This window comes from Halomonas faecis (genome assembly GCF_010993975.1).
Classification (GTDB): domain Bacteria; phylum Pseudomonadota; class Gammaproteobacteria; order Pseudomonadales; family Halomonadaceae; genus Halomonas; species Halomonas faecis.
In genome coordinates this window covers 170,649-226,440 of record NZ_JAACZO010000052.1, presented here as the reverse complement: position 1 = coordinate 226,440, position 55,792 = coordinate 170,649, and the positions used below count along the sequence as shown (strand labels likewise).

Annotated in this window: 54 protein-coding genes (1 of these 54 running past the window's edge); 17 read left to right on the top strand and 37 right to left on the bottom strand. The window is 64.9% G+C overall.

Going from position 1 to position 55,792, the window contains the following annotated elements:
• Window positions 1-47: 47 nt before the first annotated feature.
• The 6 genes from GFD32_RS15630 to GFD32_RS15605 all read right to left on the bottom strand — a co-directional run bounded on the left by GFD32_RS15630 (window position 48) and on the right by GFD32_RS15605 (window position 6,498).
• Window positions 48-1,031 (bottom strand): branched-chain amino acid ABC transporter permease, encoded by a 984-nt coding sequence (locus tag GFD32_RS15630; protein WP_163577516.1) that lies wholly within the window; start codon window positions 1,029-1,031, stop codon window positions 48-50.
• A 2-nt stretch (window positions 1,032-1,033) separates the two neighbouring features.
• Window positions 1,034-1,921: a branched-chain amino acid ABC transporter permease gene (locus GFD32_RS15625; RefSeq protein WP_163577515.1), complete on the bottom strand. Its 888-nt coding sequence runs from the start codon at window positions 1,919-1,921 to the stop codon at window positions 1,034-1,036.
• A 64-nt stretch (window positions 1,922-1,985) separates the two neighbouring features.
• Window positions 1,986-3,206, bottom strand: a complete 1,221-nt coding sequence (locus GFD32_RS15620) for an ABC transporter substrate-binding protein (protein ID WP_163577514.1) — start codon at window positions 3,204-3,206, stop codon at window positions 1,986-1,988.
• Window positions 3,207-3,337: 131 nt separating this feature from the next.
• Window positions 3,338-4,090, bottom strand: coding sequence for an ABC transporter ATP-binding protein (locus GFD32_RS15615; protein WP_240455677.1), 753 nt, complete (start codon window positions 4,088-4,090; stop codon window positions 3,338-3,340).
• Window positions 4,087-4,860, bottom strand: a complete 774-nt coding sequence (locus GFD32_RS15610) for an ABC transporter ATP-binding protein (protein WP_163577513.1) — start codon at window positions 4,858-4,860, stop codon at window positions 4,087-4,089. Before GFD32_RS15610 ends, GFD32_RS15615 begins: the two co-directional genes overlap by 4 nt.
• 258 nt (window positions 4,861-5,118) lie before the next feature.
• A complete protein-coding gene (locus GFD32_RS15605) occupies window positions 5,119-6,498 on the bottom strand; it encodes an L-serine ammonia-lyase (protein WP_163577512.1) in 1,380 nt (459 codons plus the stop codon).
• A gap of 191 nt (window positions 6,499-6,689) precedes the next feature.
• Here GFD32_RS15605 and GFD32_RS15600 point away from each other — a divergent pair, with 191 nt between their 5' ends.
• Both GFD32_RS15600 and GFD32_RS15595 read left to right on the top strand, forming a co-directional pair.
• Window positions 6,690-7,637, top strand: coding sequence for a LysR substrate-binding domain-containing protein (locus tag GFD32_RS15600; protein ID WP_163577511.1), 948 nt, complete (start codon window positions 6,690-6,692; stop codon window positions 7,635-7,637).
• A gap of 46 nt (window positions 7,638-7,683) precedes the next feature.
• Window positions 7,684-8,340, top strand: coding sequence for a hypothetical protein (locus GFD32_RS15595; protein WP_163577510.1), 657 nt, complete (start codon window positions 7,684-7,686; stop codon window positions 8,338-8,340).
• 107 nt (window positions 8,341-8,447) lie between these two features.
• Here the strand turns inward: GFD32_RS15595 and rpoD are convergent, their stop codons facing one another.
• The 3 genes from rpoD to rpsU all read right to left on the bottom strand — a co-directional run bounded on the left by rpoD (window position 8,448) and on the right by rpsU (window position 12,717).
• Complete coding sequence (rpoD, locus tag GFD32_RS15590; RefSeq protein ID WP_163577509.1) at window positions 8,448-10,301, bottom strand: RNA polymerase sigma factor RpoD; 1,854 nt, start codon at window positions 10,299-10,301, stop codon at window positions 8,448-8,450.
• 226 nt (window positions 10,302-10,527) lie between these two features.
• Window positions 10,528-12,342, bottom strand: coding sequence for a DNA primase (dnaG, locus tag GFD32_RS15585; RefSeq protein WP_163577508.1), 1,815 nt, complete (start codon window positions 12,340-12,342; stop codon window positions 10,528-10,530).
• Between the two features lie 159 nt (window positions 12,343-12,501).
• Complete coding sequence (gene rpsU, locus GFD32_RS15580; RefSeq protein WP_010629611.1) at window positions 12,502-12,717, bottom strand: 30S ribosomal protein S21; 216 nt, start codon at window positions 12,715-12,717, stop codon at window positions 12,502-12,504.
• A gap of 367 nt (window positions 12,718-13,084) precedes the next feature.
• Here rpsU and GFD32_RS15575 point away from each other — a divergent pair, with 367 nt between their 5' ends.
• The gene (locus GFD32_RS15575) at window positions 13,085-16,768 is read left to right on the top strand and encodes an EAL domain-containing protein (protein ID WP_163577507.1); all 3,684 of its coding nucleotides are present in this window, start codon (window positions 13,085-13,087) and stop codon (window positions 16,766-16,768) included.
• Between the two features lie 110 nt (window positions 16,769-16,878).
• Here GFD32_RS15575 and GFD32_RS15570 read toward each other — a convergent pair whose 3' ends face one another.
• The gene (locus GFD32_RS15570) at window positions 16,879-18,867 is read right to left on the bottom strand and encodes a methyl-accepting chemotaxis protein (RefSeq protein WP_163577506.1); all 1,989 of its coding nucleotides are present in this window, start codon (window positions 18,865-18,867) and stop codon (window positions 16,879-16,881) included.
• A gap of 259 nt (window positions 18,868-19,126) precedes the next feature.
• On the opposite strand from GFD32_RS15570, the gene tsaD reads away from it, so the two are divergent.
• Window positions 19,127-20,155 carry a tRNA (adenosine(37)-N6)-threonylcarbamoyltransferase complex transferase subunit TsaD gene (gene tsaD, locus GFD32_RS15565; RefSeq protein WP_163577505.1) on the top strand — a complete coding sequence of 343 codons (1,029 nt, stop codon included), beginning with the start codon at window positions 19,127-19,129 and terminating at the stop codon, window positions 20,153-20,155.
• Window positions 20,156-20,275: 120 nt separating this feature from the next.
• Here the strand turns inward: tsaD and plsY are convergent, their stop codons facing one another.
• Window positions 20,276-20,842, bottom strand: coding sequence for a glycerol-3-phosphate 1-O-acyltransferase PlsY (plsY, locus tag GFD32_RS15560; protein WP_163577567.1), 567 nt, complete (start codon window positions 20,840-20,842; stop codon window positions 20,276-20,278).
• A 317-nt stretch (window positions 20,843-21,159) separates the two neighbouring features.
• On the opposite strand from plsY, the gene folB reads away from it, so the two are divergent.
• From folB to GFD32_RS15545, 3 genes are read left to right on the top strand one after another with little or no spacing between them, the layout of a single operon-like run.
• Window positions 21,160-21,534 (top strand): dihydroneopterin aldolase, encoded by a 375-nt coding sequence (gene folB, locus GFD32_RS15555; protein ID WP_163577504.1) that lies wholly within the window; start codon window positions 21,160-21,162, stop codon window positions 21,532-21,534.
• Entirely contained in the window at window positions 21,525-22,034 is a 510-nt protein-coding gene (gene folK / locus GFD32_RS15550) for a 2-amino-4-hydroxy-6-hydroxymethyldihydropteridine diphosphokinase (RefSeq protein WP_163577503.1), read from the top strand. Before folB ends, folK begins: the two co-directional genes overlap by 10 nt.
• A gap of 25 nt (window positions 22,035-22,059) precedes the next feature.
• Window positions 22,060-22,989 carry a DHH family phosphoesterase gene (locus tag GFD32_RS15545; RefSeq protein WP_163577502.1) on the top strand — a complete coding sequence of 310 codons (930 nt, stop codon included), beginning with the start codon at window positions 22,060-22,062 and terminating at the stop codon, window positions 22,987-22,989.
• 22 nt (window positions 22,990-23,011) lie between these two features.
• Here GFD32_RS15545 and GFD32_RS15540 read toward each other — a convergent pair whose 3' ends face one another.
• The 7 genes from GFD32_RS15540 to GFD32_RS15510 all read right to left on the bottom strand — a co-directional run bounded on the left by GFD32_RS15540 (window position 23,012) and on the right by GFD32_RS15510 (window position 30,620).
• Window positions 23,012-24,142, bottom strand: coding sequence for a polynucleotide adenylyltransferase (locus GFD32_RS15540; protein WP_240455676.1), 1,131 nt, complete (start codon window positions 24,140-24,142; stop codon window positions 23,012-23,014).
• A 16-nt stretch (window positions 24,143-24,158) separates the two neighbouring features.
• Entirely contained in the window at window positions 24,159-24,971 is an 813-nt protein-coding gene (locus tag GFD32_RS15535; RefSeq protein WP_163577500.1) for a symmetrical bis(5'-nucleosyl)-tetraphosphatase, read from the bottom strand.
• Window positions 24,972-24,992: 21 nt separating this feature from the next.
• Window positions 24,993-25,391 (bottom strand): Co2+/Mg2+ efflux protein ApaG, encoded by a 399-nt coding sequence (gene apaG, locus GFD32_RS15530; RefSeq protein WP_163577499.1) that lies wholly within the window; start codon window positions 25,389-25,391, stop codon window positions 24,993-24,995.
• On the bottom strand, window positions 25,388-26,203 hold the full coding sequence (rsmA, locus tag GFD32_RS15525; RefSeq protein ID WP_163577498.1) for a 16S rRNA (adenine(1518)-N(6)/adenine(1519)-N(6))-dimethyltransferase RsmA: 816 nt from the start codon (window positions 26,201-26,203) through the stop codon (window positions 25,388-25,390). The genes apaG and rsmA overlap by 4 nt, the downstream gene beginning before the upstream one ends.
• A 150-nt stretch (window positions 26,204-26,353) precedes the next feature.
• A complete protein-coding gene (gene pdxA, locus GFD32_RS15520) occupies window positions 26,354-27,412 on the bottom strand; it encodes a 4-hydroxythreonine-4-phosphate dehydrogenase PdxA (protein WP_163577497.1) in 1,059 nt (352 codons plus the stop codon).
• Window positions 27,412-28,095, bottom strand: coding sequence for a SurA N-terminal domain-containing protein (locus GFD32_RS15515; RefSeq protein WP_163577496.1), 684 nt, complete (start codon window positions 28,093-28,095; stop codon window positions 27,412-27,414). Before GFD32_RS15515 ends, pdxA begins: the two co-directional genes overlap by 1 nt.
• Before the next feature lie 29 nt (window positions 28,096-28,124).
• On the bottom strand, window positions 28,125-30,620 hold the full coding sequence (locus GFD32_RS15510; RefSeq protein WP_163577495.1) for an LPS-assembly protein LptD: 2,496 nt from the start codon (window positions 30,618-30,620) through the stop codon (window positions 28,125-28,127).
• Window positions 30,621-30,835: 215 nt separating this feature from the next.
• Here GFD32_RS15510 and GFD32_RS15505 point away from each other — a divergent pair, with 215 nt between their 5' ends.
• From GFD32_RS15505 to GFD32_RS15495, 3 genes are all read left to right on the top strand, one after another.
• Window positions 30,836-31,873 (top strand): aminoglycoside phosphotransferase family protein, encoded by a 1,038-nt coding sequence (locus tag GFD32_RS15505; protein ID WP_163577494.1) that lies wholly within the window; start codon window positions 30,836-30,838, stop codon window positions 31,871-31,873.
• Entirely contained in the window at window positions 31,870-32,547 is a 678-nt protein-coding gene (gene murU, locus GFD32_RS15500; RefSeq protein WP_163577493.1) for an N-acetylmuramate alpha-1-phosphate uridylyltransferase MurU, read from the top strand. The genes GFD32_RS15505 and murU overlap by 4 nt, the downstream gene beginning before the upstream one ends.
• A 209-nt stretch (window positions 32,548-32,756) precedes the next feature.
• Window positions 32,757-33,176, top strand: a complete 420-nt coding sequence (locus tag GFD32_RS15495; protein ID WP_163577492.1) for an OsmC family protein — start codon at window positions 32,757-32,759, stop codon at window positions 33,174-33,176.
• 141 nt (window positions 33,177-33,317) lie between these two features.
• On the opposite strand, the gene GFD32_RS15490 is transcribed toward GFD32_RS15495, so the two are convergent.
• From GFD32_RS15490 to phaR, 5 genes are all read right to left on the bottom strand, one after another.
• Complete coding sequence (locus tag GFD32_RS15490) at window positions 33,318-33,659, bottom strand: histidine triad nucleotide-binding protein (RefSeq protein WP_163577566.1); 342 nt, start codon at window positions 33,657-33,659, stop codon at window positions 33,318-33,320.
• Window positions 33,660-33,696: 37 nt separating this feature from the next.
• A complete protein-coding gene (locus GFD32_RS15485) occupies window positions 33,697-34,569 on the bottom strand; it encodes a phosphoribulokinase (protein WP_163577491.1) in 873 nt (290 codons plus the stop codon).
• Entirely contained in the window at window positions 34,569-35,009 is a 441-nt protein-coding gene (locus GFD32_RS15480) for an acyl-CoA thioesterase (RefSeq protein ID WP_163577490.1), read from the bottom strand. Before GFD32_RS15480 ends, GFD32_RS15485 begins: the two co-directional genes overlap by 1 nt.
• 49 nt (window positions 35,010-35,058) lie before the next feature.
• Window positions 35,059-36,351 (bottom strand): phosphoribosylamine--glycine ligase, encoded by a 1,293-nt coding sequence (gene purD, locus GFD32_RS15475; protein ID WP_163577489.1) that lies wholly within the window; start codon window positions 36,349-36,351, stop codon window positions 35,059-35,061.
• A 71-nt stretch (window positions 36,352-36,422) separates the two neighbouring features.
• Window positions 36,423-36,896 (bottom strand): polyhydroxyalkanoate synthesis repressor PhaR, encoded by a 474-nt coding sequence (phaR, locus tag GFD32_RS15470; RefSeq protein WP_163577488.1) that lies wholly within the window; start codon window positions 36,894-36,896, stop codon window positions 36,423-36,425.
• Window positions 36,897-36,991: 95 nt separating this feature from the next.
• On the opposite strand from phaR, the gene GFD32_RS15465 reads away from it, so the two are divergent.
• On the top strand, window positions 36,992-37,705 hold the full coding sequence (locus GFD32_RS15465) for a 16S rRNA (uracil(1498)-N(3))-methyltransferase (protein ID WP_163577487.1): 714 nt from the start codon (window positions 36,992-36,994) through the stop codon (window positions 37,703-37,705).
• A gap of 40 nt (window positions 37,706-37,745) precedes the next feature.
• Here GFD32_RS15465 and rloA3 read toward each other — a convergent pair whose 3' ends face one another.
• From rloA3 to GFD32_RS15420, 9 genes are all read right to left on the bottom strand, one after another.
• The gene (gene rloA3, locus GFD32_RS15460) at window positions 37,746-38,321 is read right to left on the bottom strand and encodes a retropepsin-like aspartic peptidase RloA3 (protein ID WP_163577486.1); all 576 of its coding nucleotides are present in this window, start codon (window positions 38,319-38,321) and stop codon (window positions 37,746-37,748) included.
• A 19-nt stretch (window positions 38,322-38,340) separates the two neighbouring features.
• Window positions 38,341-39,603 (bottom strand): lytic murein transglycosylase, encoded by a 1,263-nt coding sequence (locus GFD32_RS15455; protein ID WP_163577485.1) that lies wholly within the window; start codon window positions 39,601-39,603, stop codon window positions 38,341-38,343.
• A 154-nt stretch (window positions 39,604-39,757) separates the two neighbouring features.
• On the bottom strand, window positions 39,758-40,174 hold the full coding sequence (gene mnhG / locus GFD32_RS15450; protein ID WP_163577565.1) for a monovalent cation/H(+) antiporter subunit G: 417 nt from the start codon (window positions 40,172-40,174) through the stop codon (window positions 39,758-39,760).
• A complete protein-coding gene (locus tag GFD32_RS15445) occupies window positions 40,167-40,436 on the bottom strand; it encodes a monovalent cation/H+ antiporter complex subunit F (protein ID WP_163577484.1) in 270 nt (89 codons plus the stop codon). The genes mnhG and GFD32_RS15445 overlap by 8 nt, the downstream gene beginning before the upstream one ends.
• A gap of 18 nt (window positions 40,437-40,454) precedes the next feature.
• On the bottom strand, window positions 40,455-40,928 hold the full coding sequence (locus GFD32_RS15440) for a Na+/H+ antiporter subunit E (protein WP_163577483.1): 474 nt from the start codon (window positions 40,926-40,928) through the stop codon (window positions 40,455-40,457).
• Entirely contained in the window at window positions 40,925-42,499 is a 1,575-nt protein-coding gene (locus tag GFD32_RS15435; protein ID WP_163577482.1) for a Na+/H+ antiporter subunit D, read from the bottom strand. Before GFD32_RS15435 ends, GFD32_RS15440 begins: the two co-directional genes overlap by 4 nt.
• Window positions 42,496-42,843, bottom strand: a complete 348-nt coding sequence (locus GFD32_RS15430) for a Na+/H+ antiporter subunit C (RefSeq protein WP_163577481.1) — start codon at window positions 42,841-42,843, stop codon at window positions 42,496-42,498. Before GFD32_RS15430 ends, GFD32_RS15435 begins: the two co-directional genes overlap by 4 nt.
• A gap of 39 nt (window positions 42,844-42,882) precedes the next feature.
• Window positions 42,883-43,314 (bottom strand): Na+/H+ antiporter subunit B, encoded by a 432-nt coding sequence (locus GFD32_RS15425; protein WP_163577480.1) that lies wholly within the window; start codon window positions 43,312-43,314, stop codon window positions 42,883-42,885.
• Entirely contained in the window at window positions 43,307-45,628 is a 2,322-nt protein-coding gene (locus GFD32_RS15420; protein WP_163577564.1) for a putative monovalent cation/H+ antiporter subunit A, read from the bottom strand. Before GFD32_RS15420 ends, GFD32_RS15425 begins: the two co-directional genes overlap by 8 nt.
• Window positions 45,629-46,131: 503 nt before the next feature.
• On the opposite strand from GFD32_RS15420, the gene GFD32_RS15415 reads away from it, so the two are divergent.
• The 6 genes from GFD32_RS15415 to GFD32_RS15390 are packed head-to-tail and all read left to right on the top strand — an operon-like array spanning window position 46,132 to window position 52,044.
• A complete protein-coding gene (locus GFD32_RS15415) occupies window positions 46,132-48,942 on the top strand; it encodes a monovalent cation/H+ antiporter subunit A (RefSeq protein ID WP_163577479.1) in 2,811 nt (936 codons plus the stop codon).
• A complete protein-coding gene (locus tag GFD32_RS15410) occupies window positions 48,942-49,283 on the top strand; it encodes a Na+/H+ antiporter subunit C (RefSeq protein WP_163577478.1) in 342 nt (113 codons plus the stop codon). The genes GFD32_RS15415 and GFD32_RS15410 overlap by 1 nt, the downstream gene beginning before the upstream one ends.
• A complete protein-coding gene (locus GFD32_RS15405; protein ID WP_163577477.1) occupies window positions 49,283-50,827 on the top strand; it encodes a monovalent cation/H+ antiporter subunit D in 1,545 nt (514 codons plus the stop codon). Before GFD32_RS15410 ends, GFD32_RS15405 begins: the two co-directional genes overlap by 1 nt.
• Window positions 50,824-51,321, top strand: a complete 498-nt coding sequence (locus tag GFD32_RS15400) for a Na+/H+ antiporter subunit E (protein ID WP_163577476.1) — start codon at window positions 50,824-50,826, stop codon at window positions 51,319-51,321. The genes GFD32_RS15405 and GFD32_RS15400 overlap by 4 nt, the downstream gene beginning before the upstream one ends.
• Window positions 51,315-51,584 (top strand): K+/H+ antiporter subunit F, encoded by a 270-nt coding sequence (locus GFD32_RS15395; protein ID WP_163577475.1) that lies wholly within the window; start codon window positions 51,315-51,317, stop codon window positions 51,582-51,584. Before GFD32_RS15400 ends, GFD32_RS15395 begins: the two co-directional genes overlap by 7 nt.
• A gap of 16 nt (window positions 51,585-51,600) precedes the next feature.
• Window positions 51,601-52,044 (top strand): Na+/H+ antiporter subunit G, encoded by a 444-nt coding sequence (locus GFD32_RS15390; RefSeq protein WP_163577474.1) that lies wholly within the window; start codon window positions 51,601-51,603, stop codon window positions 52,042-52,044.
• 9 nt (window positions 52,045-52,053) lie between these two features.
• Here GFD32_RS15390 and hemH read toward each other — a convergent pair whose 3' ends face one another.
• The 5 genes from hemH to rplI form a co-directional block, all read right to left on the bottom strand.
• Window positions 52,054-53,127, bottom strand: coding sequence for a ferrochelatase (gene hemH / locus GFD32_RS15385; protein WP_163577473.1), 1,074 nt, complete (start codon window positions 53,125-53,127; stop codon window positions 52,054-52,056).
• A 123-nt stretch (window positions 53,128-53,250) separates the two neighbouring features.
• Complete coding sequence (locus GFD32_RS15380) at window positions 53,251-53,553, bottom strand: DUF6482 family protein (RefSeq protein ID WP_163577472.1); 303 nt, start codon at window positions 53,551-53,553, stop codon at window positions 53,251-53,253.
• Between the two features lie 120 nt (window positions 53,554-53,673).
• On the bottom strand, window positions 53,674-53,961 hold the full coding sequence (locus tag GFD32_RS15375) for a hypothetical protein (RefSeq protein WP_163577471.1): 288 nt from the start codon (window positions 53,959-53,961) through the stop codon (window positions 53,674-53,676).
• Between the two features lie 67 nt (window positions 53,962-54,028).
• Complete coding sequence (gene dnaB, locus GFD32_RS15370; protein WP_163577470.1) at window positions 54,029-55,417, bottom strand: replicative DNA helicase; 1,389 nt, start codon at window positions 55,415-55,417, stop codon at window positions 54,029-54,031.
• Between the two features lie 130 nt (window positions 55,418-55,547).
• A protein-coding gene (rplI, locus tag GFD32_RS15365) for a 50S ribosomal protein L9 (protein WP_163577469.1) crosses the window boundary here: on the bottom strand, window positions 55,548-55,792 show its 3' portion. 202 nt of this gene lie beyond the right edge of the window; the window shows 245 of its 447 coding nt (coding positions 203-447); the start codon falls outside the window, past its right edge; it ends in the stop codon at window positions 55,548-55,550.

Here is a 55,792-nt window from a genome sequence, read left to right as displayed (position 1 = left end):
ATGAAAAAGGCGCCCCGCAGGGCGCCCGTCAGTGGCCATACCGCCCGTCATTTGAAGTTCTTGCGCACGATCTTCTGCATCTCGCCGACGATGCCGCTGCGGAAGCTCAGCACGCAGATCACGAAGATCAGGCCGAGGATCGGGCTCACCCAGTTGCCCAGCGGCGACTGCGCCAGCATGTGCTGCAGGCTGACCACCAGACCGGCCCCCACCACCGGGCCGAACAGAGTGCCCACACCACCCAGCAGGGTCATCAGGATCACCTCGCCGGACATGTGCCAGTGGGCGTCGGTCAGCGAGGCGAGCTGGAAAACCACCGTCTTGGTGGAACCTGCCAGACCGGCGAGCCCCGCCGACAGCACGAAGGCCAGCAGCTTGTAAGCATCGACATTGTAGCCCAGCGACACCGCACGCGGTTCGTTCTCGCGGATGGCCTTGAGCACCTGCCCGTAAGGCGAGTGCACGGCCCGTTGGATGATGGCGAAGCCGATCAGGAAGACCGCAAAGACGAAGTAGTACATCGCCAGATTGCTACCCAGACTAAAGAGACCGAACAGCTCGCCGCGCGGCACGCCATGCAGGCCATCCTCGCCGCCGGTGAACGGCGCCTGGATGAAGACGAAGAACATCAACTGGGCCAGCGCCAGCGTGACCATGGCGAAGTAGATGCCCTGGCGCCGGATGGCCAGTACCCCGAACACCGCACCCAGCGCCACGGCGGCGGCAGTGCCGGTGAGGATGCCCAGCTCCGGCGTGAGAGCGGGATAGCTCGACAGCAAGAAGCCGGTGACGTAACCGCCGGTGGCCAGAAAGGCCGCATGACCGAAGGAGAGCAGGCCAGCGTAGCCGAGCAGCAGGTTGAAGGCGCAGGCGAACAACGCGAAGCACAGCACCTTCATCAGGAAGACCGGGTAGGCCAGGAAGGGAGCCACCAGCCCCACGGCCAACAGCGCCAGATAGAGCAGGTTGCGACGCTGGGAGGCGCGACGGGCACGCTCCATGGCAGGGGTGAGAGTTTGCGTCGTGGCCATCGTCATGCCTCCTTGCCGAACAGGCCGGCGGGTCGCAGCATCAGCACTAGGATCATCACCAGGAAGATCACGGTGTTGGCTGCCTCGGGGTAATACACCTTGGTGAGGCCTTCGATCAGCCCCATGCCCAGGCCGGTGAGAACCGCCCCCAGGATCGATCCCATGCCGCCGATCACCACCACGGCGAAGACCACGATCAACAGATTGGAGCCCATGGTGGGCGACACCGGATAGAGCGGAGCGGCCAGCACGCCGGCGAACGCCGCGAGCGCCACGCCGAAACCGTAGGTAAGGGTAATCAGCTGCGGCACGTTGACGCCGAAGGCCTGCATCAGTGCCGGGTTCTCGGTGCCCGCACGCAGGTAGGCGCCGAGCCGCGTGCGCTCGATCACGTACCAGGTGCCCAGACACACCACCAGTGCCGCCACCAGCACCCAGGCACGATAGGTGGGCAGGAACATGAAGCCCAGCTGCAGCCCCCCCTGCAGCGCTTCCGGCGTGGGGTAGCGAGCGCCGGAGACACCGAAGAAATTGACCAGCGAGCCTTCGAAGATCAGCGCCAGGCCGAAGGTGAGCAGCAGACCGTAGAGGTGATCGAGATGACCGATGCGACGCAGCAGCAATCGCTCGATCACCATGCCGAACGCCCCCACGATCAGCGGGGCCAGAACCAGCGCCGCCCAGTAACCGATGCCCAGGTATTGCATTCCCAGCAGGGTGGCGAAGGCACCGAGCATGTACATGGCCCCGTGGGCGAAGTTGACGATCTTCAGCAGGCCGAAGATCACCGCCAGGCCCAGGCTCAGCAGGGCGTAGAAGGCGCCGTTGATCAGGCCCAGCATGAGCTGGCCCATGAACACCGCCACCGGCACGCCGAATATCATCGTCATGTCAGATTCTCCTCGCCGTCAGAGGGGCGGCGGCTTGCGCCGCCGCCGGATCTCGCACGTCCGCTCAGTCGTTGACCAGCTTGCAATCGCTCTCGGAAAGCGGACGATAGGCCTCTTCGGCAGGAATGGTGGCCAGGATCTCGTAGAGGTCCCACTCATGGGTGGAGTCGGCCGGCGACTTGACCTCGGCGAGGTACATGTCGTGGACCATGCGTCCATCCTCGCGAATGCGCCCGTTGCGCGCAAAGAAGTCCTCGATGGGCTGCTCCATCATATGGCTGCGCACGGTCTGAGTATCGTCGCTGCCGGTGGCCTCCACGGCTTTCAGGTAGTGCATGGTGCTGGAGTAGATGCCCGCCTGGACCATGGTCGGCATGCGGCCCACGCGCTCGTAGTAGCGCTCGGCCCACTCGCGGGACTCGTCGTCCATGTTCCAGTACCAGCCAGTGGTAAGCAGCAGCCCCTGAGTGGTCTCGAGCCCCATGGCGTAGACGTCGTTGAGGAACACCAGAAGACCGGCCAGCTGCTGGCCACCCTGTACCAGGCCGAACTGACTTGCCGTATTGATGGCGTTGACCGTGTCGGCACCCGCGTTGGCCAGGCCGACGATTTTGGCACCGGAGCCCTGCGCCTGAAGGATGTAGGAGGAGAAGTCCTCGGTGGGGAAGGGGTGACGAATGCGATCGACGATGGTGCCGCCGTTGTCGGTGACCACCTTTTCCACATCGCTTTCCAGGGCGTGACCGAAGGCGTAGTCGGCGGTGAGCATGAACCAGGTGTCGCCCCCCTGATCGACGACTGCCTTGGCCGTACCGTTGGCCAGCGGGTAAGTGTCGTAGACCCAGTGGATGTGATTGGGCGTGCAGTGCTCATTGGTGATGCTGGACGCCGCCGACCCCGACACGATGCCCAGGCCATCGTTGGCCTCGAGCACATTGGTCACGGCGATGGTCACTGAGGACGCCACCATGCCGGCCACCAGGTCGACGTTGTCCTGGTCGATCCAGCCGCGCACGGTATTGGCACCCACGTCGGCGCTGTTGCGGTCGTCGGCGCTCATCACTTCGATGGGCGCCCCATTGACGCTACCGCCGAAATCCTCGATGGCCATTTCCAGCGCCTCGAGACCGCCCGGGCCGGCCAGGTCGCGGTAGGTGCCGGACATGTCGGCCAGATAGCCGATGCGGATCTCGCCGTCACTGATCTCGGCCTGGGCAGTGGCTGCCATCATGGAAGTGGCGGCGATGGCGATGCTGCTGGCGAGTGTCTTCTTGATGAAGGTCATTTTCGTCTCCTCGGCCCCAGCGGGGCTGTTGTTGTTGTAGCTGACGTTGCGCAGCGATGGGTTTGGGTGGGTGGAAGCCTGGACGCCAGGCGTGGCGCTGGCGCGGCGGTTTGGCCGGGGGCGAGCCGTACTCATACCCCCAGCAGGGAATGCAGGTGCGCGCGACGCGAAGGCAGTTCGGCCGCCGATATCTCCTCGATGATGCGGCCGTGCTCCATCACGTAGTGGCGATCGGCCAACGGGGCGGCGAAGCGGAAGTTCTGCTCCACCAGCACGATGGTCATGCCACGCTCCTTGAGCTTGACCAGCACGTCGCCCAGCGACTGGACGATGACCGGTGCCAGCCCCTCGGTGATCTCGTCGAGCAGGAGCAGCCGCGCACCGGTGCGCAGGATGCGCGCCATGGCCAGCATCTGCTGTTCCCCGCCGGAGAGGCGGGTGCCTTGGCTGCGCCGCCGCTCGTAGAGGTTGGGGAACATCGCGTAGATGTCATCGATGGACATTCCCCCGGAGCGCACCGTGGGCGGCAGCAGCAGGTTCTCCTCGACGTCGAGACTGGCGAAGATGCCGCGTTCCTCCGGGCAGTAGCCGACCCCTAGTCGTGGAATGCGGTGTGGCTTGACGTCGAGCGTCTCGTTGCCGTTGATCATGATCGAGCCGGTGCGCCGTCCCACCATGTTCATGATCGACTTGAGGGTGGTGCTGCGCCCGGCGCCATTGCGACCCAGCAGCGTCACCAGTTCGCCGCGTCTCACTTCGAAGTCGACGCCGTGCAGGATGTGCGATTCGCCGTAAAAGGCATGCAGGTCGCTGACCCTCAGCATTTCGGCGCCGTCGTGATCCCGGTAATGGGTCACACCGGTCTGTTCGGCGAGCTGATTCATGCCCCGGCCTCCTCTTCCGCGACTTCGCTGCCCATGTAGGCTTCCTTGACGCGCGGGTCGGAGGAGACGCTCTCGTAATCTCCCTCGGCCAGCACGCTGCCGCGGGCGAGCACGGTGATACGGTCACACAAGCGGCTGACCACGCTGAGGTTGTGCTCCACCATCAACACGGTGCGCCCCTTGGCCACACGGCGAATCAGCTCGACGATACGGTCGACGTCTTCGGCACCCATGCCCTGGGTCGGCTCGTCGAGCAACATCAGTGTCGGCTCCATGGCCAGGGTGGTGGCCACCTCCAGTGCTCGCTTGCGCCCGTAGGGCATCTCCACGGTGAGCACGTCGGCATAGTCGCGCAGGCCGACCTCGTCGAGCAGCGCCATGGCCCGCTCGTTGAGCGGTTCCAGGGAGCGCTCGGACTTCCAGAAATGGAAGGAGGTTCCCATGGGACGCTGCAGGGCGACCCGAACGTTCTCCAGCGCCGTCATGTGGCCGAACACCGCGGAAATCTGAAAGGAGCGCACCAACCCCATGCGCGCGATCTCGTTGGCCTTCATGCCGGTAATCGCCTTGCCGCGGTAGAGGATCTCGCCGCGGGTCGGCGGCAGGAACTTGGTGAGCAGGTTGAAGACGGTGGTCTTGCCGGCCCCGTTGGGGCCGATCAGGGCGTGGATATGCCCTTCTTCGACCTGCAGGTTGACATCGTCCACGGCGGTGAAGCCGCGAAACTCCTTGGTCAACCCACGGGTTTCGAGTGCGAACTCCTGGGTCATGTGGCGTCCTCTTCTGGACCGCCGCTGGCGATCCGCCGTTGCTGACGTTGTTGTCGTTGTAGAGAAGGCTCAGGACTCTCTAACCTTTACGTTAACGTAAGCTAGAGGACTCGCCACGCGGGAGCAATAGCTGAATCGCCGAACTCGACCAATGGCGTAGACGCCTGACAGTTCAATAGCTTGCAAACAAAAACGCGACGCCGGCCGGGGCGTCGCGCTGGTCTGTGGTAGGGGGCTGATCTGAAAAGGATTCGCCCGTCAGCACTCGATGGCATTGACGGCTAGGCCGCCGCGGGAGGTCTCCTTGTACTTGTCCTGCATGTCGCGCCCGGTGTCGCGCATGGTGCGAATCGCCCTGTCCAACGAAACGAAGTGTTCTCCGTCGCCGCGCAGCGCCATCTGGGCCGCGTTGATCGCCTTGACCGAAGCGATGGCATTGCGCTCGATGCAGGGGACCTGTACCAGCCCACCCACCGGGTCGCAGGTCAGCCCCAGGTTGTGTTCCAGACCGATCTCGGCGGCGTTCTCCACCTGAGCGACACTACCTCCCATGATCTCGGCGAGCCCGGCTGCGGCCATGGCGCAGGCCGACCCCACCTCCCCCTGGCAGCCCACCTCGGCCCCCGAGATGGAGGCGTTCTTCTTGCACAGAATGCCCACGGCACCGGCAGTGAGGAGGAAATTCACCATGTCGCGCTCACAGGCCCCGGACTTGAACTTCATATAATAGTGCAGCACGGCCGGAATGATGCCCGCCGCTCCATTGGTGGGAGCGGTGACCATGCGCCCGCCGGCGGCGTTCTCTTCGTTCACAGCCAGCGCGAAGACGTTGACCCAGTCCATGGCCGAGAATGTCGAGGCGATCAGGCTACCGTCGTCCTCGGCAGCCAGCAGGCGGCGCTGCAAACTGGCAGCGCGACGGCGGACATTGAGCCCACCGGGCAGCACGCCCTCCTGGTGCAACCCCTGCTCCACGCAGGACTGCATGGCCTCCCAGATCCCCCGAAGGCCGTCACGCACTTCCTCTTCGCTGCGCCAGGCCTTCTCGTTCGCGAGCATCAGCTCACTGATGCGCAGATCGTGCATGCGGCACAGCGCCATCAGCTCCGCCGCCGTATCGAAGTCGTAAGGCAGCGTCGTGCTGTCGGTATCCAACTCGCCGCGCGCGGCCTGGCCCTCATCGACCACGAAACCGCCGCCCACCGAGTAATAGGTGTTGCGAAACAGCTCATCGCTATGACCATGGGCGATCAGCGTCATGGCATTGGGGTGATAGGGCAGGCACTCCTCGTGCCACTGCATGTCGCGTGCCCACAGGAAGGGAATGGCCAGCCGGCCGTCGAGCAGCAGCGAGTTGGATTCCAGGAGCTCCTCGATGCAGGGCGCGACGATCGCCGGATCGAGCCTCTCGGGACGCTCGCCCATGAGTCCCATGATCACCGCTCGATCGGTACCGTGGCCGGCCCCGGTGGCCGACAACGAGCCATAGAGCCGCACCTCGACCCGGGCAACTCGCTCCAACTGCGCCCGCTCGCGCAGCGCCTGCACGAAATCATGGGCCGCCTTCATCGGCCCCACGGTGTGCGAGCTGGAGGGTCCGATACCGATCTTGAAGAGATCGAAGACGCTGATTGCCATGAGAATCACCTCTTTCGCCCGGGACGACCGAGCGCGCGTTGTTGGCGGGTGGCTTCACTTCACGACAGGCCTCGAATGCATGAGCAATGCTAAAGCCTGTTGCCATGTCACGGGGAATGATCCTATGTTGGAGTCCTTCCGCACGGCGGGCAAACGAAAATATCTTCTCTTCAGTATAGAATGACTAAAGCATGAGCCGACTCCTGCACGCCCAGACCCACGCCTGGCTGAAAGTCTTCGCGGTCAGTGCGCGACTGCTCTCGTTTACGCGCGCTGCCGAGGAGCTGCACGTGACCACGGGCGCCGTCAGCCAGCAGATCAAGCAGTTGGAGGCTCGGCTCGGCTTCAAGCTGTTCCGTCGCCTGCCCAGACGCCTGGAGTTGACCGAGGAGGGGCGACGCTTGGCCGCCGTGGTCGACGAGGCCTACCAGTCGGTGGGCATGGAGGTAAAACGCCTGCGCAGCGGCGTGATGAGCGGTATCTTGCGTCTGCGCAGCGTGCCGGCCTTCCTCAGCCTGTGGCTGATGCCACGCCTGCCGCGCCTGCAAGCCCGCTTTCCCGACATCGAACTGCAGGTGATCGCCGAGGACAGCAGCCTGTCACTGCGCGAAGGCGAGTTCGACCTGGCCCTCGACCTGGGCGACGGGCACTATCCGGGCTTGCATGTCACGCCACTGATGGAAGAGGAGATCTTTCCCGTCTGCTCACCGTCGCTGCTGCGCCGGCGCCCACCGCTGTCGCGTCCTGCGGACCTTGCCTGGTACCCACTGCTTCACGACGTCACCGCCTGGCGAGGCAGCCAGCCGTACGCCCAGTGGGAGCACTATCTACGGGCGGTCGGCGCCGAGCCGTTCAACGTTCGCCGCGGCTATACCTTCAACCGACACCGTCTCGCCCAGGAGGCAGCCGTCGCTGGCATGGGAGTCGCCATCGCCCGCCAGGCGCTGCTCACCGACGAGCTCAGTACCGGTGCGCTGATCGCTCCGTTCAGCGAGCGCGTCCGCACCGGCAAGCGCTACGGCATCGTCTATCCAAGTGGCTCGCTGGACGATCGCCGCGTGGCCGCCGTGCACGACTGGATCGTAGAGGAAGCCCGCCGCCACGTCACGGCGCTAGGAGAGCGGGAAGCAACCTTGTAAAATTGGCCGACACTCGCCCCACGACTCGACGACAAGGACGCGCACCATGCCAAGGAACGTTCCTTCACCGCCCGACTCCATCGGCTTTCGCGCCGTCTGTGTGCGAGCGACCCTCTATGTCCTGCTCGTGGCCTGCCTGGCTCAAGGTGCCTACCTCGAAGCGCTTTACCTTCCCGACAATCGCTTTTCCGAGCGAGGCTTCACCGAATTCGCTCAGGCCGCCTGCTTGGCGCTGACCGCCCTAGTGCTTCTGTACTCGCGCCTCGCATACCGCCAACTCCCGTACATCACCTTGCTGCTTCTCGCCTTCGTCGTCGCATCGCTGATCCGTGAGCAAGATTACTGGCTGGACAACCTGATTGCCCGCAACACCTGGAAAGTCCTCGTAGCGCTCGTGGTGATCCCCTCCCTCTACCGAGTGATCCACCAGCGTCGCCAGTTCATCGACGAGTTCGCCCACTACTCGAACACTTTCTCGTTCGGACTGTTCGCTGCCGGCTTCCTGACCACCTACGTCTTCTCTCGACTCTACGGTCGTGCCGACTTCTGGATGGCAGTGCTCGAGGAAGCCTACGTGCGCGACTTCAAGAGCGCAGCCGAAGAACTGGTTGAACTGCTCGGCTACGCATTCTTGCTCATTGCCGCCATCGAGTTGCTACTGCTCGCCAGACGCTGGGCAGTGGCACGGCAACGCTCCGCTTGACGTTAGCGGACGAGATCGCCATGCCCCAGCAAACGCGCGCGAAAAAAACGCCCGCAGCCATCGTATGGCACCGCGGGCGTCGGACCGGGTGAGCTTGTAGCGCCGGCTTACTCGTCCAGGAACGAGCGCAGCGGCTCGGAACGGCTGGGGTGGCGCAGCTTGCGCAACGCCTTGGCCTCGATCTGACGGATGCGCTCGCGGGTGACATCGAACTGCTTGCCGACCTCCTCGAGGGTGTGGTCGGTGTTCATGTCGATGCCGAAGCGCATACGCAGCACCTTGGCCTCACGGGCAGTGAGGCCGCCAAGGACGTTGCGAGTCGCTTCGATCAACCCTTCGCCGGTCGCCGAATCGAGGGGCAGAATCATGGTGCCGTCCTCGATGAAGTCCCCCAAGTGCGAATCGTCGTCGTCGCCGATGGGCGTCTCCATGGAGATCGGCTCCTTGGCGATCTTGAGCACCTTGCGCACCTTGTCCTCGGGCATCTCGAGTCGCTCGCCCAGCTCCTCCGGGGTCGGTTCGCGCCCCATCTCCTGCAGCATCTGCCGCGACACGCGGTTGAGCTTGTTGATGGTCTCGATCATGTGCACCGGAATGCGGATGGTGCGTGCCTGGTCGGCGATCGAGCGGGTGATCGCCTGGCGGATCCACCAGGTGGCGTAAGTGGAGAACTTGTAGCCACGACGGTATTCGAACTTGTCCACCGCCTTCATCAGGCCGATGTTGCCCTCCTGGATCAGATCCAGGAACTGCAGGCCGCGGTTGGTGTACTTCTTGGCGATGGAAATCACCAAGCGCAAGTTGGCCTCGACCATCTCCTTCTTGGCCCGGCGCGCCTTGGCCTCGCCGATGGAGAGCCGACGATTGACCTCCTTGAGCTCGGGCACCGCCAGCTGCACCATTTCCTCTTCGAAGGCGATGCGCCGCTGCGACCGCAGGATATCGCCGCGCAGCGCCTCGAGCCGATCCGCGTACTTGGCGTGATTGGCGATGAAGTCGTCCAGCCAGTCCTGACGGGATTCGTTGCCCGGAAACGCCTTGATGAACGTCTTGCGAGGCACCTTGGCCTGCTTGACGAACAGCTGCATGAGCGCCTTCTCCTGGGCGCGCACCTGCTCGACACTGATTCGTACCTGACCTACCAGGCGCTCGAAATGCTTGGGCACCAGCTTGATCGGCGAGAACAGCTCGGCCAGTCGTGCCAGCTCGGCTCGTGCCTCGGCGGAGGCCCGGCCATGCTCAGCGATGACCGCCTGGGCCAGGGCGTTCTGCTCGCGAATCTGCTCGAAGCGCGCTCGCGCCTCCTCCGGATCGGGCCCCCCCTCGTTGCTGCTGGTGTCGTCCTCTTCGGCATCGGCGTCGTCGCCCTCGCCGTTCTCGTCGAGCTCCGACTGGGGCTCGGGCTCGGGAACCTCGGCCTCGGCCACGCCGGGAATGCCCTCATCGGGATCGATGAAGCCGGAAAACAGATCGGACAGCCGCCCCGGCGCTTCCTCGTCCTGGGTGGCATCGTAGGCGTCTAGAATCGAATCCACCGCACCCGGCAACCAGGCCAGCGCGGACATGACCTCCCGGGTTCCCTCCTCGATGCGCTTGGCGATCTCGATCTCGCCCTCGCGGGTGAGAAGCTCCACGGTACCCATCTCGCGCATGTACATGCGCACCGGGTCGGTGGTGCGACCCACGTCGCTCTCCACCGCCGCCAGGGCGGCTACGGCCTCTTCTGCCGCCGACTCGTCGGTGGAGTGATCGGACATCATCAGGGTGTCTTCATCGGGGGCTTCCTCGACGACACTGATACCCATGTCATTGATCATGCCGATGATGTCTTCCACCTGATCGGGGTCGGCAATATCCTCGGGAAGGTGGTCGTTGACCTCGGCATAGGTCAGGAAGCCCTGTTCCTTGCCGCGCGCGATCAACTCCTTCAGACGCGACTGTTGCTGCGCATTTCCAGCCATAGAAACCCTATCTCGACGAAGAAGAATGAAGCACCTGAAGCGCCGGGCGGAGAAAAGTCATCAAGCCGAACAGTATAACGGGAAAGCCGGGGTTCCCGCCAGTTCGGCCATTTGCTCGTCATCTCAGGTGTGTTAATTTGTTTGGTTATGCTGGCGCCGGGTAATTACCCTCTATGTGGTGATGGTCGGAGACATTTCAACCCCCAGGCCAACACCTTGCCGCCGGCTAGGCTTTCAATTCCTGCAGCAGCATCGCCAGCCGTTCTCTAGCCTCGCGCGGCAGTCGCTCGCCTTGGCGCTCTCTGGCCAGCAACGCCTCGTACTCTTCACGCGGCGACTGCCGCCGACAGTGCCGACGCAGGTGAGCCACCAATCCATCGAGCTCGGCACGGCGGGCCTCGCGCGGAATCAGCAGCTCGCGACGCACCAGTGCCGTCAAGCGCTGTCCCGCCTCACTCCCGTGGAAGTGCGCCAGCAATACCTGTGAACTTCGGTAGCGTCCGGCTCGCAACAATCGCACCACCTCGCGACACAGCGTCGCGTCTCCCGTCGCCTTTTCGGGCAACCATTCGGAGACATCGGGCAGACGATCCACCAACCCAGGCTCGTGCACCAGCAGTTGAAGAATCCTCGCCAGGGGCTCCAGGGCCGTCTCTGCCGCCGGCTGCGGCCGAGACGGAAGCTGCTGCGCCGCTTCGTCGGCCGGTGGCGAATCCAGCGTCGCCGCCTTCGACTCGGAGCGCGCCATGAGCGCCGTTAAGCGTGTTTCATCGACCCCAGTGCGCCGCGAGAGTTCGCCGAGCAGCAGCGTGCGAAGAACGCCCTCCGGCAATCTGCCGATGACGCCCAGCACCTGGCTAGCATAGCGCTCGCGATCCTCGATGCGAGCCAGATCGCGGCCCCGCGCCGCCTGGTCGAAGAGGAACTCCGACAGCGGGCTGGCGCAGGTGATGCGATCCGAGAAGGCCTCGCTCCCCTCGCGGCGCACCAGGCTGTCCGGATCCTCCCCCTCGGGCAGGAACAGGAAGCGTGCCTGACGGCCGTCGATCATCAGCGGCAGCACCGTCTCGAGCGCCCGCGCCGCCGCCTGGCGGCCGGCACGGTCGCCGTCGAAGCAGAACACCACCTCGTCGGCGACCCGAAACAGCCGCGCCAGGTGTTCCTCGCTGGTCGCGGTACCCAGCGTCGCCACGGCATTGCGAATGCCGAACTGCGCCAGCGCCACCACATCCATGTAGCCTTCGACGATCAACAGCCGTTCGAGACGGGCATTGGCCTGGCGCGCCTCGTACAGACCGTAGAGTTCACGCCCCTTGTGAAACACCGGCGTTTCCGGCGAGTTCAGATACTTCGGCTTGGCATCGCCGAGCACTCTCCCACCGAAGGCGATGGTGCGACCGCGCACGTCGCGGATGGGGAACATCACCCGGTCGCGGAAGCGATCATAGGTGCGCCCACTCTCCTCGCGGTGCACCAGCAGGCCGTACTCCACCTGCACCGCTTCAGGGATGCCGCGCTCGGAGAGGTGCCGCTTGAGCCCCTCCCAACCGTCGGGCGCATAGCCGATACCGAAATCGGCCAGTACCTCGCGCGACAACCCGCGCCTCGACAGGTAGTCGCGTGCCGCCTGCGCCTCGGGCATGTTCAACCGCTCGCGAAAGAAACTCGCCGCCAACTCGAGCAGGTTGACTCCTTCCTTGCGCTTGCGCTCCCGCGCCTGGGCCTGGGGGTCGTCACGCCCTTCCCGCGGCACCTCCAAGCCCAGGCGTCCCGCCAGCTGTTCCACGGCCTCGGGAAACGACAAGCGTTCGTACTCCATCAGAAAGCGCAGGGCATTGCCGTGGGCGCCGCAGCCGAAACAGTGATAGAACTGCTTGTCGGCGCTGACGGTGAACGAAGGCGTCTTCTCCTGATGGAAGGGACACAGCCCCGAATGATTGCGGCCGGTTTTCTTGAGCGCCACGCGCTCGCCAACCACCTCGACCACGTCGACACGGGCCAGCAGATCGTCGATGAAGCGCTGTGGAATCGGACCGGCCATGGTAATACGCCACGTCAGATGGGAATGGCGGCCGCGAGGCGGCGGAATCGGGGGCGGCCGACCAGCCAGTGGAAAAACAAGCGGCCACCTACCGGCGGCCGCTTGCTCGTCCTTCCGGAGCAGTCGACGCAGAGCGCCGCAGCCGCTCCACAGTACGGATCAATAGAGCCGTTCGAAACGCTTGCGCTCACGCTGAAGCTTCTTGGCGTGACGCTTGACCGCGGCCGCCGCCTTGCGCTTGCGCTCTGCCGTCGGCTTCTCGTAGTGTTCGCGACGGCGAACCTCGGACAGAATGCCGGCTTTTTCACAGGAACGCTTGAAGCGACGCAGGGCGACGTCAAACGGCTCGTTATCACGTACTTTGACAGAAGGCATTAAGCACTCACCTACCTTAAGGAATCTCGAGTTCGGTTTGTACGCACACCCTCCACGAACGTTTCCCCTGCGTACATCCTACCCATTACGTTGGGCAGCGATGCGCCGCCATCGTTCATGGCGACCGCAGCATGATGGAAACGCCCTCTGGATGCACGACCCAGTGTTGCAGCGCACGATATTCTAGTCGTCGGCAACGCGCTTTGCAAATGCCCCACCGTGGAAGCCGGCGTTGGCTTGACGCCACCCTGGGTGTCGGCGCACTGGGCTTGCCCTGCCGGCACGACCGAGCTAACTTTCTATCGACATTCGTCAAGAATTTTTAACAATCCATCCATGAATGCCGCCCCATGGCCTGCCGTCGCCGATGACCATTCGCAACCTCCTGATCACCCTGTTGACCCTGTTGGGGGTGCTGATTCTGGTCGGCTCGAGCTGGGAAGTCCGCGAGATCCGCGCCAAGCGGGATGCGGCCCAGTGGGTACACCAAAGCCATCGCATAGCCGACCTTTCCCTGCGCGCCAGCGGCATCATGGCCATGGAGCGCGGCATCACCGCCGCAATCCTCTCGAACCCCGCCGGGGCCAACCCCGACATGCTCTACGAAATGGCCCAGCAACGGCGCAACGGCGACGAACTCTATGGCGCCATTCTCTCGACCGCTTCACCGCTTGCTAGTGCCGATAACGCCCACCCGCTGGCGCGCAGCCTGCAACGGCTGACCCAGCATCGAGAGGCGCTGGAAACGGCACGCCTCCAGGTCGATCGACGTCTCGCCGGCGCGGCGGCACCCGCCGACGAGAAACAATGGATCGCCCTGGCAACGCGTCATATCCAGGCATTGTCGGACCTGCGCGACGCCACCACTCACCCCATGCCCGGCAACCTCTATTCCCACACCGCCAACCCGGTGATCAGGGAGGTGCTGTTCAACGTCAGCGAGCACGCCGGACGCGAGCGGGCCATCATCGGAGCGGCCATCGCCCAGAACCGGCCACTCAACGCCGCCGACCTGGAGTTGCTGGAGCGCTACCGCGACATCGTCGACGCCTCGCTCGAACGTGCCGACACCCTCATCCGACAGCTGCCGGATACCCCTGAGCTGGCTGCGGCACGCGACGCACTCGAAGCGGGCTTCCTGGGTGACTATCAGGCGCTGCGCCAGGCCGTCCATGCAGCCAGCCGCCGGCAGGCTCCCTACCCGGTCAGCGCCGCCGAATGGTACCAGCGGGCCACGACCGGCATCGACACGGTACTGGCGCTCTCCGAGACCGTCAGCGAGCACTTCGAGGCCAGCCTGGAACGACTACACAACCACACCGTGCTCTCGGCAACCCTGGTCGCCTTCTCGATCCTGACGGCGATCAGCGTGTTTCTCGTCGCCGTCTGGTCCATTCGCCGCCGCATCCTGCAGCCGCTCGAGCGGCTCGAAACCTCGGTGAACCGGGTGGCAGGTGGCTGCCTCGAGACACCGCTTCCCCCCTTCCGCAACGATGAGATCGGCACCCTGGCGCACGCCTTCGAGCACCTGCGCACCCACCTGATCGACGACATCACGCGGCGCGAAGCCACCGAGGTGGAGCTGCGGAAGATCTCCCATGCCATGGAGCAGAGTGCGGATTCGGTCATCATCACCGACCGCCACCGCACGATCCAATACGTCAACGGCGCCTTCGAACGACTGCGTGGCTACCGCCGCGACGACATCATCGGGCTGAACGCACGCATACTGAAAAGCCACGAGCGGAACTCCCCCGAACTCTACCAGGGGTTCCGCAACGCCATGGCGGATGGCGAACCCTTCCGCGCCACCCTCATCAACCTGTCGGCCAGCGGCCAGCCGTATTATGAAGAGATAGCGGTTTCGCCATTGTACGACGAGCTCGGTGAGATCACCCACTACGTGGCCAACGGCCGGGACGTCAGCGAGCGGATTCGTGCCGAGCAGGAGCTCAGGAAGCTCAACCAGGCCATCGACCAGAGCGTCAGTTCGATCGTCATCACCGATGCCAACGGCATCACCGAATACGTCAACCCGCAGTTCACCCGCACCACCGGCTACCGCCCCGAGGAGATCAAGGGTCGGCGGATTCACCTGCTGGAACCCGGCCGGCTTCCCCGGCGCCAGTACCGCAACCTGCGCCGCACCCTTCAGCAGGGCAAGGTTTGGGAGGGAGAGATACTCAGCCGGCGCAAGAACGGCCAGGCCTTCTGGGAACTGGCCTCGATCAGTCCGGTACGCAACCAGCATGGCATCATCACTCACTTCGTGGGCATTCATTACGACATCAGCGAACGCAAGCAGATGGAGGAGCAGATCAACTTCCTCGCCTACTACGACGATCTGACGAACCTGCCCAACCGTACGCTGCTGGCCAGACGCTTCGACGAGATGGCACGCCACAGCCTGCAGCGAGACCGGCAGGTCGCCCTGCTGTCGCTCGACATCAGCCGCTTCCACTTGATCAATGACAGCCTGGGACACCGGGTCGGCGACCAAGTACTGCAAACCGTCGGCCAGCGGCTGGGCGAATGTGCCCGCGACCGGGACACCGTCGCCCGCTATGCCGGCGACGAATTCGTGGTCATCCTGGCCGACGCCCCGCACCATGACGGCATCGCCGCCGTTGCCCAGCGCATGATCGATGCCGTTGTCCGCCCCATGTGCATCGAGGGGCATGAACTGCACATCAACATGCACGGCGGCATCAGCGTCCTGCCGCGGGACGGCGAGGATCTCGAAACCCTGCTCAGCAACGCCACCACCGCCCAGCACATGGCGGCACGTGAAGGTCAGAAAGCGTTCCGCTTCTTCACCGAGGACCTCAATGCGTCGGCCCTGCAGCGCCTGGCCCTGGAGCAAGACCTGCGGCGTGCCCTTGAGCGAAACGCGCTCGAACTGCACTACCAGCCCAAGGTCGACTTCGCCAGCGGCGAAGTGGTGGGTGTGGAAGCGCTCGCCCGCTGGCATCATCCCAGCGAGGGCAATGTCTCCCCCATGCACTTCATCCCGATTGCCGAGGAGACCGGGCTGATCCAGCCGCTCGGCGAGTGGGCACTGCGCGAGGCGTGTCGCCAGGGCCAGGCCTGGCAGCAGCAAGGCCAACCGCCGCTAGTCATGGCGGTCAACCTTTCCGCCCGGCAACTGCAGCAGCCGGACCTGACGGCCACCGTCGGCAGAATCCTCGCCGATACAGGACTCGACCCCGCCTTGCTGGAACTGGAGCTGACCGAAAGCGCGGTAATGGAGCATCCCGAAGAGACCATCGCCGTGCTCAACGAGCTCAAGAGTCTGGGCGTGCGCCTGGCCGTGGACGATTTCGGTACCGGCTATTCCAGCCTGGCGTACCTTCGCCGCTTCCCTTTCGACACCCTGAAGATCGACCGCAGCTTCATCACCAACATCACCACCTCGCCGGATGAGGCCTCCATCGCCCAGACCATCATCGCCATGGGGCAAGGACTGCGCCTCCAGGTCGTCGCCGAGGGGGTGGAAACCGAAGCCCAGGCCGCCTACTTGCGTCGACGCCACTGCGACCAGCTGCAAGGCTACCTGTTCAGTCGCCCCTTGCCGGCGGCGGACATGGAGCGACTGTTCAGGGAGCAGCGTCGCCTGACGATAGCCACCGACGCCCACTCGCTCGGCGGCCGTTCGCTGCTGTTGGTGACCCCTGACGAAGAAGCGCTGGAAGCGCTGTGCCGTCCGCTGCGTGACGCCGGCTACCGGACATTGACCGCCACCGACGTGGAGACGGCCTTCGACCTGCTCGCGCTCAACGCCATACGCGTGGTGATCGGCGACATCTCCCTGCCGGACATGCCCGGGCTCGAATTTGTGGAGCGGGTCCAGGCTCTCTACCCCGAAATCGCCCGCCTGGCCCTGGCCGGAGCGCCGGATGCCGACCAGGCAGTCGATGCCAGCGACCGCGGCCAGCTCCACGGCTGGCTGAACAAAGGGTGTCGTGGCGAGGAACTGCAAGAACGGGTCCAGGCCGCTTTCTCGCTGGCCACGGCCAACGACGATGAACTCTGCGACGCCCACTGCCGCTGACATCCCGCCGCTCCCAGATTGGCCGGGCAACTTGCCTTTTCGCCTAAGGCACTGAGCCACGAGCTTCGTCCATCGAATGGTGAATGCCCGTGGCTCAGCGGGAGCAACGCCTAAGCGGGCTCCGCTAGCACTGCGGCTAGGGTTTCGGGATGGGTTACCGGCTCTGACTTCGCGGGATCGCGGCGGTCCAGAACGAATCCGCCCATCAGTGCGTTGAGGTGCTCCGACTCTTCGCGCATTTCGGCCGCTGCAGAAGAGGCCTGCTCCACCAGGGCAACATTGCGCTGGGTGTTGCCATCCAACTCGCTGACGGCCTGATTGACTTGGCTGATGCCTACGCTCTGCTCACGGGCGCCGGCACTGATTTCGGCAATCACGGAATTGACCCGTTCGACGCTATGGACCATGTCCTGCATGGTCCTTCCAGCGTGTTGCACGATCTGGGCACCATCCTGGGTGTGCTCCACCGAGGCTTCGATAAGCTGACGTATTTCCCTTGCAGCATCGGTGCTGCGACTGGCCAGCACGCGCACTTCTTGCGCCACCACGGCAAAACCACGCCCGTGCTCGCTGGCACGCGCCGCCTCTACCGAGGCATTCAACGCCAGAATGTTGGTCTGAAATGCGATGTTGTCGATCAGCGTAATTATTTCGGCAATGCGCGCAGCAGAGGCATTGATGTCCGTCATGGTACCGCCCACCTCTTCCATGGCCGCCTCCCCCTTGCGCGCCACCACTGCGGCCGACAGCGCCAGCTCATTGGCCTGCTGTGCCGATTCGGCACTTTGGTTGACCGTCGCGGTGATCTGCTCCATGGAAGCCGACGTTTCCTGCAGGCTCGATGCCTCCTGTTCCGTGCGGGCCGCCAGGGATTCGCTGCCGTGAGCGATTTCCTCAGCGGCTGCATGGACACGTTGGGCACTGCCTTTGACCTCCAGCAGCAGCTCCTGCATCCTCGCCGCAAAGGCATTGAACTGTATTGCCAGCGTGCCGATTTCATCCTGATGCGTCACGCTCAGGCGCCGTGTCAGATCACCGTCGCCCTCGGCAATCTCGCGCATGGCCTGGGCCGTCTGGCGCAGCCGCAGCACCGTACTGCGACCAATCAGCACCGCCACCAGGAGCGCCAATCCCGCCACACCGCCGGCAATCACACCGTTTCCGACCAGCTCCTGCTTGGCCGCATCACGCAACCCTTGCACCGATGTCAGCACGCTCTCCGCCAGGTCGTCCTCAACGTCCTTGAGACGATCGATCTTCACCGATTGCTGCTCGAACCAGACCTCGGGATCCACGCCAAACGCCTGTCGCGACTCACTGTGCAGAACCGCCTTCCGCAGACCTTCCAACCGCTCGACCGGTGCTTCGGCCAACGTCTCACGCAGCAGCACGCGCTGCTCAGCCGTGGCCAGAATCCGGAAAGTGTCCAGTTGGGCCTCCTGGGCACCGATCAGAGAGACGAAGTGCTGATACTCATCGGCACCGATACGATCCCTACCAAAGGCCAGGGACAAGCGTGCACGCTCGATCCCAGCCAGCTCCTTGGCACGCAAAAGACTGTAGTAGGCCGCCAGAGAGCGCGTGGTCTGCGCCTCATCCGTGTCATGGCTAAGCTGGCCCACGATGCTGATCAATTCAGTATTCAGCTCCGTGTACTGATCCGATGCCTGACCGGCGGTGGCACTCAGCTCATCCACCTGGTGCCGCAGTGCGGCCATGCCGGATAGCCCGTCTTGCACACCCTCGATCAGCTGTCTGGTTTGCGCATCGCCAGTGGGGCCGCCCAATGCCTTTAATCGTTCCTGGAACAGCGTGACACGGCGATCGGTTCGCTCTCGCTGCTCCCGCAGTTCAGTAACGAACCGATCACCTTGCGTACCAATGAAAATCGCCGTGCCACCGCGCTCTCGCTGCAGCTCATGAACAAGGTCCCCAGCAGTCAGCGCCAGCCTGGTCAAACCGTGCAGTTGGCCCATGTCGCTGACCACACTCTGACGCTCCATCAACTGCAATCCAGCAAATCCCCCCATGGCCAGCAACGGCAACATTAGTGCCAACAATATCTTATAACCAATTGAAATATCTCTAAAGAAATACATCTCGCCCCCTTGCGACACCCCAGTGGGTGCCACGATATTGTTGTCATTTCATCTATATTTAGGTCTCCCCATCACGCAGCGTATGCGATTGTCAAACAGGCCGCATGACACAGATCAACTATGGCTAATACAATGCTCCTTTCAGCCCCACACCGCACACAATGAACCCTCACGATAGGACGCATGCGATCAGGGCAAGCGGCAGCGTGGGTGGCGCGGCTTTGCTAGAATGGCCTTTTTACTGGCGCGAGAGCGTTCCATGCGAGTCCTCGGGATCGAAACATCCTGCGACGAGACCGGCGTCGCCCTCTATGACACCGAACACGGCCTCACCGCCGACGCCCTCTATAGTCAGGTGGCCATGCACGCCGAATACGGCGGTGTGGTGCCGGAGCTCGCCTCCCGGGACCACACCCGGCGGCTACTACCGCTGATCCAGCAGGTACTCGACGACGCCGGCCTGACGCGAGTCCAGCTCGACGCCATCGCCTACACCGCCGGTCCCGGCCTGGTAGGCGCACTGATGGTGGGCGCCAGCACCGCGCACGGCATGGCCCGCGCCCTGGGGATTCCTGTGCTGGGTGTGCACCACATGGAAGGCCACCTGCTGGCACCGATGCTGGAGCCGGAGTCGCCTGATTTTCCCTTCGTTGCCCTGCTGGTTTCCGGCGGGCATACGCAGCTCGTCGCGGTGGAGGGGTTGGGTCGCTATCGGCTGCTCGGCGAATCGGTGGACGACGCCGCGGGAGAAGCCTTCGACAAGGCAGCCAAGATGCTGGGACTCGACTATCCCGGCGGCCCGCAGGTGGCGAAGCTGGCTGCAGTGGGAGACCCGACGCGCTTCCGCTTTCCGCGACCGATGACCGACCGGCCGGGTCTGGATTTCAGCTTCTCGGGGCTCAAGACGCACACGCTCACGGCCATTCGCGAACTCGAGGCCGCCGGAGCGCTCGACGGCCAGGCACGCGCCGATGTGGCGCGTGCCTTCGAGGAGGCAGTGGTCGACACCCTAGCGATCAAGTGTCGCCGCGCGTTGGACGACACCGGCCTGAAGCGACTGGTGGTGGCCGGCGGCGTGAGCGCCAACGCGAGGCTGCGCGAACGCCTCGCGGCGGCATGCGAAAAGCGCGGAGCCCGCGCCTACTACCCACGCGGGCGTTTCTGCACCGACAACGGTGCCATGATCGCCTATGTGGGAGCGCAACGCCTGGTGGCCGGTGAGCGCGACGACCCCGGCATCATGCAGGCGGTGCCGCGCTGGCCGTTGGAGACCCTTCGGGAGCCGTAAGCTGGAAGCTGGAATTCGCCACCCAAGGTGTCAAGCCTTTTCTTCTAGCTTCCAGCTTAAGCCCGCGCAGCGGGCGTTCTTCCAGCTCCCGGACGCAGTCCGGGCTCTTCCAGCTCCGGGCTATAACCCCGGCTCCTCGCCCCGACGCAGGCGGCGAATGTTGAGCAGGTGGCGCACCAGTACCAGCAGCGTGAAGGCGATCACCACCAGCACGTAGTCGGAAGCCAGCCACAAGCTCGCCAGCGGCGCCAGCCCCGCGCTGACCAGCGACGCCACTGCCGCGGTACGCAGCCAGCGGGCCGCCAGCAGCCACATCATGGCACAGACCAGCGCCACGCCGGGCATCAGCACCAGCATCACGCCGAAGGCGCTGGCCACGCCCTTGCCGCCATGAAAGCGGTACCATATCGGATAGCTGTGCCCGAGCAGAACGGCCAGCCCCACCACCCCCTGTGCCCAGGGTGGGAAGCCGAGCGCCATGGCCAGCCACAGCACCGGCATGCCCTTGACGACATCCACTACTAGCGTGGCCAATGCCAGGCGTGGCCCATGCAGACGCAGCACGTTGGAAAAGCCCGGATTGCCGGAACCGGAGTGAAACGGACTATCCAGGCCAGCCAGCCGACACACGCTGAGCGCCCCCAGCCAAGAGCCACTGAGATAGCCCAGCGCCACCATCCACGGCAGCTGCCCCTCGAGCGCTGTCACCCGGATTCGCTCCTCTTTGCCACCTGTGGATTTCGCACGATCGTCGCAACCAACACGGATTTCGAGACACGCTCATCGAGCCGAGGAGACGAATGTCGAGTCAGTTGACGCATCGGATCGAGTGCCATTGGCCGGGAGACCGGATTCTGCAAACGCTCGGCGCCGCCCCCGGCCGACTGCGGGACCTCACCGCATTCTGCCAGGGCCGGCCCACCGGGAACAGCGGCCGGCTGTCATCCATTCCATGGCTCACGTACAATCGGCGTCCAATCCTAGCCAGCCCCGGAACGCCCAGAATGGACCGTGTACTGATCGAGTCGCTCGGCGTGGATACCGTGATCGGAGTCTACGACTGGGAGCGCCGCATCACCCAGCGCCTGCTGCTCGACCTGGAGCTCGCCACCGATATCCGGCCGGCGGCGGCGAACGACGACCTGAGCCAAACCCTGGACTATGCCGCCATCAGCGAGCGTATCGCCCGCTTTGCCGCCGACCATGCCTTCTTGCTGGTGGAAACCTTCGCCGAGCGCCTTGCCGACGTGCTGCGCAACGAATTCGCCGTCGCCTGGCTACGCCTGACCCTACGCAAGCCCGGCGCAGTGCCCAACGCGGGCGCCGTGGGAGTATGCATCGAACGCGGCACTCTTGCGGAGGGCAACGGATGCGCCTGATCAGCGTCAGCCTAGGCAGCAACATCGACCGCGAGCGCCATCTGCGCGGCTGCCTGGACGCCCTGGCCAAGACCTTCGGTCCGCTTCGGGTATCGCGCGTCTTCGAAAGCGAACCGGTGGGCTTCGAAGACGGCCGCAACTTCTACAATCTGGTGGTGCTCTTCGAAAGCGACTGGCGCGTGGGCGAACTTCAAGCCTGGTGCAAACGGCTGGAGACCGCTCATGGGCGCCACCCGAACAGCCCCAAGTTCAGCCCCCGCACCCTGGATATCGACCTGCTCACCGTCGGCGACCTCAGCGGAGTGAACGACGGCGTTGAATTGCCCCGCGACGAAATCCTTCATCATGCCTTCGTTCTCCAACCGCTGGCCGAGCTGCTGCCGGATGGGAAACACCCCGGCCTCGGGCAGACCTACGCCGAGCTATGGAGCGACTTCGAGCCCGGCGAACAACGCCTGTGGCCCATCGATTTCTACTGGGAGCCTCCCCTGACGCGGTAGATGCAACCAACGAACAGGAGACGACATGACTGAACGATTCCGGCTGGTGACCCGCAGCGACTTCGACGGGCTGGTGTGCGGCGCCCTGCTCAAGCACCTGGACTTGATCGACGACATCCTCTTCGTCCACCCGAAGGACATGCAGGACGGCAAGGTCGACATTACCTCGCGCGACATCACCACCAACCTGCCCTATGTGCCCGACTGCCACCTCGCTTTCGATCACCACCTGAGCGAAACCCTGCGCAACGAGGAGCGGGCCGACAATCACATCATCGACCCCGACGCTCCCTCGGCGGCTCGCGTACTATGGCGCCACTACGGCGGCCACGACGCCTTCCCGGCTCGCTGGGACGACATGATGGAAGCCGTCGACAAGGGCGACTCGGCGCAGTTCACCCGCGACGAGATTCTCGACCCCCAGGGCTGGGTGCTACTCAACTTCATCATGGACGCGCGCACCGGCCTGGGTCGTTTCCGCAACTTCCGCATCTCCAACTATCAGCTGATGATGAAGCTGATCGATTATTGCCGGGCGCACACCATCGAGGAGATTCTCGAGCTGCCCGACGTTGGCGAGCGTATCGAGCTGTACCGTGAGCACAGCGAGCGAGCCAAGGAGCAGATTCGTCGCTGCGCCACGCTGCACGACAACCTGGTGGTGCTCGATCTGCGCAACGAGGAGACCATCTGGGCCACCAACCGCTTCGTGATCTATGCGCTCTACCCCGAGTGCAACATCTCCATCCACGTGATGTGGGGCCTGAAGCAACAGAACACCGTGCTGGCCATCGGCAAGTCGATCCTGGACCGCTCGAGCCGCACCAATGTCGGCGAACTGTGCCTGACGTACGGCGGCGGTGGCCACCGCAATGCCGGCACCTGCCAGGTCGACAACGATCGGGCGGATGCCATCCTCAACGAGATCGTCGCCCGCATCAACGCCGACGGCTGAGCGGCCGTCGGGCCGGGGCGCATCAGCCGATTGCCAGCGCCTCGGCCAGCCTGACGCGGCGCTCCCGCGTCAACGCCTCGCCCAGAGCGGCCCCCCGATACCCCGCTGCCAGCAGCGGCTGCGGCGCCACCTGTCGAGCCGCCGCCCAGCCGTGCGCCACAGCCACGCCATGCGGTGGCGCTTCGCGCTGCAACAGCCCCACCAAAGGGGCCACCCGCTCGGGGCGTCGCCAGGCGTCGATGTCATCCAGCCACCGCTGCACGCTGTCGGCATCGATCACGGTGGCCTGCCACAGCCAGCGCGTCAGCGCCACCTGGCGTGCCAGGTCGCGATAGACGCGCGGCAGACGCAGTCGTTCGGCGATTGCCTCGCGGGCCTCATCGCCCAGGTGCTCCACCAGCCGTGCCCAGCGCCAGCAGCGCCGATCGCTGGCCTCGAGCATGGCGGGCAGCCGGTCAAGCCGGCCAAGCGCCGTGTCGAGCCACCGCTCATCGTCGGCCAGCTCCGGCAGTAGCGCTGCCAGTGCTTGGCAATCGTGCAGGGCACGGAAGTAGGCGGCCGGGCTCGGCTCTGCCAGCGCCTTTTCGGTTTCCGTCCACACCCGTTCGGCCACCAGGTGTTCGAGTTCGCCACTCCTGGCGAGTTGCCGCATCAGCGCCCGGGTCTCGTCAGCGATGGTGAAACCGAGATGGTCGTAGCGGGCCAGAAAGCGCGCCGTACGCAGCACGCGCAGCGGGTCTTCGACGAAGGCCGGGGACACATGGCGCAAGGTTCGTGCCCGAAGATCGGCGAGCCCGCCGTGAGGGTCGACGAGCTGGCCGTCCGGCGTTTCGGCCATGGCGTTGATGGTCAGGTCGCGCCGCGCCAGATCCTCCTCCAGCGTCACGTCTGGTCTGGCATGCACGGTGAACCCGGTATAGCCGTGACCCGACTTGCGCTCGGTACGCGCCAGGGCGTACTCCTCATGGGTTTCGGGATGCAGAAAGACCGGAAAGTCGCGCCCCACCGGCTTGAAGCCGCGGCGTCGCATCGCTTCCGGCGTCGCGCCCACCACCACCCAGTCGGTGTCGCTCACCGGCCAGCCGAGGTAGGCGTCGCGTACCGCCCCGCCCACACGATAGACGTCGAGACCTTCGATGACGGGGTCGTCCATGCCGGTCATAGCCACCTCAGCGTCGCTGCCGGCTGGGCACGCTCACCCGCTCGCCGCTGTCGAGGTTCAGAGCGGTGAGACTCGCTCCCCATACACAACCCGTGTCCAGGGCCTCGGCGCGTACGCGGCTGCCCGGCGTCCTGCCTTCCAGCGCAGCCCAGTGACCGAAGATCAAGCGCACCTCGTCGCGGCGCGGGAACTGGAACCAGGGAGCGAAGCCGGGCGGTGCGCTGTCGAGCCCTTCCTTGGCGGTGAAGTCCAGGCACCCCTCGGCGTCGATGAAGCGCATGCGGGTGAAGACGTTGACGATGACGCGCAGACGATCGAGCCCTGCCAGCTCATCGCGCCAGCAGCGCGGCGTATTGCCGTACATCGCTTCGAGGAAGGCACCGGAGCGCTCGCCGGCCAGCCGCGTCTGCACCTCCCGAGCCAACCGCTCGGCCTGCTCCTCCGACCACTGCGGCAGCAGCCCGGCGTGGGTCATGACATCGTCCCCCCGGCGCACCAGCAGCGGCTGGCTCTGCAGCCAGTCGAGCAGCGCTTCACGATCCGGCGCCTCGAGAATCCCCGTCAGGGTATCCTTGCGGTTGAGCGAAGCGCCCCCGCGGGCCACCGCCAGCAGGTGCAGGTCGTGATTGCCGAGCACCGTGACGGCCGCCTCGCCCAGAGCCCGCACCTCACGCAGACAGGCCAGCGAGCCGGGGCCGCGATTGACCAGGTCGCCGACCAGCCATAGCTGGTCGCGGCTGGGGTCGAAGGCGAGCCGTTCGAGCAGTTCGACGAATTCGGCATGGCAGCCCTGCAGATCCCCGATGGCATAGGTGGTCATGGCGTCTCCTCGTCCAGTGATTCAGTGCACCTGGTTGGGCCCGGCCAGCCGAAATGGTGCAATGGGCACCTCGAAGGGACGCTGGCTGACCGTGTCCACGCAGGTGTACTCCCCCTCCATCACGCCCACCGGGGCATCGAGGATGGCACGACTGGTATAGCGGAAGGTCTGCCCCGGGCCGATCATCGGCTGCTGGCCGACCACGCCCTTGCCACGCACTTCCTGTACCTGGCCGCTACCCTGGGTGATCTTCCAGTGACGCGCCAGCAACTGCAGGCTGCGAGCAGAGTGGTTGTGGATCGTCACCGTATAGCTGAAGACGTAGCGGGCTTCGGCGCCGGACGACTCTTCCTCGCGATAGGTCGGCTCCACATCGATGCGGATGGAGCGGGGCTGCAGCGCATCAGGGGCTTGACTCATGACGTCCCCTCCTCTGCCGTCGCCAGGTGGTTGGCGATGCGCACGAATTCCTCGACTGCCAGGGTCTGCGGCCGGCGAGCGGGATCGATGCCCAGCCGTTGCAACGCCTCAGCGCCGATGCGGCCCTTGAGGTTGTTGCGCAGCGTCTTGCGCCGCTGGCCGAAGGCCTGGCGCACCACATCGAAGAGCAGCGTCTCGTCGCGGGCCGGGAAAGGCAACGCCGCATGGGGCGTGAGCCTCACGATGGCCGAGTCGACCCCGGGGCGCGGCACGAAGGCCTCCGGCGGCACCGTGAACAGCGCCTCGACGGCACAGCGATACTGAGCCATGACCGACAGCCGACCCCAGTCGGCGCCACCGGGCTCGGCGGCGAGCCGCTCGACCACTTCCTTCTGCAGCATGAAGTGCATGTCGGCGATGGCATCACCCGCCTCGAGCAGGTGAGCGATCAAGGGAGTGGAAATATTGTAGGGCAGGTTGCCCACCACGCGTAGCGGCTCGCCATCGCCGCGCAGTTCGCGGAAATCGAACGTCAGCGCATCGGCCTCGTGGACGACGAAGTCGGGATGGGCGAAGAACTGTACGCGCAGCCCCGGGACCAGGTCGCGGTCGAGTTCGATCACTTCGAGGCGGCCATCCGTTGCCTCGAGCAGCGGCTCGGTCAGGGCTCCCTGGCCGGGGCCGATTTCAATCAGCCGTTCACCGGGACGCGGACCGATGGCGCGCACGATGCGCGCAATGATACCGGGGTCGCGCAGGAAGTTCTGGCCGAAGCGCTTGCGGGCGCGAGGGGCCGGCGGGCGGGATGCCATTCAGGGTCGTCCTTTTCTGGGTCGTTGCTGCTGGGGGCGCCGGGGCGAAGATCACCGAGGACGCGCTGTGAATCCTTCCCTGGACGCTACATTTGCCCTCCATGGCAAATGACATCCTCGGCAATCTGCCCCCGGCACCCTGCTAAAAGTCTAGCCACGCGGAACCCTTTCCCCACGGCCGGCCATCTCGGTGGCCAGTGCCAGGGCCACGCGCAGACTGCCGGCATCGGCTTCTCCACGGCCGGCCAGGTCGAGGGCGGTGCCGTGGTCCACCGAGGTGCGCGGAAACGGCAGGCCCAGCGTCACGTTGGCGGCGCGACCGAAGCCGGCGTACTTGAGCACCGGCAGCCCCTGGTCATGGTACATGGCCAGCACGGCGTCGACCCCGGTCAGGTGGCGTGGCGTGAACAGGGTATCCGCCGGCAGCGGGCCGTCAAGGGCAAACCCTTCCGCGCGCAGCGCCTCGAGCACGGGGACGATGACATCACGCTCCTCCGTGCCCAGATGGCCACCCTCGCCAGCATGCGGGTTCAAGCCGCACACGGCGATGCGTGGTGTCTCTACGCCGTACCAGCGCATCAGGTCGGCACTCAGGATGCGCAGGATGCGCTCGAGACGCGGTGCGGTCACGGCATCGGCCACCTCGCGCAGCGGCAGATGGGTGGTGGCCAATGCCACGCGCAGCGCTCCGCCGCCCCGCCAGCTCGTATCGCGAGCATGCAGCGCCCGGTCGGTGGCGAGCATCATCACCACCTCGTCGATGCCGCAGGCATCGCGCAGGTACTCGGTGTGGCCACGAAACCCGGTATGACCCGCTTCGATGATCACTCCCTTGTGCAGGGGAGCGGTGACCATGGCGTCGGCATGCCCGGCACGGCAGGCCTCGACCGCCACGTCGAGGGTCTCGAGCACGTAGGCGGCATTGGCTACGGTAAGCGTACCGGGGCGACTCGGCGCGCGTAGCGCCACCGGCCACACCGGCAACACGCCGGGTGCCGGGGCGGGCACGGCCTCGTCTCGGGCCAGCTCACGCAGTTCGAGCGTCACGCCAAGCAACCCCGCTCGTTCGGCGAGCAACGCGGGATCGCCCACCGCCACCGTCCGCGATGGCAACTCACCAGCCGCGGCAAGCTGAACGACGAGCTCCGGGCCGATCCCGGCCGGTTCGCCGGTGGTCAATGCCAGCAAGGGCGGCGCCTGGCGCGTCATCACCGTAATTCGGAAAGCCGCTTGTCGATGAAGGCCTCAGCGCGGATCTCCTGAATCCAGGCTTCCAGCGCCTCGTTGGCCTTGCGCTGGAACAGCGCCTGACTGGCTTGCTCGCGACTGACGTTGCCGCCCTGCTGCTCGCGGAAGCGCTCGACTTCCCGTTCGGTCAGGTTGACGCGCCCTCCCACCTGACGCTGCTGAAGCTCACGCAGCAGCAGTTGACGACGCACTTCGTCGCGCACCTGGCCTAGGCTCAGACCGTCGGCCTCGAGGGCATCGGCAAACGCTTCCAGGGTCATGCCGTTGCTTTCGGCAATGCCGCGCACCTGGCGATTGAGCTCGGTGTCGTCGACGGACAAGCCGGCATCCTCGGCGAGCTGCAGTTGAATTTCCTCGACGATCAGCCGGTCGAGCATCTGCTCACGCAGCGAGGCTTCCGGCGGCACATCGATCTCGCTACTGACCAGCTGACTGCGCGCCTGCTCCACCCGCTGTTCCAGTTCGCTGGCCATGATGGCCCGGTCGTTGACCACGGCCACGATGCGATCCAGCGACTGTCTGGCCACCGGCTGAAAATCGCTCTCGCTCTCCTGGGCGTGCAGGGTCAGCGGGGCCATGCCGATCCCCAGGGACAGGGCCAGCGCCAGGGCCACGCCCAGCCTCGTGGTTCGCTCACTGCGCATGTCGATGTTTCCTCTCATGTGGTCTCTTGTCAGAAATCGTCTTGGCCGACCCGCAACGGGGTGGCGCGATAGCCGGGAACGGTCTGTCCGAACTCGCTGCCGGCATCGCCGCCGACGCCGCCCAACCCCTTGAACACGAAGCGCAGGAAGAACCCGCGATCGGTGGTGTCGTCGGCGAGGCGGGCGGTGTCACCGTCTTCGACCCACTCACGCCACACTAGCTGCAGACCATAACAGCAGTCGTTCCACTGCACACCCGCCAGCTGTTCCAGCATTCGGTCGTTGGTGTTGTCATACGTCGCTTTGCCGATCAGCTCCAGCTGCGGCGACAGCTTCCACGCCGCCGAGAGATCGAACTCTTCGCGGTCGAAGTTGCGGAAGTCGTCGTCGTCACGCTCGACCGAAGGATCGAAGCCTTGGAGTTCCCAGCGGTAGCCGAGGTTCACCACGTGGCCCGCATCGGCGCGATACTGTACGTCGAACGAGGCGCGTTCGGTGCGCTCGAGCTGATCATCGTAGAGCCACTGCCAACGGGTGCGCCAGGCATCGGTGACCTGCCAATCGAGCCGCGCGACCAGCGGCGAGCGCTCCCGGGTGGCACGATGGTAGCGCTGGAAGTTGCCACCCTCTTCCGGGGACCTGGGCAGTACATCGGGGTCGCCGGACGCTTCGTCGTTGCCCATGTCGATGTAGCGATCATCGAAGTAGAGTGCCTGCCCCAGGCCCAGCGCCAGACGCTCGCGGCCCGAGCCGTCCTCGAGCAGGCGCGAGTCGACGCCCAGCGACAGCCGGTTGAGGTCGCCGACCCGATCGGCGCCGGTGAAGCGGTGCGGCGACCACAGCTGCCCCCAGGAGAAGGCGCGCTCGTTGGTGTCGAAATCGGGAAACTCGCGCTGGTCGCGGCCCGGCACGAAAGCGTAGTTGGCGCGCGGCTCCAGGGTCTGGCGGTAATCGCGCCCCCAGACGTCGAGCTCGCGCTCGAAGACCAGGCCAGCATCGATGGAGGTCACTGGTACTTGCCGGGTCAAGGACGTGTCGCGGTCGACGTCGCGCTCGCCATAGTCGAGATCGTAGGCAGTGGCGAGCCACTCCACCCGCGGCTCCAGGTGCCCCCAGCTAGCATCGAAACGCCAGCCAGCCGCCGGGGTCAGATGCACGCGCGAGCCAACGGCCGACTCACGGTCATAGCGCTCGTTGCTCGGCAGCTCGGCCTCATTCACGTCGCGCCAGAAGTAGGTGTAGTTGGAGCCCCACTGCTGATAGAAACCGTTCGACTGCGACCAGCGTGCGCTGGCGCTCAGGCTGGGCAGCCGATAGAAGGGTTTGTTGCGGTCGCGCAGGGGATCGTCGAGGCGCTGGAAGCCCTGGGCGCGCGCTTCCAGCTGCCAGCGTTCGCCGCGGTTATTCAGGCGCGCCAGACGCTGCATGTTGGCGGGGTCGTCGCCGAACAGGCTGCCGAAATCATCGAAATAGCGGCCGTCGCTGGCGGCGCCGTAGCGCAGGTCGTAGGTGTTACGGGCATCGAAGCGGCCACTGTGCCGGTAGTCGACGTACCAGCGCGACTCGCCCTCGTGGCGCCGCGAGGCGGCATCGGCATCGCCGCTGCCGCCATCATCGTCGGCCAGATAGGCGCCTTCGATCTGCCCCCTGTCCGAGGGAAGGAGATAGCGGTACTCGCCGCCCAGCAACAGGCCGCGGTCGCTGATCCAGCGCGGGGTGAGAGTGGCGTCCTGGTTCGGCGCGATGTTCCAGTAGAAGGGTTGTGCGTAGTCGACGCCATCTCCCGAGGCCTGCAGCTCGGGCCACAGGAAGCCGGTCTGGCGGCGCTCGTCGATGGGAAAGCGCACCCAGGGCCAGTAGAAGACGGGAACCTGGCCCACTTCCAGACGCGCATGACGTGCCGTGCCGAACCCCTTTGCTCGATCCAGCACCAGGTCGCTACTCACCAGCCGCCACAGGTCGTCGCCGGGGTCGCAGGTGGTAAAACTCGACGAGGTCAGCCGGTAGCGACCATCCTCCAGGCGCGCCAGGCGCAGCGCATCGCCGCGCAGGTGCTGCTCGTGAACCACGTAGTGGGCAGCGTCGACACTCGCCGCATCGCTCACCAGCGACAGCTCGGCCGCATCGCCACGGACCAGCAACCCCGGATCGCGCAGCGCCAGGGGGCCACTGGCGAGGGCCCGCTTGCGGTCGGCTGGCACCGTGACGCGGGAAGCCTCCAATTGGCTGTCGCCGCGGCGCAGCACCACCTCGCCACGCAGTATCGTCTCACCGTCCTGGCCGTAGTCGGCACGCTCCGATTCGCTGCGCACCCGCTCCGGGTCGTCCGCGGCCGGTATGCGGTAATCGGGCATGAGGTAGCGCCCACGACACAGAGCGCCGGCCGGTCGGTCATCGCCCCACGGGCGGAAATCGAGCTGCTCCCCCGGCAGCGGTTCGGGAGGCGCAGCGGCGGTGGCCGACACACCGGCCAGCCCCGCAGTCAACAGCCCGGCGAGGGCCATCCCTGAATGTCGCTTGCCCATGGTCCTCGGTGTCCTTGGCAAAGAGAATCGGTATTATACAGGCCGAATCGCCTGTCGCATGCGCCGCACCCGCGGCTCAGCATGCGTTGGCCCGCCACGAGCGTCAACCGGCCGCCCCGACCGCCATGGCAATCGCAGCCGGGCTCGGCGGGGCGCCGGAGGCAGGCCGAAGCGGAAACCCACTGACTTCGCCTGCCCATTCGCAAGGAGCCTGCATGTCCAAGGAGTCCCCCAACCTGCGCCTAGCCCATCTGCACCGCTGGGCGGCAGAGTGCCATGACCTGCCCCCCGACGCCATTCGCCTGCACCTAGCAGCGGGTGATGCGAGCTTTCGCCGCTACTTCCGTCTGACCCTGCCCGATGGCACCACGCGCATGGTGATGGATGCCCCCCCCGAGCACGAGGACAGCCGACCCTTCGTGGCCATCGCCCAGCGCTGGCGGGCCGCCGGCCTGCCGGTGCCGGCATTGCACGCCATCGACCTCGACGCCGGCTTCCTGGAACTCGACGATCTCGGCAATACCTCGCTGCAGCACTGTTTCCCGGGCAACGAACACCCCGACACCCTGGCGTGGCACGAGCGCGCCATGGCGCTGCTGCACGAACTGCAGAATCGCGCCGGGCCCGACGCCCTGCCGGTCTACGATGCCGGCCTGCTCGGCCGCGAGCTCGCGCTCTTCCCCGACTGGTGCCTGAGCGAATGGCTCGGCCTGGCCGTTCCTCCGGGCTGGGACACGCTGCACGAAGCGCTCATCGACAGCGCCCTGGCACAGCCGGTAGTCAGCGTGCACCGCGATTTCGACGCCATGAACCTGATGGTGGCGAACGACCGCCTCTACCTGATCGACTTTCAGGACGCCGTAGCCGGGCCCATCAGCTACGATCTGATCTCCCTGCTGTGCGGGCGTTACTGCCGCTTTCCTCCGGCACGCTTCGACGCCTGGGTGGAGGCCTTCCGGCAGCGGGCCGTAAACGATGGTCGACTGCCGAGTTCGCTGCCGCCTGCCACCTTCCTCGAGCAGACTCAAGCCATGGCGGCCCAGCGCTCGCTGAAGGTGTTGGGCATATTCTGCCGCCTGACGCTGCGCGACGATCGCGCGGGTTACCTCGAACGGCTGCCGCACTTCCTCGACCACCTCGAAACGGCGCTTGCCGGCCTCGGCGGTCACAACGACTTCCGAGCTTGGCTCGACGAGACGTTCCGCCCGGCGCTGACGACACGACTGGCCGCAGCGGAAGAGGCTTCGACATGAAGGCCATGATCCTCGCCGCCGGGCTCGGCAAGCGCATGCGCCCGCTCACCGACCACTGCCCCAAGCCGCTGCTGCCGGTGGGCGGCAAGCCGCTGATCGTGCACCACCTGGAGCGACTAGCCTGCGCCGGCATTCGCGACGTGGTGATCAACGTCAGCTATCGCGCCGAGCAGATCGTGGCGGCACTGGGCGACGGCCGAGAGATCGGCGTGCGCATCGCCTGGAGCCACGAACCCACCCCCCTGGAGACCGGCGGCGGCATCCGCCAGGCCCTGCCGCTGCTCGGCGAGACGCCTTTCCTGCTGATCAACGGCGACGTCTGGTGCGATGTCGAACTCGCCGGCCTGCCGTCTCTGGAAGACGACCTGGCCCACCTGGTGTTGGTCGACAACCCGGGCCACCACCCCGGCGGCGACTTTCACCTGGATGCCGATGGTCGCGTGCATGCCGTGGGCGAGCCGCGCCTGACCTTCGCCGGCATCAGCCTGCTCGACCCGGCGCTGGTGGCCGATCAGGCCCCCGGCGCCTTTCCTCTGGCACCGCACCTCCAGAAGGCCATGGACGCAGGGCGCGTGGGTGGACGCCATCACCGCGGCGCCTGGGTCGACGTGGGCACCCCCGAACGGCTGGCCGCGCTGGACGCCCGGCTGCGCGGCCTGAACAGCCAGACATGACGGCTTGCCGGGGACAGGTCGAAGAGGAGGTCCTTCGCCAGGGATGGCGAAGGTAGCGCCCAGGGAGGGGTTCACAGCGCCTCCTCGACGGTCCAGCGCCCCGGGAGCTGTCGACGGCGCAAGCCAACGTACGGCTCGAGGCTGAGCCGCGCCGCGCCAGCTGCTATGCTGGCCGCCTGCGTTTTCACGACGACTCGAGGAAATCCGCCATGCAAGCCACTGTGAAATGGACCGACGGCCGCCAGTTCGTCACCGAATCGGGAAGCGGCCACAGCGTGGTCATCGACGGCCCGCCCGACCACGGCGGCCGCAATACCGGCCCGCGTCCCATGGAAATGCTGCTCATGGGCATGGGCGCCTGCACCGCCTTCGACGTGATGGAGATCCTCGAGAAATCCCGCGCCCCGGTCAGCGACTGCGTGGCCCATATCGAGGCCGAGCGCGCCGACGCCGTGCCGGCGGTGTTCACCCGGATCCACGTCCACTTCACGGTCAGTGGCAACGGGCTGAAGGAGAAACAGGTGCAGCGCGCCGTGGAGCTCTCGGCCGACAAGTACTGCAGCGCCTCGATCATGCTCGCTCAGGGGGGCGTGGAGATCAGCCACTCGTTCTCCATCGTCGACGCCTAGGCCGAGCCGAGAACCGGCCGCACTCGCCGACTTTTCAGACATAGCCTCAGACGAAGCCCCAGGTGCGCCATACGGCGACACCTGGGATGCATCCGATGCGCCGAACGCCGCAACGCGCGCGGTTGCCCGCAGAAACGCCGACTACCCAGCCGGCCAGGTAAAGCGTCGGCCGCCCATCAGATGCATGTGTATATGATAGACGGTCTGGCCGCCCTGTTCATTGCAGTTCATCACCACCCGGTAGCCGTCGTCGGCGAAGCCTTTCTCCCTGGCCAGCTGCGCGGCAACCTGGGGCAGCCGTCCCACCAGGGCGCGGTCTTCGTCGGCGATGTCGTTGAGAGTGGCGATGTGGCGCTTGGGAATGATCAGGATGTGGGTAGGCGCCTGGGGGTTGATGTCGTTGAAGGCCAGCACCTCGTCGTCTTCGAAGACGATGTCGGCGGGAATGTCGCGATTGATGATCTTGCAGAACAGGCAATCCATGGTCATCGATCTCCGTGGCGTGGTTCGAATGAGCGGTTCAGCGGAAACGGCGCTGGGCGAGCAGGTGACGCACCAGCGGCGCGATGATCAGTTCGATGGCCAGCGGCATGCGCGACCCCGGCACCACCAGGGTGTGCGGGCGGCTCATGAAGGCATCCTGGATCATTGCCAGCAACCAGGGGAAGTCCACCGTGGAGGGATCGCGGAAACGAATCACCACGAAGGATTCGGCATCGGTGGGAATGTCCTGTACCTCGAAGGGGTTGGAGGTGTCCACGGTCGGCACGCGCTGGAAATTGATGTGGGTGCGCGAGAACTGCGGCTGAATGTAGCGCACGTAGTCGTCCATGCGCCCCAGGATGGTGTCGATCACCGCCTCCTGGGAGTAACCGCGCAGCTTGGTGTCGCGGTCGATCTTCTGTATCCACTCCAGATTCATGGTCGGCGCCACGCCGATCAGCAGGTCGACATGACGAGCGATGTCATGATCGGTGGTGACCAGCCCACCGTGCAGCCCTTCGTAGAAGAGCAGGTCGGTACCGCAGGGCAGCGGCTGCCACTCGGTGAAAGTGCCGACCTGGCAGCCGGCCTCGATCATCTGCTTGTCTTCGGCGTGGATGTAATGACGGTAAGTGCCGGTGCCGTGCTCGCCATACTCCTGAAACAGCGTCTCGAGACGATCGAGCAGGTTGGCCTCCACGGCGAAGTGGGAGAGCTCGTCTTTGCGTTCGGGCTCCTCGCGGAAGATCCGCGTCAGCTCGTCGCGGGTGTAGCGATGGAAGGCATCGCCGTCGACGTAGGCGGCGTGCACGTCCTCGCGAGCGAACATGCGCTCGAAGGTACGCTTCACCGTGGTGGTGCCAGCGCCGGAAGAGCCGGTCACCGCAATGACCGGGTACTCACGGGACATCAGGCCGCCCCCGCCCGGGTCACTGCATCCCGCACGCTCGCCGGCACCGCCGTGGGCCGCCCGCTGACCGGGTCGAGCAGCACCAGGTTGAGCCGCGCCGTGGCCACCACCCGATCGTCATCCTCGCGACGCAGCCGCTGGTAGACGGTGAGCGCCTTGCCTTCGGGTGGACGCACGGCGGTCTCCGCCACGAGAGCGTCGGGCCAGCGCGCTTCGGCCTGGTACTGCACCGCGAGATCGGCGACCACGCTGGCGCAGCCACCCAGATCCCACTCGGCAAGGCCCAGCGATGCCAGCGCCGCCACACGCGCCTCGTGGAGCAGCGACACCAGGGCGTCGTGGCCCAGATGGCGGCCATAGTTCATGTCGGTGATGCGAACCGCCAGCGCCTGACGATGAATGATCGCCGCGTCGGGAAAGTCCAGTCTGATGCGCTCCATGCTGACTCCTGATCATGTCGTTCGCGGGTCGTGGCGTAGCGGCCGAGGATCAGCCGGCCTGGCGCTCTCTTTCGATGGCACGGAAAGCGATGTCGCGACGGTACTCGACGCCAGGCCAGTCGATCGCCGCCACGCCACGGTAGGCCAGGTCGCGAGCCGTGCCGACGTCCTCGCCGAGGGCCGTGACGCACAGCACCCGGCCACCGGCGGTGACGATCCGGCCGTCCTGCTCGGCGGTGCCGGCGTGGAAGACCTTGCAGCCGCTAGCCTCCGCAGCGTCGAGCCCCTCGATGGCATCGCCCTTGCGATAGCGGCCCGGATAGCCGCCGGCGGCCATCACCACGCCCACGGCGGCGCGCGGCTCCCAATCGCAGGTGTGGCCGGCCAGCTCGCCTCGCGCCCCGGCCAGGCACAGTGCGGCCAGGTCCGATTCGAGTCGCAGCAGTATCGGCTGGGTCTCGGGGTCGCCGAAACGGCAGTTGAACTCGATCACCCTGGGGTTGCCCTCGGGGTCGATCATCAGGCCGGCATACAGGAAGCCCGTATAGGGATACCCCTCCGCTGCCATGCCTTGCACCGTGGGCTGAATGACGCGCTGGATGATGCGCTCATGGACCGCCTCGGTGACCACCGGCGCCGGCGAATAGGCGCCCATGCCACCGGTATTGGGACCGGCATCGCCGTCGTAGGCGCGCTTGTGATCCTGGCTGGTGGCCAGCGGCAGTACCGTCTCGCCGTCGACCATGACGATGAAGCTCGCCTCTTCGCCGTCGAGGAACTCCTCGATCACCACCCGCGCTCCGGCATCGCCGAAGGCGTTGGCCTCGAGCATGTCGCGCACCGCCGACTCGGCATCGGCCAGGGTCTCGGCGACGATCACGCCCTTGCCGGCGGCCAGCCCATCGGCCTTGATGACGATGGGCGCCCCTTTCTCGGCGAGGTAGTCCAGCGCCGGGGCGACCGCAGTGAAGGTGCGGTACTCGGCGGTGGGAATGGCGTGGCGAGCCAGGAAGTCCTTGGAAAAGGATTTGGACCCTTCGAGCTGGGCGGCACCCGCCGTGGGACCAAAGATTGTCAGCCCCGCGGCGCGAAAGCGATCGACCACGCCGGCCACCAGCGGCGCCTCGGGACCGACCACGGTCAGAGCCACGTCGCGCTCGCGGGCGAACGCCACCAGGCCATCGAGGTCGGCGACGTCGATGGCGACGTTCTCCACACCGGTCTCTCGTGCCGTACCGGCATTGCCGGGCGCCACGAAGACACGATCGACCCGCGGCGACCGGGCGATCTTCCAGGCCAGGGCATGTTCGCGGCCTCCGCCGCCGATGATCAGCACTTGCATCTGCAACACCTTCTTGCCAACTCGAAACGTCGCAGCATTATGTCAGAAAGCGCCGGATGACGCCGCTTTGCTCATGACGTCTTGTCGTCGTCCTTGCCATCGCCCGGGCCTTTGCCGTTGGCGGCCTGACCGATGGTCTGTTGCCAGAAGCGCATGTTCTCCTCGGCCAGCTCCCGCATCAACTCCATGGGCGAGTGTCGCATGGCCTGCTGCCACTGATCCTGCATGTGCTTCTGCTGCTCGAGCATCAGTTGCGTGCCCTGTTCGAGGTAGCGGGCCAACGGCAGCGGCTGAGCCATATCGTAGACGCGGATGAACTGCGCCAGCAGGTCGTTGGAAAAAACATGCGCCTCACCGTCGGCCTGCTCCTGTTCGATGATGATCGACAACAGAATGGTGCGGGTCAGGTCTTCGCCGCTCTTGGCATCCTCGACGCGGAAGGGGATTTCATCGAGAATCAGGCGGCGCAGATCCTCGAGGGTCACATAGCGACTCTGTTCCGTATCGTAGAGCCGACGGTTGGCATACTTGCGAATCACGCGCACGGCGTTTCTCCTTGTCGTGGCTGGCGGGCGCTCGTCATGCCGCTATTGTGCACCGCCCCACCGCCCATGCAAATCCGAGCATTCCACGAGAGCCGATGAACCTGATACTGCTTGCTCCCGCTGACGTCGTTTCCCCCCGTTTGGCACGAGTTCGCGACCCGCGCCGCCTACGTCATCTGCGGGAGGTGCACCATGCTCGTCCGGGCGATCACCTGACGCTGGGGATCGAGGACGGCGGCATCGGCCACGGCGAACTGCTCTCCCTCGACGCCCACGAGGCACGCTTCGCCCTGGACGCCCTGGATCAGGCCTCGCCGCCGCCGCTGCCGGTGCACCTGGCGCTGGCACTACCGCGACCTCGCATGCTGGCGAGAACCCTGGAGCACGTCACCGCGCTGGGCGTGAAGGAACTCACCCTACTCAATACCCGACGCGTAGAGAAGAGCTACTGGCAGTCGCCGGAGCTCACTGCCGACAAGATCCACGCGCATCTGGTGCTGGGCCTGGAACAGGCTCGCGACACCGCAATGCCGAAGGTCACCCTGGCCAAGGGTTTTCGCCCCTTCGTCGAGGACGAACTGCCCGGCCTGCTCGACGACCGCCGCGGCCTGCTCGCCCACCCGGGGATGCCGACCGAATGCCCACGCGGGATTCACGAACCGACCCTGCTGCTGGTCGGGCCGGAAGGCGGTTTCATTCCCTGGGAGGTGGAACGGCTGCAGGCCGCGGGCTGCCAGGGCATTCACCTGGGGCCGCGCATACTGCGCGTGGAGACGGCGGTGACTGCTTTGCTGGCGCGCCTCTTCTAGCAGACTGCCGGATTCAACGCCGGCCAACCCCGACGGACGGCTAGCTCTTTTCCGTCTTTCCGCCGTCAGGTGGAGCTTCCTCATCGGGGTCATGCTCCACCAGCTCCGCATCCTCTCCGCAGTCGGGCTCGGTCAGAAAGGTCTCGGTCACGTCGAGCAGCCCCAGGTGACCGATGGTACGGCGCCCAAGCAGCATCGGATAATTCATGCCCCCTCTGTCGCGCAGGCTGAACTGCTCTTCGTAGACGGTGTCGCCCAGGCATACCTCGAGCAGCACCACCGGACGGCGATCGCTGCCACCGGCGCCGATCAGCTTCAGACGACGGTAGACCGGCCGCTCCAGCGTCTTGGAGAAGGTCTCGCCGCTTGCCTCATCCTCGAGCTCCAGGCGGAATCGCACCCAGCGCTCGCCCTCCTTGTCGAAGCGCTCGATATCGCGGGCATCCAGCGAGGAGGTCAAGGCGCCGCTGTCGAGCTTGGCCTTCACCTCGACGCCCCAGGGTTCGAGCGTCGCCTTCTCCACCCAGCCAAAGACCTCCGCTTCGTCCTGGGCACTGGCCGTGGCGAACACCAGCAGTGCCGCAGCCAGTGCGGCGACCAGACTCTGTCCTCTCATCCGCGTTCTCCTCGTTGCGCTATCGAGTCAGCCGTTCCAGCAGGCGACGGGTGGCGAAGCCATCGGGGGTCTCGCCGATGGCGCGCTGGAAGTCGCGCAGGCCACGACGGGTATTGGGACCGAGAATGCCGTCGGCCACGCCCACCTCGTAGCCGCGCCGATTGAGCGAGCGCTGCATCTCACGAACCTGCCGGCGCGCCAACGGCTGTTCGCCGCGCGGCCAGCCCGTCAGGATGCCATCGCGTCCGGCGAGTTCGTCGGCCAGAGTGGCCACGGCCAAGGCATAGCTGGTGGCATTGTTGTAGCGCAGGATGGCCCGGAAATTGGGCCCTACCAGAAAGGCCGGCCCGCGCGCCCCGGCCGGCGTGATCACTGCCGCCGCCGCGAAGGCCGGCAGCTCGCCACCCCCCACCGGGCGCACGCCCTGGGCGGCCCACTCGCGGCTGGAGCGACGGGTGGAGAGTTCGGCCTGGGCGTAGTCGAAGTCCTGTGGCAGCCGGACTTCCACCCCCCAGGGCTGGCCGGGCTGCCAACCCGACTCGGCCAGGTAGTTGGCCGTGGAGGCCAGCACGTCGGGGATGCTGCCCCAGATGTCCCGGCGGCCATCACCGTCGGCGTCGACGGCATAGACCGTGAAACTCGAAGGCAGGAACTGGGTATGTCCCATGGCTCCCGCCCAGGAGCCGATCATGTCGTCAGGAGCGATGTCTCCCGCCGCGATGATGCGCAGAGCGGCCAACAGTTCGTCATGGGCGAAATCACGGCGACGCCCCTCGAAGGCCAGGCTGGCGAGTGCCTCGAGAGTGGAGAAATCGCCGAAGTTGCTGCCGTAGTTGCTCTCCACGCCCCAGATCGCTACCAAGATCTCGGCCGGTACGCCGTAGCGACGTTCGACGTCATTTGCCGTATCGTAATGTTCGGACAGGCGATCGCGCCCATTGGTGACGCGACTGGCCGACACGGCGCTGTCGAGATACTGCCAGATGGGGCGCACGAACTCGGGCTGAGAGCGGTCGAGTTCGATGACCCGAGGCCGATAGCGCAAACCTTGCAGCGCGCGATCCAGAGTCGTTGAGTCGATGCCCTCGGCGCGGGCTTGGCGCCGAAAACTGGCCAACCAGCTAGCGAAATCGTCAAACGTTGCCGCCTCTGCCACGTCATCGGCGGCCAGGCTCGCCCGTTCGGCAGCCGGCTCGTCCGCTGCCTTCGCTTCGACGGCAGGGCTGCTCTGGCAGCCGGCCAGCAGCGCCATCATCAAGCCGAGAGTCAGGGTGCGCTTCATGGTGGTTCCGGTTCTCCATGGAGTATGCAGGCAGCGCATCATCGCGCAGTTCGGATATCACGGCCACCCCGGCAGGCGCAGCGCCTCGCTGGACTTCACGCGCCGTGAAAGGCTGGCTGAGCGACAGGCGCGCTGCGACGACGGACGCCTGCGGCTACTCCTCGTCGCTCTCCTGTGGCGAAGGTTTGATGTCGCGACGCGCATTGGCCTCGGTTTCCAACCCGCTCTTGAGTTCGTGCGTCAAGGGATCGTAGTTGGGACGCAATTCGTCCTTGACCGTGCCATCCCAGAGCTTGGAGCCCACGAAGTAACCGGCACGCCCGATGACATGAGCCGCTACCGGTGCCGTCATCAACACGAAGACGATGATCGCGAAGGCACGCGCGACGACCGCCACCTGGAGAAAGTGCAGGGCTACGGCCAACATCAGCAGAATCACGCCCAGTGCCGCGGCTTTGGTGGTGGCGTGCATGCGGGTGAGTAGATCCGGCAGGCGAAGGATGCCCAATGCCGCCAACAGCATGAAGGTGGCTCCCGCAATGACAAGAAAGCCCTTGACGAACTCAATCATCACGAGGTCCTCCCCGCTCAAGAAAGCGAGCGAAACCGATGGCCGTCAGAAAGCCCATCAGCGCAATGACGATAGCGGCATCCAGGAAACTGGAAACGTCCATCTTGATGGCATACACCCCTACCATGCCAACCACGGTGCTGGCGAACAGCTCCAGAGCGACGACTCGGTCGGGAAGACTGGGGCCGCGGACCACACGCACGAAGGCCAGCACCAAGGCCAGGCCCATCAATACCTGGCTAATCAAGATCACGGTATCCACATCACACCTCGTGCGATTTCAGCGGAAAAGTTCCAGGGCTCGACATTCCATTTCCTTGAGATTGCGGCGTAGTTCCTCTTCATCATCGAGGAACATGGCATGAATGTAGAGCACCTTGCGATCGTCGGAGACATCCAGGCTGAGCGTTCCCGGCGTCAGTGATATCAGATTGGCCACCATGGTGATCTCGAGCTCGGTTCGCGCCTCGAGGGGTAGCGCGATAACGCCCGGCGACATGTACCAAGGTGGCGTTAGAATGTCGAATGCGACACGCAGGTTGGCTTGCACGAGCTCCTTTATGAAAAAGACCAAGAAACGCAGAATTCGCGGTACTCGGGCCGGGTAGCCGGCAAGAGCCGGCACCTGGGGCTGGATCAATATCAGTGATACGTAGCCGAACACGAGGCCCACCACCAGATTGGCCCCTGAGAAATCTCCGGATAGGGTCACCCATGCCAGCGCCAGCAGCAGGTTCCAGATCGCTCCCATCATGGCGCTGTCTCCCCGCTGTCAGCATCGATCAACACCTCTTCGACACCGACCGCCGTGCCCAGCACGGCTTCGATGTATCCCTCGGGATGCATCAACTGATCGCCGATGCGCAGCATGACCTCCATCAGCGGCTCAGCGAACAACCCGATGAGCAGTGCGAACATGGCCAATATCATGACCGGCAGGTACATCAGCCATAGGCTGGGCGGCACCATGCGACCGTCATCTCCCACGATGACCTCTTCCACCGGAACTCGGTTGTCCTCCGGCAGCGACTTCCAGAAAGCCTCGTTCCATATCTTGACCATGGAGTAGAGGGTCAGCAGGCTAACTGCCAACGCCACCGCCGAAACGCCATAGGCTCCGGCCTCGATGCCGGCACGCAAGATGACGAACTTGGCGAAGAACCCCGACAGTGGCGGAATTCCCGCCAGCGAGAAGGCAGAGAGGAAGAAAGCCAGCGATAACCACGGCTGGGTACGATACAGCCCCCCCATCTTCTTGAGTTCGTAAGTACCCTGCAACCGCCGGGTGATACCGCTGATCAGAAAGAGGTTGGTCTTGACCACGATGTTGTGCATCACCGCAAAGATTCCACCGGCGATGGCCAGCGGCGTGAACAGTGCCAGCCCCAAGATCATGTAACCGATCTGACTGACGATGTGAAACGACAAGATACGTCGGAATTCGTATTGCGCCGCCGCCCCGAGCACGCCGGTAACCATGGTGAACGCCGCTCCCCACAACAACAGGTCCTGGGTGTAACCCAGCGTCTGGTCGAACATCAGCGTGAAGACGCGAAACAGCGAATAAACCCCGACCTTGGTCAGAAGCCCGGCAAACAAGGCCGATACCGCGACCGGCGGCGTGTGATAGGAAGCCGGAAGCCAGAAGAACAGTGGAAACGCCGCCGCCTTGATGCCGAACGCCACCATGAACATGACTGCCAGCACTTCGACCATGCCACGGTGTTCGGCCACCGCTAGGCGTTGCGCGACATCTGCCATGTTGAGGGTACCGACCATGCCGTACAACAGCCCCACGGCCGTCAGGAAGATCACCGACGCCAGAAGGTTGAGGGTCACGTATTTGATGGCCCCTTCCATCTGAGCCTTCTCACCGCCAAGGATCAGCAGAGCAAAGGAAGCCACCAGCATCACCTCGAACCACACGTAGAGGTTGAAGATGTCACCGGTGAGAAAGGCGCCGGCCACCCCTGCCAGCAGGAGATGCATGAGCGGATAGTAGCCAAATTTCTCGTGACCGGGACCGGTGGTCGCCAGGGAGTAGATCGCCAAGGCCAGACCGATGATGCCAGTGAGGAGAACCATCACCGCGCTGAGCATGTCGGCTATCAGGGTGATGCCGAAAGGAGCCGGCCAGCCTCCCATCTGCAGCGTGACATACCCCTCCCGGTTCACGGTGAGCAGTAACCATAGCGCAAGCAACAGCAAGGCGACATTTCCAGCCACGGCCATGAAGCGCTGCATGGGGCGCGAGCGCCAGAAAAGCAGCGACACGGCCCCCGACAACAGCGGCAGCAGAACGGGAAGAGCGACTTCTGGCCTCACGTATCGGTTTCCTTCATCTTGTCCAGGTCATCGGCCTTGACGATCTCGTAGGCACGGCGAATCAACACCACCGCGAAGGCCAACACGCCGAAGGCGATCACGATGGCAGTCAACACCACGGCTTGCGGTAACGGGTCAGCCACCGTTCCCAGGGGTTCGACGAGAGTCTCGGGAATCAACGGCGGTGCCCCGCGAGTCATGCCCGCCGAGGTGAAGATCAGCAGATTGGCAGCGTTGGAGAGCAGCATGAGGCCGATCACCAGCTTGACGATCGAACGACGCAACATCATGAAGATTGCCGCCGCATAGATAAGTCCGATAACCACGGCCATCAAGGGCTCCATAACGACTCCTCTCGCTCAGGGTTCGACGCAAGCGGGCGTTCACGGCTCATCCTTGTCCACCTCCATCAGTGTCATCACCATCGCCAGCACGGAACCCAGCACGGCCAGGAAGACACCGATGTCGAAGATCAGCGGCGTCGAAGCGGTGAAATCGATACCGGGGATCGTCCACCACTGGGCCGTTAGAAAGGGCTGATCGAAAAACCAGGCGGGGAATACCGAAATCATGCCCAGCAGCAGTCCCACTCCGATGAGGTCGCGAGGATCGACCATGCGCAGCACTTCGCGCGTGGCGCTGATCCCATAAGCGAACAGGTAGAGGGTGAAGCCACCTGCCGCCACCAGGCCCGCGATGAACCCACCCCCCGGTTCGTCGTGACCTCTCAACAGCAGGAACACTGCGAACAACAGTTGCAGCGGCATCAGTATGCGCGCCGCCGTATGCAGTATGAGGGTACCCGACTTAACCATCGCTCCTCCCCTTGGTCTCGTCCGTTGGCTTGGCAGCACGCAGCTTGAGCATGGCGACCACGCCAATTGCCGCCAGTGCCAGAACGAAGATCTCGCCCAGCGTATCCAGAGCACGGTAGTCGACCAGAATGACGTTGACGATGTTGCGTCCGTGGGCAAGCGGGACGCTGTTGTCGACCATATAGCCGGAGATGGGGATGAATTGGTCGATTCCCCAGGATGTGAGTACCAGCAGGGTGATCAACACTCCCATGCTGCCGGCGACCAAAAGATCGCGTATGCGCTCGAGCGGCGTCGATAGACTCGCGAATCGCGGCAGCCGGAACAACACCAATACCAGCAGGATAACCGTGAGGGTTTCCACCAGCAGCTGAGTGATGCCCAGGTCCGGAGCGCTGAACAGAATGAAGGTCAAAGCGATGGAGAACCCCATGATCCCTACTGAGGCCACCGCGCCCAGCCGTGAGCGGGTGATGGTGGCGAACAGTGCAGCCATCGCCATCAGCGATACCACGACCGCTTCATGGAAATGCACATCGAGCTGAAAGGCGATCTCCGGCGAGTGACGCAGCAACAATGAGTTCCCGAGCAGCGCAATCAGCGTTGCGACCATCACCAGCACGTAGTTGCGCATGTAACCGTTTTGCAGCAACCGCGTTTGCCACTCGGCGCCCCCTGCCACTCCAAGCATGACGGCGTCGTAAGCCGCTTCGGGACCGCGTGCCATGAGCGGGTCGAGATAGGCCAGCCGGGCCCGCACCCGGTCCCAGCGCCGATACGTCACCCAGCCCAGCGCAAGGGCCGCCAGGGAGAGCAGCAACGGCAGGTTGATGCCGTGCCACAGCGCCAGATGGACGTCCGCCCCCGCCGCGCCGATGCCCGCCACGGTGACACCGACCAGACGATCCAGGCTGCCCGGCACCAGCCCCAGAAGAAGGGACGCCCCGGCCAGCACCGCCGGCCCGAACAGCATCGCCAGGGGTGCCTCGTGCGCCGCACGCGGGGTCTGCCGCTGCTCGCCGAAAAACGGACGCAGCGCCACGATGGCCGCCACGGCGATGGTCAGAATGGCGGCCATGAAGGCCAGCAGTAGAAGCAACGCCTTGTAATGGGAGGCATTCATCACCGAATCGAGCATCAACTCCTTGCCGATGAAGCCCAGCAACGGCGGCACCCCCGCCAGGGAGAGCGCCGCCACCAACGCCACCCCTGCCGTTATCGGCATCAAGGCCCTGAGCCCGCCCATGGCGGTGACGTCCTTGGTGCCGGTCTCATGGTCCAGAATGCCCGCCACCATGAACAACGCCCCCTTGTAGAGGGAGTGAGCGAGCAAGAAGGTCACGAACGCGATCAACGCCCCCTCGGTACCGATGCCCAACAGCATGGTCAAGGTACCCAGTGCCATGATCGTCGAATAGGCAAGCAGTTTCTTGACGTTGGTGTGGCGAACCGCCAGGAAAGCGCCGGTAAACATGGTCACGCCCCCGACCAGCGAGAGAGTGACGACCCAGAGGTCGGTTCCCCCGAGGCTCGGTTGCAGGCGTGCCATCAGGTAGATGCCCGCCTTGACCATGGTCGCCGAATGCAGATAGGCCGATACCGGCGTGGGTGCCGCCATGGCGTTGGGCAGCCAGAAGTGGAACGGAAACTGCGCCGACTTGGTGAAGGCCCCCAACAGCAGACAGATGAGCATCGGCGTGTAGAGAGCATGGCTGCGCAACTGGTCGCCGCGCGTCGTGAGTTCGGCCAGCGACCAGCTCTCGCCCGCGACGCCCAACATCACCACCCCGGCCATCAGCGCCAGTCCTCCGGCGACGGTCACGAACAGACCCTGCAGTGCCGCCTTGCGCGCCGAAATATCGGTGTGGTTGAAGCCGATCAGCAGGTAGGAGGTGATGCTGGTCAATTCCCAGAACACGAACAGGGTGACCAGGTTGTCGGCAAGCACCAGCCCCAGCATGGACATCATGAAGGCCGTGATGATCGCCAAGAAGCGCGGCAGATCGGGGTGGCCGCGCAGATACTCGCCGGCATAGACGAGCACCAGGACGCCGATACCCGCTATCAGCAACCCGAACAGCAGAGCGAGCCCGTCGATTAGGAAGGTCAGGGTGATGTCCATGCCTGGCACCCAGGCCATCTCCAGCCACACCGGCTCACCGCCAGTCACCACGGTGGACCACTGCGCCAACAGCCACACCACGATGGCCAAGGGGTACAGGGCCATGATCGCCGCCGTACGCTGGCCCAGCCAGCGATACAATAGCGGCGCAAAGGCAGCCAGTACGAACCCCGACAGCACGGCTATCTGCATCATCGCTCCCTCTTCCCGCTGATTTTGCCTGCCCGAACGGGCCGCACCATACCCGACACGCGGCCATGCCCATGACGCCTTAGGAGCCTAGTGCAGGGTGTGACCATCGCGCCAACGGCACCGCCTACCGCTTGGCACTCGCATCACGATGGCGTTTTCTTGACGTCAATCACCTTTCTACGTCGACTTAGCCGAATGGATGAAGCCGCACCGCCCCAGGGCGCTATGTTTGCCTACCCAAAGCCGATAAACTCTGCGCCGCAGCTGACCGCCACCGGCGTCGCCCCTCGGGCAAAACGGCCAGATAGAGTAACAAGCCGCCACCGTTTGTTCATGTGACGCTCCCAACGGGTCAGCGGCGCGATCTCGTATCGCCTCCGACCCAATGCGTGTGCCCATGGTTTCGGCACATGGCAACGCCACGCATCGATGCACCGATCATGCGACGGCCAGGGCGTGGCGGCGATGCCACCGTAACCGCCGTCAGAATGGACGAACCACCAATGTCATTGTTGTGGATTCCCCTTCTCACCATCGCCGGCATCTTCGTGCCGGTGATGACGTCTCGCCGTGGCCGCATGTTCTGCGTCAAGGCCACTCTCGTCGCCCCACTGCTCGCCCTGGCCCTGGTGCTCAGCAACGCCCCGGCCGTGCTCTCTGGCGACATGGTCAGCCTACAGATACCTTGGATGCCGTTGCTCGGCCTCGATCTCGCCCTGCGCATCGACGGCCTGACGCTGCTGTTTTCCCTGCTGATCCTGGGTATCGGTAGCCTGATCCTCTACTACGCCGGCCACTACCTCAGTGCCGACGAGGACGACGGTCGCTTCCTCGCCTACATGATGCTGTTCATGACCGCCATGCTCGGCATCGTCATGGCGGACAACCTGATTCTGCTGTGGCTGTTCTGGGAGCTGACCAGCATCTCCTCCTTCCTGCTGATCGGCTTCTGGGGGCACCGCAGCGACGCCCGGCGCGGCGCGCGCATGGCTCTGGCAGTCACCGGAGCCGGCGGGCTCGCGCTGCTCGCCGGCTTCCTGCTGATCGGCCAGGCCGCCGGCACCTTCGCCCTGGGCGAGGTGCTCGCCGCCGGCGATGCCATCCGAGCCTCCGAACACTACACGCTGATCGTGGCCCTGGTGCTGTTCGGCGCCTTCACCAAATCGGCGCAGTTTCCGTTCCACTTCTGGCTGCCCCACGCCATGGCAGCGCCCACGCCGGTTTCCGCTTTCCTGCACTCGGCGACCATGGTCAAGGCCGGCGTCTTCCTGATGGCACGCCTCAACCCGGCACTGGGCGACACGCCGCTGTGGTCACTGTGCCTGACTCTGGCCGGCCTCGCCACTCTGATCTATGCCGCCTGGTTCGCCCTACTGCAGCGCGACCTCAAGGGCATCCTGGCGTTCTCGACGGTGAGTCACCTGGGCCTCATCACCCTCCTGCTGGGCCTCGGCAGCCCGCTGGCGCTGGCTGCAGCGACCTTCCACATTCTCAATCATGCGACCTTCAAGGCGGCGCTGTTCATGAGCGTGGGAATCATCGACCACGAAACCGGAACCCGCGACATCGACCGTCTCGGCGCCCTGTGGTCGATGATGCCGCTCACCGGCACCCTGACGCTGCTGGCCGGGGCCGCCATGGCCGGCATTCCGCCATTCAACGGTTTCCTGTCCAAGGAGATGCTCCTCGACCAGAGCCTGCAGACAGGCCTGCTGGGAGCGCTCAGCGCCGTCATCCCGCTGCTGGTGCTGGTGGGCGCCACTCTATCGGTGGCCTATTCCTTGCGTCTGATCTGGAGCCTGTTCTTCGCCGAGCCCAAGCTGTCCCGCGAGGAGAAGACCCTGCCACCGCTGAAGGCACACGATCCGGCCCGCGGCATGCTGACCCCCGGGCTCTTCCTGGCCGCCATGAGCCTGCTGATCGGGCTCTTCCCCATGACGCTGGCCGAACCCATCGTCCGTGCCGCCAGCCTGGCGGTGCAGGGCGACGCCTCCCCCGAACTGCACCTGGCGCTGTGGCACGGCATCAACCTGCCACTGGTCATGAGCCTGATCGCCATTGCCGGCGGTGTGATCGTGCTGCGTCAGCACAAGCGCATCGCCGGTCTCGCCACCCTCTTCCCCTCGCGCGATGCCAGCCGACTCTTCGAGGCGGCCGTGTTGCGCGTCGTCAAGGCCTCACTGTGGCTGACCCTGCGTCTGGAGAACGGTTCGCTGCAACGCTACCAGGCGCTGTTGATCCTCTGCGCCCTGGCCATGGCCGGCATCGGTCTGATGAAACTGGACACGCTCACCGGCGCGGCCGGCCTGCAATCGTTGGACGCCATGCTGGTGCTGGGCGCGGCCCTGGCCATCTTCGGCGCCATCGGCAGTGCCTTGAGCCATCGCTGGCGCCTGGTGTCGATCCTGATGTTATCGGTGGTCGGCCTGGTGGTGTCGCTGACCTTCGTACGCTTCTCGGCACCGGACCTGGCCCTGACTCAGCTGTCGGTGGAGGTGGTGACCATGATCCTGCTGATCCTGGCACTCTTCTTCCTGCCCCAGCGCCCGCCGCTGCTGGTCTCCGGTCGACGCATCCTGCGCGACCTGATCCTGGCGGTGGCCATGGGGCTGGTGATCGCCATGCTCAACTACGCGCTGCTGACCCGCGAGACGCTGACCATCGCCGACTACTTCCTGCGCGAGAGCGTCCCCGGCGGCGGCGGCTCCAACGTGGTCAACGTCATCCTGGTGGACTTCCGCGGCTTCGACACCTTCGGCGAGATCACCGTGCTGACCCTCGCCGGCCTGGCCACGTTCAAACTGCTCAACCGCCTGAAGCTGTTCATGCCCGCCGGCAACGTCGAGGGCATCCGCTGGTCCCAGCAGCGCCACCCGATGATCCTGGCCGTGGTATCGCAGATTCTGTTGCCGCTCGCCCTGCTGGTTTCGGTCTACATCTTCCTGCGCGGCCACAACCAGCCCGGCGGCGGTTTCATCGCCGGACTGATCACCGCCACCGCGCTGCTGCTGCAGTACATGGCCCGCGGCCACGACTGGACGCGGGCTCGCCTGCCCGTTTCCTATCCGGTGATCGCCGTATCGGGGCTGGCCGTCGCCCTGGCCACGGGCCTTGGCAGCTGGCTGTTCGGCTACCCCTTCTTGACCACGTCCTTCGGCCACTTCCACCTGCCGCTGATCGGCGACTTCGAATTGGCCACGGCGATGCTGTTCGACCTGGGCGTCTTCCTTGCCGTGGTCGGCGCCACCCTGATGATTCTGGTCAACCTCGGCCGGGTCACCACCCTTCACCGCCCGACTCTGGAGGAACGCTGATGGAAGCCCTTTTCTCACTGATGGTCGGTGTACTCACCGCCAGCGGCGTCTATCTGCTGCTACGCGGACGAACCTTCCCAGTCATCATCGGTCTTTCGCTGCTCTCCTATGCGGTGAACCTCTTCCTGTTCTCGAGCGGCGGACTGCGCACCAACGCGGCGCCGGTCATCGGCGCCTCGATCAGTCCCACCGATCCGCTGCCCCATGCGCTGGTACTCACCGCCATCGTGATCGGCTTCGCCATGACCGCCTTCGTCGTCATCCTCGCCGTGCGCGCACGTAGCGAACTCGGCAGCGACCACGTGGACGGCCAGCAGGGCGAAGAAGGAGACACTCGCTGATGAGCCAACATCTGCTCGCCCTGCCCATCGTGCTGCCGATGTTCGCGGCACTGGTTCTGCTGCTGCTCTCCAACCGCATCTCCGAACAGCGCCAGCGGCTCCTCAGCGTGGCCTTCACTGCCCTGCTCGTGCTGGTCAATCTCGTCCTGCTGTCGCACGCCAGCAGCGGCGAGCTGGCCTTCTATGCCCTGGGCAACTGGCAGGCACCCTTCGGCATCATTCTGATGCTCGACCGGCTCTCTGCGCTGATGCTGACCATCACCGCCGTACTGGCCATGGGTTGCGTGATCTTCGCCTGTGCCGGCGACGACCAGCGCGGCGCCTACTTCCATGGCGTGTTCCAGCTGCAGCTGATGGGGCTGAACGGCGCCTTCCTCACCGGCGACATCTTCAACCTCTTCGTCTTCTTCGAGATACTGCTGCTCGCCTCCTATGCGCTACTGATGCACGGTGGCGGCAAGGCGCGAGTGGGTGCCGGCCTGCACTATGTGATCCTCAATCTGGCCGGCTCGGCGCTGTTCCTGATTTCGCTGGGCATCCTCTACGGCGCGACCGGCACCCTCAACATGGCCGACATGGCTCGCCGAGTGGCCAGCATGCCCAACGATCAAGCGGCCTTGGTGACGGCCGGCGGTCTGTTGCTGATCGTGGTGTTCAGTCTCAAGGCGGCACTGCTGCCACTCTACTTCTGGCTGCCACGCACCTATGCCGCGGCTCCCGCTCCGGTAGCGGCGCTGTTCGCCATCATGACCAAGGTGGGCCTCTACGCCATCCTCCGCGTGCAGACACTGATCTTCGCCGACAGTCCGGCGGAAGACCCCATCGACGCCTGGCTATGGTGGTCGGGGCTGGCCACGCTGGTGCTGGCAGCGGTAGGCGTGCTCGCTGCCCGCGACCTGCGCACCCTGATCGCCTATCTGGTGCTGATCTCGGTGGGCACCCTGCTGGCGGGCACGGCGCTGCAAAGCCCGGCGGCCAACACCGCCCTGCTGTATTACCTGCCTCATACTACCCTGATCTGCGGATCGCTATTCCTGATCGCCGAGCTGATCGGTCAGCAACGAGCCAAAGCCGGCACCCGACTGGTGCGTGCCCGGCGCCTCTATCAGCGTTTCCTGCTCGGCGGGCTGTTTCTGGTGGCGGCGGTGGCCGTGGCCGGCCTGCCGCCCTTGGCCGGTGCCCTGGGCAAGCTGATGCTGATGCAGGCCGTCGAGGGCAATGCCCGGCTGTGGCTGTGGCCGCTGCTGCTGCTGGCCGGACTGTGCGCGCTGGTCGCCCTGTCGCGGGCCGGCTCGGTGCTGTTCTGGGCCAGCTACAAGGGTGAAGTGGCTACCGGCCGCGTCACCCGCGCCCAGCTCGGCGGCGTGCTGTGGCTGCTGGCCTATGCCCCGCTGCTGGTGATCTTCGGTGGGCCGATGAGCGAGTACACGCAGGCCACGGCCCGGCAGCTCGCCCAACCCCAGGCCGTCATTGCCGAACTGCTGGGCGATGCCCCCGCAGCCCAGGCGACCCAGTTCCAAGCCATCCAGGGAGAGTCGCCATGACACGCCTGCAACGCTACCTTCCGACCCCCGTGCTGTCGTTGGTGCTGCTGATGGCATGGCTGCTGATGGTCCGCAGTCTGGCCTTCGGCCACATTCTGCTGGGCGGTTTCCTTGCCGTGGCGATCCCATTGCTGACCCGGGGCTTTTGGGAGCCGCTGCCGCGCGTCAAGCACCCGCTCAAGCTGGCCCGCTTCGTGCTGATCGTGCTGTGGGATATCGTCATGGCCAACCTGCAGGTGAGCTTGCTGATTCTCTCGCCCAAGCGTGAAGCGCATCCCGGATTCATCGAGTATCCGCTGGCTCTCAAGGACCGCCTCGCCATCACTCTGCTGGCCAACACCATCACCATGACGCCGGGCACCGTCTCCACCAACATTCGCCTGGACAGCTCGTCACTGCTGATCCATGCCCTGGACATGGACGAGGAGCAGGCCCTGATCCGCGAGATCCAGGAGCGCTACGAGCGGCCGCTCAAGGAGATCTTCGAATGCTAGACACCGCTTTGTGGATCAGTCTGACGCTGATCGTGCTGGCCATGGCGATGAACGTCTATCGCCTGGCCGCGGGCCCTGACGTACCGGATCGCCTGTTGGCGCTGGATACGCTTTACGTCAACTCCATCGCGCTGATCGTGCTGCTGGGCCTGTGGCTGAACACCAAGACCTACTTCGAGGCCGCGATCCTCATCGCCATGCTGGGCTTCGTGGGCACCATGGCCATCTGCCGCTACCTGCTGCGCGGCGACATCATCGAATGACGGAGAGAGCGAAACCATGACGTTCTATGTCATTACCGAAGGCGTCATCGCCTTCCTGCTGGTTGCTGGCGGCATCTTCGCCTTCACCGGTTCGCTGGGCATGCTCAAGCTCAAGGATTTCTTCATGCGCCTGCACGGCCCCACCAAGGGCACCACCCTGGGCATCGGCTGCATACTGATCGCCTCGATGCTCTACTTCACCGTGACCCAGCGCGAGTTCCACGTACAGGAGCTGCTGATCACGCTGTTCTTGTTCATCACCGCACCGGTAACCGGCCACATGCTGGCCAAGACCGGCCTGCACATGCACCTGCGCTTCTACACCGGTACGCGTGGCTCGCTGCCGGAGTTCCGCGACGAGGATGTCGGCCAGAGCCGGGTCGCGCGCCCGGCCCGAGCTCGCCATCCATGGCGCACCAAGGCCAAGCGGTCGCGACTCAAGCGCCGCGAGAACGCCTGAAGCGCACTCTCAACACCAACCGGCGAGCTCGTTGCGGACCACCGCGAGCAACGCCTGGATGTGGTCGTCGCGGTCATTGAGACAGGGCACGTAGGTGAAACGCTCGCCGCCGGCTTCGAGGAAGCTCTCCTTGATCTCCTCGTTGATCTCTTCGAGCGTTTCCACGCAGTCGGCCGAGAAGGCCGGCGAGATCACCGCGATATGCTTCTTGCCCCGTTTCGCCAGCTCGGCGACGTGATCCACGGTTTGCGGCCCCACCCACTCCTCGGGGCCGAACTGCGACTGAAAGGCCGTGTGAATGGCGTCCGCCTCCCACCCCAGCCGTTCGCGCAACAGCCGCGTGGTCTTCTGGCACTGGCAGTGGTAGGGATCACCCTCCATCAGGAAACGCTTGGGTACGCCATGATATGACGCCACCAGTACTTCGGGGCTTCCTTCGACGTCGGCATAGGCCTCGTTCACCGAGTTGGCCAAAGCGTCGATGTATTGAGGATGCTCGAAGTAGGCGGGAACGGTGCGAATCGCTGGCTGCCACTTGAGCTTCATCAGGGTGCGAAAGGCCTGGTCGTTGGCCGTTGCCGTGGTCGGCGAGGCGTACTGGGGATAGAGCGGGAAGAACAGAATCCTTTCGCAGCCCGCGGCCTGCATCCGACGCAGCACGCTGTCGGTGGAGGGGTTGCCGTAGCGCATGCAGAAGTCGACCATCACTGCGTCGCCGTACAGCGATTCGAGCCCTTCGGCTACCTTGCGGGTCTGCTCACGGGTGACGGTCAGCAGTGGGCTCTCGTCCTTCTCGGTGTTCCAGATGCCCCGATAGGCGGCGCCGGAACTGAACGGACGCCGAGAGAGGATGATCAACTGCAGCAGCGGTTGCCACTTCCAGCTCGGGTAGTCCACCACCCGCTTGTCGGAGAGGAATTCGCCAAGATAGCGGCGCATGGACCAATAGTCGGTGGCGTCGGGGGTCCCCAGGTTCGCCAGCACGACACCCACCTTGGCACGCGGAATCGGCGGATGATCGGCGGGAGAATGAGCCAGGCGTCCCTGGCCGGGGTGATCCTGCTCCACTTGCGATGCGGTCATGCCTGGGCTCCTTGTGGTCACTAGCGACGTGGGCCCAGTGTATCAGGCAATGCTTGCCCGTGGCATGAAGTTGTACTATGAAGCCGATCTGTACAGCTTACCGAAAACTCGTGGTCTTAGCGCTCAAAACACCAGCGGCATGCGTGACGTCAACGGATCGTGGTAGTGCGTCTCGCGGCCGATGACCTCGTCCTGAGGAACGTACTGAACCAGGTAGGCGCGATGAATGCCCGCCCGCTTGAGCTCCAGGTAGACGTCCTCCAGCGAACGGAAGAGCATGGGTTTACCGCGACGTTCGAGAGTATGGCGGGCGCCTTCCATGTCTTCCAGCTCGACCTGATAGCAATGACTGCCGGCATGCGTGATGACGCGAATCTCGAAGTTGTCGCGATGGGTCGCGAAGGCCTTTAGTTCGTGAAACTCCATGGCGTTCTCCAGGTGTCTTGTGATTGGCGTACCGCCACAGCTTGACGCCGGAAGATGACGCGACGGTGACGAGCCAAGATTGGGACTGTGACTCCTCGACGCCCGGAAGGGTTCCACAAACTACTGATAATCGGAGGGATCGATCGCCTTGGCAAGCGAGTTGCGGTCGACCCATTTACCCGCCTTGGTTTCCTTGTAGCGAAAGACCACGCGATCGCCGACCGCCACGGTGAGCTCGGCCTCTTCGGTCTGGTAGCTGTACGTCTCGCCATCCACCACCAGTTGGAAGCGGTAGAGGTCCGGCATCCCCAACCACTCCTTGAACGGCCCTTCCCGCTCCACCGACTGCAGCTCGCCACGGGCTTCCAACTTGGGTGCCCGCTTGCCGCGCCTGAATCCGCCTGCCATGGTGTCTCCTTCCTGTACTGAATCGGGGGTCGGCATTATACGAACTCGCCGGTGGGACTCAAGCCGCTCAGCCGCCGAACGCTTCGCCGTAGCTGTCGGGTGCCAGATCCTCGAAGCGAGTGTACTTGCCGATGAAAGCCATGTGCACAGTACCGATGGGACCGTTACGCTGCTTGCCGATGATCAGTTCGGCCAGCCCTTGGTTGTCGGGGTTGTCCGGATTGTAGACCTCGTCACGGTAGACGAAGGCGATGATGTCGGCATCCTGCTCGATGGCCCCGGATTCGCGCAGGTCCGACATGACCGGCCGCTTGTTGGGACGCTGCTCGAGCGAGCGGTTGAGCTGGGAAAGTGCCACCAGTGGACAGCCGAACTCCTTGGCAATGCCTTTCAGAGAGCGCGAGATCTCCGAGATTTCTCCGGTCCGGTTCTCGGAAAAGCCGGGGATCTGCATCAACTGCAGGTAGTCGACCATGATCATCGAGAGATTGCCGTGCTCGCGCACCACCCGGCGGACCCGGGAGCGAATCTCGCTGGGCGACAGGGCCGCCGTATCATCGATGAACAGCTGCTTGTCCTTGAGCAGGTTCACCGCCGAAGTCAGGCGCGGCCAGTCTTCGTCCTCGAGCTGGCCGGTACGCACTCGGGTCTGGTCGATGCGCCCCAACGACGACAGCATGCGCAGCATCAGCGCATCGGCCGGCATCTCCATGGAAAACACCATGACCGGCTTGTCGCTGGAGATCACCGCATGCTCCACCAGGTTCATGGCGAACGTCGTCTTGCCCATGGAAGGACGCCCGGCGATGATCACCAGATCCGACGCCTGCAGTCCCGAGGTCATTTCGTCGAGGTCGCGAAAGCCGGTGGAAAGACCGGTCATCTCGCCCTGCATGTTGAACAGTTCATCGATGCGATCCACCGCCTTGGCCAGCAGGTCGCTCATGCCGATGGGACCACCGCTCTTGGGCCGTTCTTCGCTGATCTGGAAGACCAGCCGCTCGGCTTCGTCGAGTAGCTCGTCCGCGGGCCGCCCCTGGGGGCTGAAGGCGCCGTCGGCGATCTGGCTGGCGGCGCGGATCAGCTTGCGCAGCGTGGCACGTTCCCGAACGATGTCGGCATAGGCGCGGATATTGCTGGCGGAAGGGGTGTTGCGCGCCAGTTCTGCCAGGTAGGCGAGCCCGCCTACCGTCTCGAGCTGATCGCGCCCTTCCAGCGCCTCGGAGAGCGTCACCACATCGAGCGGCTGCGCCGCCTCGGCCAGCCTCGCCATGACGTTGAAGATCAGCCGATGCTCATAGCGATAGAAATCGTCGGCCACCAGTCGGTCGGCAATGTTGTCCCAGGCGGAATTGTCGAGCATCAGTCCGCCCAGCACCGACTGCTCGGCCTCGAGAGAGTGCGGTGGCACCTTGAGCGCGGCGGTTTCCTGATCGGGGGCGACGACATCATTCATGGCAGGTGGACTCCATGGGGCCGAAGAATCATTCTAGCGCAACCCGGCGGCCGTCCAAATGCGTCGACCGCCAATGAAAAGCCCCGCAACCCTGTCGGGTGCGGGGCAGCGCGCCAGCAGGCGTAGCGGCTTATTCGGCCACCACCACCACGCGCACGGTGGCATCGACTTCGGCGTGCAGGTGCAGGTCGACGTCGTACTCGCCAGTGGCACGAATCGGCCCTTCCGGCATACGCACCTCGCTCTTGGCGACATCGATGCCAGCGGAAGAGATCGCCTCGGCCAGGTCGCGCGGACCGATGGAACCGAACAGCTTGCCTTCGTCACCGGCCTTGGCGACCAGCGACAGCTCGATATCGGCGAGCTGAGCGGCAC

Excerpts from the sequence above, each read along its gene's own strand:
- GFD32_RS15515 (WP_163577496.1), bottom strand. The coding sequence starts at position 28,095 with ATGCGCAGTGAGCGAACCACGAGGCTGGGCGTGGCCCTGGCGCTGGCC.
- GFD32_RS15545 (WP_163577502.1), top strand. The coding sequence starts at position 22,060 with ATGACTGAACGATTCCGGCTGGTGACCCGCAGCGACTTCGACGGGCTG.
- GFD32_RS15420 (WP_163577564.1), bottom strand. The coding sequence starts at position 45,628 with ATGCAGATAGCCGTGCTGTCGGGGTTCGTACTGGCTGCCTTTGCGCCG.
- GFD32_RS15395 (WP_163577475.1), top strand. The coding sequence starts at position 51,315 with ATGCTAGACACCGCTTTGTGGATCAGTCTGACGCTGATCGTGCTGGCC.
- GFD32_RS15575 (WP_163577507.1), top strand. The coding sequence starts at position 13,085 with ATGACCATTCGCAACCTCCTGATCACCCTGTTGACCCTGTTGGGGGTG.
- GFD32_RS15630 (WP_163577516.1), bottom strand. The coding sequence starts at position 1,031 with ATGGCCACGACGCAAACTCTCACCCCTGCCATGGAGCGTGCCCGTCGC.
- mnhG (WP_163577565.1), bottom strand. The coding sequence starts at position 40,174 with ATGATTGAGTTCGTCAAGGGCTTTCTTGTCATTGCGGGAGCCACCTTC.
- GFD32_RS15490 (WP_163577566.1), bottom strand. The coding sequence starts at position 33,659 with ATGGATTGCCTGTTCTGCAAGATCATCAATCGCGACATTCCCGCCGAC.
- GFD32_RS15425 (WP_163577480.1), bottom strand. The coding sequence starts at position 43,314 with ATGGTTAAGTCGGGTACCCTCATACTGCATACGGCGGCGCGCATACTG.
- dnaB (WP_163577470.1), bottom strand. The coding sequence starts at position 55,417 with ATGAATGATGTCGTCGCCCCCGATCAGGAAACCGCCGCGCTCAAGGTG.
- folK (WP_163577503.1), top strand. The coding sequence starts at position 21,525 with ATGCGCCTGATCAGCGTCAGCCTAGGCAGCAACATCGACCGCGAGCGC.
- GFD32_RS15390 (WP_163577474.1), top strand. The coding sequence starts at position 51,601 with ATGACGTTCTATGTCATTACCGAAGGCGTCATCGCCTTCCTGCTGGTT.
- folB (WP_163577504.1), top strand. The coding sequence starts at position 21,160 with ATGGACCGTGTACTGATCGAGTCGCTCGGCGTGGATACCGTGATCGGA.
- GFD32_RS15570 (WP_163577506.1), bottom strand. The coding sequence starts at position 18,867 with ATGTATTTCTTTAGAGATATTTCAATTGGTTATAAGATATTGTTGGCA.
- rpsU (WP_010629611.1), bottom strand. The coding sequence starts at position 12,717 with ATGCCTTCTGTCAAAGTACGTGATAACGAGCCGTTTGACGTCGCCCTG.
- GFD32_RS15430 (WP_163577481.1), bottom strand. The coding sequence starts at position 42,843 with ATGGAGCCCTTGATGGCCGTGGTTATCGGACTTATCTATGCGGCGGCA.
- GFD32_RS15610 (WP_163577513.1), bottom strand. The coding sequence starts at position 4,860 with ATGACCCAGGAGTTCGCACTCGAAACCCGTGGGTTGACCAAGGAGTTT.
- GFD32_RS15510 (WP_163577495.1), bottom strand. The coding sequence starts at position 30,620 with ATGGGCAAGCGACATTCAGGGATGGCCCTCGCCGGGCTGTTGACTGCG.
- GFD32_RS15615 (WP_240455677.1), bottom strand. The coding sequence starts at position 4,090 with ATGAATCAGCTCGCCGAACAGACCGGTGTGACCCATTACCGGGATCAC.
- GFD32_RS15535 (WP_163577500.1), bottom strand. The coding sequence starts at position 24,971 with ATGACCACCTATGCCATCGGGGATCTGCAGGGCTGCCATGCCGAATTC.
- GFD32_RS15595 (WP_163577510.1), top strand. The coding sequence starts at position 7,684 with ATGCCAAGGAACGTTCCTTCACCGCCCGACTCCATCGGCTTTCGCGCC.
- GFD32_RS15600 (WP_163577511.1), top strand. The coding sequence starts at position 6,690 with ATGAGCCGACTCCTGCACGCCCAGACCCACGCCTGGCTGAAAGTCTTC.
- GFD32_RS15410 (WP_163577478.1), top strand. The coding sequence starts at position 48,942 with ATGGAAGCCCTTTTCTCACTGATGGTCGGTGTACTCACCGCCAGCGGC.
- apaG (WP_163577499.1), bottom strand. The coding sequence starts at position 25,391 with ATGAGTCAAGCCCCTGATGCGCTGCAGCCCCGCTCCATCCGCATCGAT.
- GFD32_RS15620 (WP_163577514.1), bottom strand. The coding sequence starts at position 3,206 with ATGACCTTCATCAAGAAGACACTCGCCAGCAGCATCGCCATCGCCGCC.
- GFD32_RS15465 (WP_163577487.1), top strand. The coding sequence starts at position 36,992 with ATGAACCTGATACTGCTTGCTCCCGCTGACGTCGTTTCCCCCCGTTTG.
- GFD32_RS15485 (WP_163577491.1), bottom strand. The coding sequence starts at position 34,569 with ATGTCCCGTGAGTACCCGGTCATTGCGGTGACCGGCTCTTCCGGCGCT.
- rpoD (WP_163577509.1), bottom strand. The coding sequence starts at position 10,301 with ATGGCTGGAAATGCGCAGCAACAGTCGCGTCTGAAGGAGTTGATCGCG.
- GFD32_RS15405 (WP_163577477.1), top strand. The coding sequence starts at position 49,283 with ATGAGCCAACATCTGCTCGCCCTGCCCATCGTGCTGCCGATGTTCGCG.
- GFD32_RS15380 (WP_163577472.1), bottom strand. The coding sequence starts at position 53,553 with ATGGAGTTTCACGAACTAAAGGCCTTCGCGACCCATCGCGACAACTTC.
- GFD32_RS15605 (WP_163577512.1), bottom strand. The coding sequence starts at position 6,498 with ATGGCAATCAGCGTCTTCGATCTCTTCAAGATCGGTATCGGACCCTCC.
- GFD32_RS15440 (WP_163577483.1), bottom strand. The coding sequence starts at position 40,928 with ATGATGGGAGCGATCTGGAACCTGCTGCTGGCGCTGGCATGGGTGACC.
- GFD32_RS15505 (WP_163577494.1), top strand. The coding sequence starts at position 30,836 with ATGTCCAAGGAGTCCCCCAACCTGCGCCTAGCCCATCTGCACCGCTGG.
- dnaG (WP_163577508.1), bottom strand. The coding sequence starts at position 12,342 with ATGGCCGGTCCGATTCCACAGCGCTTCATCGACGATCTGCTGGCCCGT.
- GFD32_RS15625 (WP_163577515.1), bottom strand. The coding sequence starts at position 1,921 with ATGACGATGATATTCGGCGTGCCGGTGGCGGTGTTCATGGGCCAGCTC.
- murU (WP_163577493.1), top strand. The coding sequence starts at position 31,870 with ATGAAGGCCATGATCCTCGCCGCCGGGCTCGGCAAGCGCATGCGCCCG.
- GFD32_RS15480 (WP_163577490.1), bottom strand. The coding sequence starts at position 35,009 with ATGGAGCGCATCAGACTGGACTTTCCCGACGCGGCGATCATTCATCGT.
- pdxA (WP_163577497.1), bottom strand. The coding sequence starts at position 27,412 with ATGACGCGCCAGGCGCCGCCCTTGCTGGCATTGACCACCGGCGAACCG.
- GFD32_RS15455 (WP_163577485.1), bottom strand. The coding sequence starts at position 39,603 with ATGAAGCGCACCCTGACTCTCGGCTTGATGATGGCGCTGCTGGCCGGC.
- rsmA (WP_163577498.1), bottom strand. The coding sequence starts at position 26,203 with ATGGCATCCCGCCCGCCGGCCCCTCGCGCCCGCAAGCGCTTCGGCCAG.
- GFD32_RS15400 (WP_163577476.1), top strand. The coding sequence starts at position 50,824 with ATGACACGCCTGCAACGCTACCTTCCGACCCCCGTGCTGTCGTTGGTG.
- GFD32_RS15375 (WP_163577471.1), bottom strand. The coding sequence starts at position 53,961 with ATGGCAGGCGGATTCAGGCGCGGCAAGCGGGCACCCAAGTTGGAAGCC.
- purD (WP_163577489.1), bottom strand. The coding sequence starts at position 36,351 with ATGCAAGTGCTGATCATCGGCGGCGGAGGCCGCGAACATGCCCTGGCC.
- GFD32_RS15495 (WP_163577492.1), top strand. The coding sequence starts at position 32,757 with ATGCAAGCCACTGTGAAATGGACCGACGGCCGCCAGTTCGTCACCGAA.
- GFD32_RS15540 (WP_240455676.1), bottom strand. The coding sequence starts at position 24,142 with ATGGACGACCCCGTCATCGAAGGTCTCGACGTCTATCGTGTGGGCGGG.
- GFD32_RS15415 (WP_163577479.1), top strand. The coding sequence starts at position 46,132 with ATGTCATTGTTGTGGATTCCCCTTCTCACCATCGCCGGCATCTTCGTG.
- tsaD (WP_163577505.1), top strand. The coding sequence starts at position 19,127 with ATGCGAGTCCTCGGGATCGAAACATCCTGCGACGAGACCGGCGTCGCC.
- hemH (WP_163577473.1), bottom strand. The coding sequence starts at position 53,127 with ATGACCGCATCGCAAGTGGAGCAGGATCACCCCGGCCAGGGACGCCTG.
- rloA3 (WP_163577486.1), bottom strand. The coding sequence starts at position 38,321 with ATGAGAGGACAGAGTCTGGTCGCCGCACTGGCTGCGGCACTGCTGGTG.